A 54,193-nucleotide genomic window follows, 5' to 3' on the forward strand; every position below is an offset into this window, starting at 1 on the left:
CCAGTCCTCTGCTTGCCGCAGTTGCCTGCAGAGCTCGATCCCGTCCATACCGGGCAGGCCGACGTCGAGAATCACTGCGACCGGTCTGAGCCGCCTGATCTGTGCCAGCGCGGAAATCCCGTCCCGCTCAACGTGCACCCCGAAACCCGCGCGGCCCAGATAGAGGCGCTGGATATCGGCAATTGCCTGCTCATCCTCGGCAATCAGCACCAATCCGCGGCTGTCTTCCATGCGTCCATTCAACAGCAAGGAGGGAGCCCTTGGAGCCTCGTTGTCGGCCGCCGGGGACGGTTTTACATTCCTCGAACATTGGCCGAACAGTCAGTTCATGCGGCCGGACCAGAGTGTGGTGAAGAGCGCTGGCGGATCGACCGCCGGCCGGAACAAAGGACACGGATCATGAACAAGACCACCCCGAGCTCCAGTACCCCCGCTGAGGGCCGCAAGCGCACCAAGGCCCGCACCGCCGTCGTCGGTGTTTTGGCAGCAGGCCTCCTGCTGGGCGGTGGGATGCTTGCCGCAAACGCAGCCACCTCCCAGCCGACCGCGACGGCCGCGACGGCTTCCGTCGCGGCCAAAACGGCTCTCGGGCGGCATCCGCTGGCGGCCAGCTTGCGGTTCTTCGTGAACGGTGACAGCAGCAAGCCCAACTACGGCCAGCGCGCCGCGAAGATCGCCACGTTCATCCTGGACAAGCGCCCGAAGCTGGCCGCAAAACTTCCAGCCGCGCTGCAGGCGGACCTGAAAGCGCTGAAGGATGCGGCCGACGGCGACCGGGTCGCGAAAGCCACCCACATCCGGGACACCGCACTGAACGGCGGCTACGGCCCGAAGATCCAGGCAGAGGCAAAGCGGATGCAAGAGCAGAAAGCCGACCGCAAGGCGTAAAGGACAAGCCCTAGGCCGGAACCGGGTCCCGGTCCGGCTCCGCTGCTACGGGCGTGCCGTCGTCGAACGGCATTTCGTCCAGGTCGATCAACGGGTTGGTGTCCTGGGTTGCCACGAGCTCGTGAGCCTCGGCCTGGGTGTCCACGCTCGGCATGGAGCCCGGGAGCGGGCGTTGCGCGGATTCACGCAGGAAGTAGATGGCGATCGCGCCAACCACGGACGTGCCCATGAGGTAATACGCAGGCATCATGTCGTTGCCGGTGCCCTGGATCAAGGCGGCGACAATGAACGGCGTGGTGCCGCCGAAGATCGCTACGGAGAAGTTGTAGGCGATGCCCATTCCCCCGTAACGGCTCGACGTCGGGAACAGCGCCGGAAGCGCGGAGGCGAGGTTGGCTATGTAGAACGTGACCGGGAAGGCGATCAGGGCCAAACCGGCAAGCGTGGACCAAATGTCGCCGATGCCGATCAGCAGGAAGGCCGGGACGGCGAACACGACGGTGCTGACCGCGCCGATCCACAGTACGGGCCGGCGGCCGATCCGGTCGGAGAGCTTGCCCGTCAGCGGGATGCAGACTGACATGACGACCAACACGGGGATGGTCAGGAGCGTGCCGTGAACGGGGTCGTAGCCCTTGGAGTCGGTCAGGTACGTGGGCATGTAGGAAGTCAGCATATAGCCCACCGTGTTGGCGGCTGCGGCAAGGATCATGGCGAGGATGATCTGGCGCCAGTAAGCCTTGACGATGCCGATAGGGCCCTTGGCCACTGCGGCGTCGCCCGCTGCGGCGTCCGCGGCGAGGGCTTCCTGGGCATCTAAGGTGGCCTGGAACTGGGGTGATTCCTCGATCTTGCTACGGAAGTATACGGCGATGACGCCGAGCGGACCCGCGATGAGGAACGGCAAGCGCCAGCCCCAGTCCTCCATGGCCGATTGGCCGATGGTGAGCTGCAGGATGGACACGAGCGCCGCGCCAAGGGCGAAGCCGATGTACGAGCCCATGTCCAGGAAGCTCGCGAAGAAGCCGCGGCGCTTGTCGGGAGCGTATTCGCTCACGAACGTGGTGGCGCCGGCGTACTCGCCGCCCGTCGAGAAGCCCTGGATGAGTTTCAGGATGACGAGCAATGCGGCTGCCCAGATGCCGATTTGTGCGTATCCGGGCAGGAGTCCGACGGCGAAGGTGCTCGCCGCCATCAGCAAGAGTGTTGTGGCGAGCACCTTTTGGCGGCCCGCCTTGTCACCCAGCCAGCCGAAGACGACGCCGCCGAGCGGCCGTGCCACGAAGGTCGCGGCGAATGTTCCCAGCAGGAACAGGGTCTGCACGGACTTGTCGGCCTCGGGCAGGAAGACCGGCCCCATCGTTGTGATGAGGTAGCCGAACACGCCGACGTCGTACCATTCCATGGTGTTGCCGACGATCGTGCCGCCGAGTGCTTTTTTCAGCATGGGCTGGTCAACGACGTTGACGTCGGATACCTTGAGTCGACGGCGTGTTGGAAGTTTCAATTTTGAGGCACCGCGTGGTGCGGTCTTGCTCGTTGCAGCGGCGTTCCTAGCGCCTGCTGAAGAGTCGGTGATGCTTCGGTCTGTGGGCATTTGGGTTTCTCCTAGGGAGATCATTTGCTTGCGACATACAGCTGCTCCGCTCTGGGCAGGGTTTCGATTTTACGCGAGATTCGTCGAAACTGAGAGTCGGAGTCTGAATTCCGGGGCCATTCCGGCCCATTTTCGGCGCAAATGTCTGACATCCATGCGCCCCCTAAAGCCCCGGAATCACGCGGATTTTGGCGTGCTCCAGGACTGCGGAACCAAAATTTTTGGTCAGGGTCCTCGAAACGCACAGTTTGCTGATCATTTTTGGTGGGTTTACCGTAGTTTTCCGAGCACCACCGTGGCATCGAATTCTTCGGAATGGACCACCCGCGCGGACAGCCCCGCGTGCCCGAACAGGGCCGCCGTCGTCGGGGCCTGCCGTACGCTCGTTTCAATAAGCAGCCGACCCCCGGGAGCCAGCCATGACGGAGCCTCCTCTGCGATCCTGCGCTGCACGTCCAAACCGTCCGCGCCGCCGTCGAGCGCCACCCGCGGTTCATGCAATCGGGCCTCCGGCGGCATCATCCCGATCGAGTCAGTAGGGACGTAGGGGGCGTTGGCCACCAGGACGTCGACCCGGCCGCGAAGAGTCTCCGGCAGTGCCGAATAGAGATCGCCTTCATGCACCTGTCCGCTGTCCGGCCCGATGTTGCGGCGGGCGCAGCGGACCGCAGCGGGGTCGACGTCGGCCGCATGAAGCTCGATGCCGCCCACCGCGGCAGCCAAAGCGGCGCCCACGGCACCCGAACCGCAGCAAAGATCGACGACGACGGCGCCCGGCCTGGCGGCGCGGGCCGCCTCCTGGACGAGGTACTCCGTGCGGCGGCGGGGGACGAAGACTCCGGGATCCACCGCAATGTGTTGGCCGCAGAACTCGGCCCAGCCCAGGAGGTATTCAAGGGGTAATCCCGAGACGCGTTGTTCGACCAAGCGGTCAAGGTCCTCCGGAGCGCGCGCCGCGGCGATCAGGAGGCGGGCCTCGTCTTCGGCGAAGACGCAACCGGCAGAACGGAGCCGTGCTGTGACGGCGGAATGGGAAGGCTGGAACGTGGGTGCTGACATGGGAGAGCCTTTCGGGACACCGAGGGGTGCTCTCCGGGCTATGCTAGCCGAGAGCGTAGGTGGGGGCCATGCGTGAAACGGCTTCGACAAAAGCCGGGGTTCACAAACACGGCCAGGAGTGTCTAGGGTGGGTGCATGGGAACACTGATTTTTGAATAGACCAGCGGGTCCTGGTTCGTCGCAGCTGCCGTCAAGGCACTGCCGACCCTTGCCGATGCCGCTGAGTTTTGATCCGACAAAAATCCATGCCTGTTGAGGCTTCGCCTCCGCGCCGTTCCTGTTGCTTTCACTAGACCCAGAGTCTCGCAGCGGACATCGCGTCCCGATACCTCCTCAGGCAAATCAAGAGCTTTAAGGAGTCCACTGCATGACACCGAACACACCCGAAACCGACGCCGGGCAGGAACCAGTAGCGCAGGAAACCGACGCACCGGCTGCCGGTGTCCGATCGAAACTGACTGACGCGCAGAAGGAGATGCTAGCCAGCAAATCCCGTGGCGGGGCAGCTAACAGCTGGCAAAGCACCGGAAAAGGACACAAGCCCACTCAAGCGAGTGGCAAGCTGGCCAAGTCCGAGAAGAAAGTCCGCTGGTAGAACCTGCAGACAAGCGGACAGCTCCCACCTAGTATGGAAAATCCCTTCGTTTCAATGCAGAAAGGAAGAACAATGGCTGCGAAGCACGTTGCGCAACAAATCAACTCCGAGGTGGCCAGCCATCTGGTCGAGTCCATGGACAAGGCGCCCATGCCGGCCCCGGCAACTGTGGCCATGGCACTGGGTTCGACCCAAGGACAGGCTTGGCCAGACGGTAGCGGCAAGACCAAGCACCCCAAGGACCGCGGCGCCAACCACGGCCGCGCGGGCCAGCAGGCGGCGGTCACAGCGGTCCACCGCACCAGCCGACCCCAGATGCCACACTCCTCTTAGGAACACCTTCGACACGGAAAATGCCCTGCGAGACCGGAATTCCGGTGGCGCAGGGCATTTTCCGTTTCGCTGGATTGGTCGGGGAGCTAGGCGCGCTCGACGTCGTCGGGGGACTTGTCGGTGCGCCATCCTCGCCAGACGGGATGGCGCATCCGCTCGGTGCCGGTCCAATCGCCGAACGTCACCTCTCCCACGAGTTCGGGCGAAACCCAGTGCGCGGTGGCGGCGTCCTCGGCCGGGATGTCATGGAAAGGTGAGTCCGGGCGATCGAGCCCCTGCATGCGCTTCAGGATGTCTCGCAGTTGCCAGTCCTTGAACCCGGTGCCTACCCGTCCCGCGTAGCGGAGCTTGTCGCCGTCGGGAATTCCCACGAGCAACGCGCCAATGGTCCCCAGCCTCGCCCCGGCGCCGGGCCGCCAGCCACCCACCACCACTTCCTGTGTGCGTTCCAACTTGAGCTTGATCCAGGACCTGCTGCGCCGCCCCGGCTGGTACCGGCTATCCGCGCGCTTGGCCATGACCCCCTCCAGGCCAAGCTCCTCGGCGCTCGCCAGGATGTCGTCGAGGTCATGCTCAAGAACCTCCGATACATGGATAGGGGAGCCCTTGGCCGGGAGCTTGGCACGGAACGCCGCCAACCGGTCCCGGCGCTCGCTGAGTGGCAGGGAGGTGAGGTCGGCGCCGCCTTTTTCGGTACTGCCTTTTTCGGCGTTGCCGTGGGACCCGGCGTCGTACAGGAGATCGAACACCATGAGGTGCACGGGGACCGCGGCCCGGGCGCGTTCGACGTCGCCGGGTTTGAAGAGGTTCATCCGCTTTTGGAGCAACTCGAAGCTGGGCCGGCCGTTCTTGCTGAGTGCGACGATTTCCCCGTCTGCCACGAAGTCGTGATCCGGCCAATAGCGCGGATCCGCCAGTTCTGGATACGTAGGTGTCATGTCGATCCCCGAGCGGCTGGTCAACCTGATCTTGCCGCCCGAACCTGAAACGATGGCCCGGAAACCGTCCCATTTGAGCTCAAACAGCCAGTCGCCGGAGGAGACGTCGGCGGTTGTTCCGGATGTTGCGAGCATGGGTGCGTAGCTGGGGGTCCCGATTGATTGCGGCCGGGAGTCTGGCAACAGCACCGCCCGGTGGCCCGGTTTGTCCTTCATCAGGTGGATCAGCCACTGCGACGGCGACTCCCCGGTGTGGATGAGAGCGAAACGGCGGGTGCCGTGCAATCCGCCGCCGGGTTTGCCGGTGAGGGTGGCGATGACTTCCTTGCCGTCGCGCCATTTTTCGCACTCGAACTCGCCGCTGTCCCAGATGCTGACCGTCCCGGCACCGTACTCGCCCTTCGGAATGATGCCCGCGAATTGCGCATACTCCATGGGGTGGTCCTCCGTCCGCACCGCGAGATGGTTCTTGTCCGGAGTGTCCGGCACGCCCCGCGGCAAGGCCCAGGACGCCAGGACGCCGTTGTGTTCCAGCCGGAAATCCAGGTGGAAACGTCGGGCGTGATGCTCTTGGATGACGAAGATTCCGCCGGGCGGATTGGGTTCCGCGTCGGCCTGGAGGGGACGCGAACCGGGTTGGTGTCCGACGGCGGGAAACGGTTCGGGCGTCCGCTGCGGATCGCGCTTGTCCACGTAGCTGGCCAGCCGCGGGTTCACGGCGGTGGCCGCGACGGCGGTGCTTGCGACTGCGGCGGTGCTGACGCCGGCCGCACCGGGTGAGCCGCCGTCGTCGTCGTTCTTGGCTGCCGCCACCGCGGCGAACGGGTCCTTTCCCTCCTTGACGCGCTTCATGACGGCTGTGAAGTCGAGATGCTCGAGCTTGGGGGAGGCGAGTTCCCGCCACGTCCTCGGGGCGGCGACCATGGGGTGGGCCCGACCGCGGAGGGAGTACGGGACGATGGTGGTCTTGTTCCCGCTGTTCTGGCTCCAGTCCACCAGGACTTTGCCGTTGCGCAGGGTCTTTTTCATGTCGCTGACCACAAGGTCCGGATGGTCGGCCTCGAGCGAGCGCGCCAATTCGTGGGCGAACGCGGAGACCTGCTCCCATTTGCGGGTGCCATCCAGGCCCGCGTAAAGATGGATCCCCTTGCTGCCGCTCGTCACCGGAACCGGATCAAGTCCGATGTCCTGCAGGATGCTGCGAGCCAACTTGGCGACTTCGGCGCATTCGGGAAGGCCTGTGCCGGGACCCGGATCGAGGTCCAGGACAAGGCGGTCCGGCGGCAACATGGTCCCGTCGGCGTCCACTTGCCATTGCGGCACGTGGATTTCCAACGCGGCAATCTGGGCCAGCCAGGTGAGCGTGGCAAGGTTGTTGACGAGCGGATAAACGTTGCTGTGTTCCCTATGCTGGATGGTGACCCTGGGAACCCATGGCGGCGTGGAGTCGTCCAGATTCTTCTGGAAGAACATCGGCCCGGGATCCGAGGTGGTCCCTACTCCGTGCACCCAGCGCTTCCGGGTGGCGGGCCGGTTCGCGGCAGCGGGGATCAGGAACGGGGCCACGGCGGCGTAATATTCGAGCACTTCGGCCTTGGTGGTGCCAGTCTCCGGGTAGATGATTTTGCCCAGGTTGGTGAGCGTCAATTCATGGCCTTCAACGTTGACGCGCTCCTTTTGGCTGGTTGCCACCTCTTCACCTCCGCCTTCTTGTGATGTTCACTTAGTGCATGAGGGCCATATGGAAGGGTTCTATCGCGTTCGGGCTGGTCAACGTACCTGTCAAGCTCTACAGCGCCACCGAGGACCACGATGTCAGTCTCCACCAGGTCCACAACAAGGACGGAGGCCGCATCCGTTACCAACGGAAGTGCGAAATCTGCGCCTCTGTTGTGGATTACGAGGATATCGACAAGGCCTACGAAGAGGAAGGCCGCACCGTGGTGCTCTCCGCGGCCGATTTGAAGTCGCTGCCCGCGGAGAACAGCCGCGAAATCGAGGTAGTGGAGTTCGTTCCGGCCGAGCAACTGGATCCCATCATGTACGAGCGGCCCTACTACCTCGAGCCGGATTCCAAGTCGCCCAAGGCCTACATGCTGCTTCTGCGCACGCTGCAGGACACCGAGCGCGTCGCGATTGTGCAGTACGCCCTCCGGCAGAAGACCAGGCTGGGCGCGCTGCGGGTACGCGGCGACGTGCTGATGCTGCAATCCCTGCTCTGGGACGACGAGGTCCGCGAAGCCGACTTCCCGTCGCTGGAAACGGACGTGAAGATCTCGGACAAGGAGCTGGAGATGTCCGCCGCACTGGTGGACTCCATGGCGCGCGACTTCGAGCCCGAGCAATACACCGACAACTACCAAGTTCAATTACGCCAACTCATCGCTGCCAAACTCGAAAAGGGCGATTCCATCGACACCGAGGAGACGTTCGGTGTCGCAGCCAGCGAAGGGGAAGGCGGCGAGGTCATCGACCTCATGGAAGCCCTCAAACGGAGTCTCGATAAGAAGCGCGGCAAAGCGGCCAGCGGATCGTCTGCTGCGTCGTCCACCGAAGAGTCCGACGACGGCGCCACCACAAAGGCGGCGAGCAAGCCCAGGGCGAGGGTCAAGAAAGCCTGACGCGCCGCCGTCGTGCGCCCCGCGAAAAGGGGACATGTCCCCTTGGATGGCCTAGTGGTTTCGCAACGCCGAGATCAGCTCGGCTTTCTTCTTGCCTGAATACCCTGTGAGCCCCAGCTCTTTGGCCCGGGACCTCAGTTGGGGCACGGTCCAGTCCTCGTAGTCGCCCGACTTGCCTCCTCGGTGGCCGATTTCCTTGCGGCCCTCCTTGGCTGCGGCATTCGAGATTCTGGCCGCCTTTTCCTTCGAGGCGCCATCCTCCCGGAGGGTTTCGTAGAGTTCCGGATCCTTGAGGCTGGGATTCTTCTTGTTGGGCATGCGTTCCTCCTACGGTCAAGATCCTCGCTAGGACGGAAGCTCCATCCGGAACCCGCAGCGGCACTGCAACACCTTTGTCGCGAGGTACACGTCGAGAAGGTCGACAGCGGGGTCCTCAGTGGACATCGGAGCATACACGCTGTGGAATCCGGTTCCTGAAATCTTCATGGGTTCGCCGCAATGGATGTATTCCCCGCCGAATTGAAGCACGCCTGATACCGTGCCTCGCTGGTTCAGGATGGCCGCGACGTCCTGGAATGTCGCGGCATGGGCATAGAATCTATCGCATTCCACGCAGGTGTAAGTGACATCCACGAGCTCTGCCACCGGCGGTTTGAGGGGCTCGATGGAGTCGAGGATCACGTACTCGGCTGTGCGGCAATTGCCACACCAGATTCGTTCCGCTCTGGGGTGGGGCGCGCCATTGGGAACAATCGGGTCAGCGATAGTCGGCATCGACTTAACTCCTTGAACCGGGAAGTGCGGCTCCCGCGCGAGGCGGAAGCCGCACTTCGAGCGGATTTAGTCCTTCTTGAAAGCGTCCTTGACCTTTTCGCCGGCCGATTTCAGGTCGCTCTTGCTTTGATCCATCTTGCCTTCGGCTTCGAGCTTCTCGTTACCCGTCAGCTTTCCAGCCGCTTCCTTGGATTTGCCTGCAAGCTTTTCTCCGGCGTTCTGGATCTTGTCATCTGCACCCATGGACGTACTCCTTTGCTGGTAATGGATTTACTTCATTCCGCCGAGCGGTGTTGGGCCCGGCCGATGGGGCCAGGCGTCCTACGCGCTGTTGTCGGTCAAACGCCGTGTGACCTGCGGCCGGACATGAAGCTGAGGAGCCAGCCGATGGCCGCGACGATCAGGAGGACCACGCCGACCCAGAGGAGCCAGCTCACGGCCTGCGAGAATCCGCCGACGAGCAGAAGAACGATTGCCACAACGCCTGCAATGATCAGAAGAGTGTTCACAATGACACATTCCTTACTTCAGCGGGACCGCCGGCAAGCGCCCGGGTCCCTTGCGATGTATTCGGTTATTGGTTCGCTTGCGAACCGTTGTTCCCCGCCAGGCCCCCAGGCCCCTGCAAGGTCTTGCTGTAGCGATACCGCCCCGGATTTTCGGGGTTTTCATCCGGTACGAACCGGTACCGACTTCCTCCATGGTACTACTAAGCACCCTTATCAAATCAAGTACTAAGTACGCTTACAAAGATTTTTGGGTTTAGTCGTAGGCTAAACGGAAGGTCGTGCGCCGGTTTCCGGCGCCCGCTTCGGATGGTCGTCTAGGAGGAGAAAACGTGAAAGCATCGCAAACTCTGGCAGATAATCTTCAGCTGGTCCTGACGGATCTCATTGAACTCCAGCTCCAGGGAAAACAGGCCCATTGGAACATTGTCGGCCCCAATTTCCGGGACTTGCACCTGCAGCTTGACGAACTCGTCGCAGCCGCCCGGGAGTTCGCCGACGAAACCGCCGAACGGATGCGGGCGCTCCATGCCCTTCCCGATGGCCGGAGCACCACCATCGCCGCCTCAACCAGGCTGGAGCAATTCCCTGCGGGGCTGACCAAAACCAAGGACGCCGTGAAGCTGATCACCGACCGCCTGGAGCGGACGGTCCAGACCATGCGTGATGTCCATGACGAAGTAGACAAAGAAGACCCCACGACGGCGGATCTCCTCCACGCGTTTATTGCCCGTTTGGAGCAGCTCGCCTGGATGGTCAGCGCAGAGACCATGTCAGCCAGTGCGTCCGTGGCAGACCCACAGGAAGCCTAGAAACCCGGGAACGTAGGCGAACGGCGCCACGGGTATGCCACGGCTCCGCCGCAGCAAACCCGGCACCCCGGGCATTTCCCGACGAAAGTCCGGCCGCGGATTCAGTTACCACCGCCCGGACGGATCGCTTGTCTCGGGTGCGGAGCGCAAGCGCCTTGACGCGCTGGCGATTCCCCCGGCCTGGGCCGACGTCTGGATATGTCCGTTCGAGAACGGACATATCCAGGCAATGGGAGTGGACGACGCCGGCCGGAGCCAATACATCTACCACCCGGAGTGGCGGGCCCGCCAGGATACTGAAAAGTTCGCCCGGGCCGCGCGCCTCGGAACCCTCCTGCCACAGGTGCGCCGTATGGTCTCCCGGCATCTGCGGGAGTCATCTTCGGAGAAGACCAAAACTTTGGCCGCGGCCGTGCGGCTCATGGACCTCGGCGCCTTGCGCGTTGGATCCGATGGCTACACGCGACGCAACGGCTCATACGGCCTCACCACGCTGAGGTGCAAGCACGTGAAGGTCAACGGGGATGCGGTTTCCCTGCATTTCCCGGGGAAAAGCGGTCAAACCTGGGATTCCATCATCGAGGACCCTGTGCTGGCCCGATTCCTGGGACCCTTGGCAGGTAGGCCCGGCAAGGAACCCCTGCTGGTCTTCCAGGAGGGTGACGGCCGGGTCTCGCTGAATGCCGTGATGGTCAACGAGTACCTTCGTGACATCACAGGCGGCGACTACACAGCCAAGGACTTACGCACCTGGAAAGGCACTGCGGCGGCCGGTATGGCGCTCGCTGGCCCCGCTTCGAAAGTGTCGGCCCGCCAGCGAGTCCTCGAGGCCATCAAGCAAACCGCCGAACTACTTGGCAACACGCCAACAGTGGCGAGGGCAGCGTACGTCGATCCGCGCCTCGTGGAGGGATTCCTGGCCGGCGATCTCGAACAGCTCAGGGCCAGCGAGTCGGATGTTGCGGCCTATCTGGCGTCATTACCCTGAATAATTTGCCCTGAAAAACAAAAGAGCATGCTCCCCGCTGGCTGCGAGGTCTGGACATAGTAGGAATTTGTCCATCCCTCAGTGCCAAGGGAGAGCATGCTCAGTGGGGTTACTCGGCGTCGTGGTCCGTTTCGAGGATCTTCACGAGGCGGTCCAGGGCTTCGTCGGCCCCGGCACCTTCGGCACGCAGGACAACGACGTCGCCGAATGAAGCTCCGAGGCTCATCAGGGAGAGGATGCTCGCGGCATCCATGGCGTCGTCGGCGGGCTCGCCTTCGCGGGCGATGGTGACCTCGATGTCCAGCTCGCCGGCGGCTTCGGCGAAGATGGCTGCCGGGCGTGCGTGCAGGCCGACGCGGCTGGCGATGGTGGCGGTACGTTCGGACATTGTTGCTCCTTCGATTGTGGGCTTGGGGAAAGTCTAGAGACCCAACTCGTCCAGGATAGGCAGCTGGGCGCGAACGGCTTGGCGCGCGGCGGATGCACTCGGGGCGGACAGCGCCGTCGTCGCGAGCTGTTGGGCCTGCGCCACGGTGACGGTTGCCAGGACAGCGGAAACGGCAGCCAGGGCGCGGGCGCTCATGGAAAGCGTCGCGACGCCCAGTCCAACGAGTACGACGGCGAGGGCGGGGTCCGCGGCTGCCTCGCCGCATACTCCCACCGGCCGGAGGTTGCCGCCCGAGCTGGCGGCAGCGGCGCCGTCGGCGGTCAGCTTCACGAGCTGAAGCACGGCCGGCTGCCAGGGGTCGTTGAGAGTGGCGAGAGGGCCGAGTTGGCGGTCCGCGGCCATCGCGTATTGGGTGAGGTCGTTGGTCCCGAGCGAGGCGAAGCTGACTTCGCGCAGCACGGAGGCTGCGGTCAGGGCAGCCGACGGGACTTCAACCATGACACCCGGGGTCTTCAAACCAGCGGCGGAGCAGAGGGTTGCGAAATGCGCTGCTTCCTCGGCCGTGGAGATCATGGGAGCCATGACCCACACTTCGGCCTGGTTGGCAGCCTCTGCCGCGGCGATCGCCGCCAGCTGGCGTTCGAGGACGCCCGGGGAGGTCAGGTCGGTGCGGTAGCCGCGGACGCCCAGCGCAGGGTTGGGCTCGTCCGCGTTGGTGAGGAAAGGGAGGGGCTTGTCCGCGCCGGCGTCGAGGGTTCGGACCACCACCTTCTTGCCCGGAAATGCCGCGAAGACGGCGCCGTAGGCGGCGATCTGCTCCTCGACTGTGGGTTCGTCGTCGCGATCCAGGAAACAGAATTCGGTGCGCAGCAAACCGACGCCCTCGGCACCGGCGTCGGCGGCCTTGACGGCGTCGGCACCCGTACCTACGTTGGCGAGCAGCGGAACCCGGAACCCGTCGGCCATGACGTTGCTCCCGCTGAAGGCGGCGACGGTGGACGCCTGGGTGGCCCAAGCCTTGGCCGCAAGGCGAAGTTCCTCGCCGGGGTCAACCATGATGGTGCCGGCAGCACCGTCGAGGTAGACCTCGGTGCCGTCCCCGATCTCGTCGACACCAGGGGCGGCGACGATCGCGGGCAGGCCGAGGGCGCGGGCCAGGATGGCGGTGTGGGACTGCGGGCCGCCGCTCGAGGTGATCAGGGCGATCACCTTGGCGGGGTCCAGGGTGGCGGTGTCTGCCGGGGCGAGGTCCTCGGCGGCCAGGATGAACGGAACGTCCGACGCCGGGATTCCCGGCGCGGGCAGTCCGCGCAGTTCAGAGACGATGCGGGCGCGGACGTCCAGGACATCGGCCACGCGCTCTGCCATGTAGCCGCCGAGGGCCTTCAACGAATCGGCAACCGTGGCTGCTGCCTCCCAGATGGCCCGCTCGGCGGTGCGTGCGCCGCCCGGGGCCTCGGGGGAGAGGAGCCTGATGGCCGATTTCACCAGCATGGGATCGGCGGCCATCAGGGCTGTTGCTTCCAGGACCTCTTTGCCTTCGCCGGACGCCGTCGCGGCTCGGGCACGGAGTTCCGCCTGCACGGCCTTGGCGGCATCCTTGATGCGCTGGCCCTGCGATTCGGCGGTAACGTCCGCAGGAATATTGACGTTCTCACGGGGCTCTTGCACCGGCTTCGGCATCTGCCGCACCGGCCCCAGAACACGCCCCGGGGCAACGCCTACACCTGAAAAGGTCTGCATGGATTAGTCCTCTACTTCGCTTATTGGCGGGTTGTTCAGGCTGCGACCGGAACAGGAGCCTGCTCGGCCTCCACCGGCTTCCGGACTGCCCAACGCTTGAGTGCGAGCAGGACCAGGGCGGTGATGACCACGCCGACTGCGATCGAGATGATGAACATTGCCAGGTTTCCGATAGCGAAGAAGACGAAGATGCCACCATGGGGTGCCTGGGAGGTGACCCCGAAGGCCATGCACAGCGCCCCGGTCACGGCTCCACCCACCATGCTCGCGGGGATGACGCGGAACGGGTCAGCGGCAGCGAATGGGATGGCGCCTTCGGAGATGAAGGACGCGCCCAGCAACCAGGCTGCCTTGCCGTTCTCGCGCTCGGCGAGGCTGAAGCCCTTCTTGTTGAGCACGGTTGCCAATGCCATAGCGAGCGGCGGCACCATCCCGGCGGCCATGACGGCAGCCATGATCTGGAGCGGGGCAGGGTTGGCCAGGCTACCGGCACCCAGGCCGGCCACGGCGAAGGAGTAGGCAACCTTGTTGACGGGGCCGCCGAGGTCGAAGCACATCATGAGGCCGAGGATGATGCCGAGGACGACGGCGGACGCGCCGGTCATGCCGGTCAACCACGTGTTGAGCTGCAGGGTCAGCCATGCGATAGGACCGCCGAGAACCAGGAACATCAAGCCGGAAGCGACGATCGAAGCCAGCAGCGGGATGATCACGACCGGCATGAGCCCGCGCAACCAGCGCGGAACGCTGAACGTGCCAATCCAGTGCGCCGTGAGGCCGGCGAGCAAACCACCAACCAGGCCGCCCAGGAAGCCTGCGCCCATGAAGCCGGCAACAGCACCGGCCACGAAGCCCGGGGCAATGCCGGGCCGGTCCGCGATGCCGAACGCAATGTAACCTGCCAAGGCGGGGACCAGGAAGCCAAGGGACAATCCACCGATCTTGAAGGCAACGGTACCCAAGTACAAGGCGAGGTTACCGTTTGGAAGATCGAGCAAGGTGTTGTGGGCCAGGATGTCATTGGCCTTGGTTCCCAAAGCAATGTCGTAGCCCGCCAGCAAGAAGCCCAAGGCAATGAGCAGGCCGCCACCGGCGACAAACGGGATCATGTAGCTGACGCCGGTCAGGAGGACCTTCTTGACCTTGGTGCCGAGGTGCTCGCTGGCAGCTTCGGACGCCTTTTCGGCGCTCTCTTCGGCGCCGAAATGCGGGACGCGGTGAGCATGTGGGTCGGTAGCGGCGGCGAGGGCTTCTTGCACCATCTTGGCCGGTTCGTCAATGCCGCGCTTCACGGGCGCGTTGATGACGGGCTTGCCAGCGAATCGCTCCTTGCCGCGGACATCGACGTCTACCGCGAAGATCACGGCGTCAGCTGCGGCAATCACAGCCGGGTCCAACGCGGTAAATCCGCCCGAGCCCTGGGTTTCAACCTGCAGGTCGACGCCCGCTTCCTTGCCCGCAGCCACGAGGGAATCGGCCGCCATGTAGGTGTGGGCGATGCCGGTGGGGCACGCCGTGACGGCGACGATGCGCTTCGGGGCCGTGGCAGAAGAAGCACGGGCCGAAGCCGGGGCGGCCTCGGCTTCGGGTGCCACCGACCCTGCCGCATACGCAGCCGGCTTGTCTGCCAGTGCGCCGTCAACCAAGTCGACGATGTCCTGCTCGGTGGCAGCCGCACGCAGGGCCGCCGTGAAGTCCTTCTTGATGAGGGAACGGGCCAGCTTGGAGAGCAACTTCAGGTGCTCCTGGTCCGCTCCTTCCGGGGCAGCGATGAAGAAGATGATGTCCGCGGGGCCATCCTTGGCACCGAAGTCCACCTTGTTCGAGAGCCGGGCCATCGCCAAGGCGGGCTCGGTCACTGCGATCGAGCGGCAGTGCGGGATGGCGATGCCGCCGGGTACGCCCGTGGCAGTCTTCTGCTCGCGGGCGAAGGCGTCCGCGAAGAGCCCTTCAACCTCGGAGGCGCGACCGGCCGCGGCAACTTTGCCTGCCAGGAAGCGGATGACATCGGCGGGAGAATCGCCGAGGTTCTGGTCAAGGGAGACCAGTTGGGGGGTGATGAGCTGGGTCACTGTTAGTCCTTCTGAAGGGCCGTGATGGTTACGGCGTCGGGAGTTGTTTGGTGGACCGCCGGGACAGTGGAGCCCGGCAGCGAAGCAGCGGCGGCACCATGGGCCACAGCCTGACGGAGGCAGTCCTGCGAGGTTCCGCCGTTGGTGGCGGCCAGCAGATAGCCAGCAAGGGATGAATCGCCGGCACCGACTGTGCTGACGGCTTGGATCGGCGGATGCGTGGCGAGCCACGCGCCGTCGGCGGTTACCAGGACGGCGCCCTTGGAACCGAGTGTTGCGAGTACTGCACCCACACCGCTGCCGACGACGGCGGCGGCGGCCCTGACGGCAAGGCCGGGGTCCGCTTCCAGTTCGTCAGCCGTATGGACGTCTGTGAGGCCGGCTGCGGCAGCCAGTTCGGCCAGTTCTTCCGCGTTGGGCTTCAGGAGATCGGGCTTGCCGCTGATGTTGCCGAGTGAATCGCCACTGATGGCGGCAACCAGCGGGGCGCCGGAGGAGTCAATCGCTATTAGCGGCGGACCGCCGTTTGCAGGATCGTCGTTCCGTGAACGGAGCCTACGGGCGACCGTGGCGTAGAAATCCGCCGGTACTCCTGGTGGGAGCGATCCGGCGAGTACCACCCAGCTCGCGCCACGGGAGCGGTCCAGCAGCAGCCCGATCAGGGCTTCCTGCTCGTCCAGGCTCAACTCCGGGCCGGGTTCGTTGATCTTGGTGGTGACGCCGTCCGGTTCGGTGAGCGTCACGTTGCTGCGCAGCGGCGCGCTGATGGGAAGCGCTGCGTAGGGGACGCCGTCGTCGAGGAGTCCAGCGAGGACGGGATCGGAATCCCCGCCCGGCAGGACAGCAACGGTGTCCAGGCCCGAGGCGACGAGCGCCCGGGAGACATTGACGCCCTTGCCGCCGGAGTGCTGGTGGACGGCGATGGCGCGTTGAACCTCGCCGCGGGCCAAGGGTGCCGGGAGCTCCACCGTGCGGTCAAGGCTCGGGTTGGCGGTCAGGGTGACAATCATGCGATCACCACGTCGACGCCGGCCTCGGCCAAAGCGGCGGAGAGCTCTTCAGAGGGTTCGTGGTCAGTAATCACGGTGTCCACATCTTTTAGGGCAGCGAACTGGACCAGGGTTTCCGCGTCCAGCTTGGAGGAATCCGCGAGGACGACGACGCGCCGTGCGGACTTGACGAAGGCGGCCTTGACGGCGGCTTCTTCGGGGTCAGGGGTGCTGAGCCCGAACGTGGCGTGGATACCGTTTGCGCCGACGAAGGCGATGTCCGGGCGGAGCCGGGAAGCGGCCTCGACCGTGGACTGGCCGACGGCGGCCTGGGTGAGACCGCGGACACGGCCGCCCAGGATCTGGAGGGCGATCTGCGGGTTGCCGGAGAGCCGTCCGGCGATGGGGATGGCGTGGGTGATAACCACCAGTTCTTCACGCGGGGTGTTCCCGTTGGAAGACGCCATGCGCTGGGCGGTGCGCTGGTCGAGCAAGCGGGCGAGAGCCTCGGTGGTGGAGCCGGCATCGATCAGGATGCTGCCGGCTCCGTTCTCCGGGATGAGGGCAAGGGCGGCCTCGGCGATGCGGACCTTCTCCGGTTGGCGCTGGATGGCACGCTCAACCACACTTTCCTCGCGGGTGCTGAGGCGGTCCGAGGGGACTGCCCCACCGTGGACGCGGCGAAGGTTGCCGGCGGATTCGAGGGCGGCGAGGTCACGGCGGACCGTCTCCGTAGTGATGCTGAATCGATCTGCAAGGTCCGTTACGCTGACCCGTCCACGCTCGGCGACGAGCTCGGAGATCAGCTGTTGGCGCTCCTCGGCGAACACATACCCTCCATTGCGTACAAGCTTTTGGTACATCAGTGACTGTGATCACATGATGTGGAATTGCTTGACTCTATCTTTGTTCGTGTTGGTCTGTCAACAGAAAACAACATAAACAAAGAAATTGGCTTGGTTTGGGTTTGGTTGGGGGGTGGGGCCGGCGGACCTAGCGTCGGAACGAAAGGTGTCCTAAGGCCACTCCATCTCCGGCAGGCCGGGGTAGTCGATGGGGAGGTTGTCAGGATCCGGCGGGTCAGGTACCCGGGACTGGGAAATGGAATCCGTTCCCTGCCGATGCTTGTTCCTCTGCCGACCCAGCTCATCGGGCCCTTGCCGCGAGTCGTCTTCGGGTCGCCGCTGCTGCGTACTTTCGAGCTTCATGGTGCTTCCTTCGGATAATGCTGCAAGTCGTTGGCTAAGCAGGTATTTCCAACTCGAAGCCACAACTGCATCTCAAGATCTTGGTGTGGAGGCGGACTTCCGGGGGAGAACTGCGCGATCGGGGCATGCCCATGTGCGGTGCACTTCGCAGTGCTGTATTCACATCACGGAGGGGTTCGCCGCAATGGAAATAGTAGCTTCCGAACTCCAGGAGGCCATCCTGAATCCCCCGACGATTCAGGATGGCCCCCGCCTGCTGGACGGTGGCTGCGTGGCTATAGGAAAAACCGCAGGAAGTGCACGTGTAGAACACGGCAAGCTGTTGGGAAATCCTTGGAGCCCGGGCCTGGATGGATTCGATAATCAGGTGCTTGTTTGTTCCACAACCGGCGCACCAAAGGGGAGCGGTCCCGGGCTGATGTGGTTCGCGAGGGATCGCGGATTCGGAGCGGGCCGGCATCGACTAGCTCCGCGCCGGTAGCAGGCATTTGCTCATCAGGCAGCACCTTCACGTTGAGTGACAGGGCGCCCGGCTGCTTGAGCGAAAACGGGCCGAAGGCTCGGCCTTGTCCGGAGTTCTGCACGGACTGTAGAAGAATTGTGCACTCTGTATTCCCGGTGCGCAAGACCGGCGGAGCGTTTGTCCAAGTGGTGGACGTTGTATTGGGAGGCTCTTTTCGCTCCATTTCCGCCCTGCTGCTCATAGACTGAGCCATGGACGAAATGGGCCTGAACCCCTCGGTGGTGGGCCAACTCCAGGATTTGGTCATCGACAGTGAAGACGTCAGCGGCTTCCTCGAAGACCTTGCGGTTTTCACGGCCTCGTCGGTATCCGCTGCGCGCGGCCAAGACGTCCTGTGCGGGGTTACGTTGAGCAGAAGACGCCGATCGATGACGGTCGCCGGAAGCAGCCACGAAGCGCGCCTCATTGACGAAGTACAGCAAGCCTATGGAGATGGACCGTGCCTGGAAGCGATGAGAACCGGGAACTCCGTGCTCGTTTCGGACACTTCCGCGGACGCACGATGGCCTGAATACTGCACCACCATCGCGGAACGTGGACACCTTGCCGTGCTCTGCGTCCCCTTGGCCCTGGAAGAGGGTGCGACGGCGGCGATCAACCTTTTCGCCCCGCAACGCGATGCCTTCGACGAGGCCTCCATCCATAGCTGCGAGCAATTCGCGAGCCAAGCAGAAAAGGCTTTGCGGCTCGCGGTTCGGATCGGCGCCAGGCAACAACGTGCAGAGGACCTCGAGCAGGCAATGCGTTCCCGGACCGCCATCGATCTGGCAACTGGCGTGATCATGGGCCAGAACAGGTGCAGCCAAGAGGAGGCCTTCGGGATTCTGACCAAGGCCTCGAACGGCAGGAACCAGAAACTGAGGGATGTTGCGGAATCCCTTCTCCGGTCCTTGACGAACGAAACGCCGGTCTCGCACTTCGAGGCTTGAGCGACTCCGCTAGCTGCGCTCCGAGATATTTTTGACACTTTCCACGAGGCTGTCCCACATGCCCTTCGAATGCGCGGCTTCATCCGGGCTGGCGTTGTTGTCCTGGGCCAAAGTCAGCCTGGTCTTCCCGTCCTCAGGCTCCAATGTCCACGTCAGGGTGTGATAGTTTTCCGGGGCGTCGGCTTGGCCTGACAGTGGACTGAAATGCGTGTTTACCAGCCGCTTCCCGGGCTCGAACTCGAGGATGACACCTTTGTCCTCATAGTCTTTGCCTTTCCAGACCCCGCGCCAAGCGATGGGTCCGCCAACCGTCCAATCGGTGACAACCTCGGTCCCGAACATGAACTCCTTGATGGACTGGGGATCGGTGATAACCGACCACACCCGATCGGCGCTTGCATGGATCATGATGCTTGAACTCGCAATGAGGTTGCCCGCCATATCAGTCTCCTTTTTCATGGGTCGGCGTACGGCCGCCGGCGCAACAGAGTCTACGCCCGGGGCGCATAGGCTCTTCCCATGGAAACTGTCGTCTGGTCCAAGCCGGAGAATGAGCGTGCAGGGACGCCGCTCCTCGTGATGATGCACGGATACGGCACGGATGAGCAGCGAATGGTGAATCTCTTTCCCCAGCTCCCCAAAGAATTCACCTGCGCCGCGCTCCGTGGACCTATGCCGATCGGCGACCACTACGGCTGGTTCCTCCTGGACTACTTCCTCGCCAACGACTTTGCGGACGTCATCACCGCCACCAACAAGGTGTTCGCCTGGATTGACTCGGTCAAACGCAACCACAGCAGCGTGAGCCTCCTGGGCTATTCACAGGGCATGGCGATGGCCAGCACGCTTCTGCGGCTCCGCCCGGAAGGCTTCAAAGCGACTGTGGGCCTCTCTGGATTCGTGCTGGAAAACGACCTTCTGGCGCTCAGCGAGTCCTTCGACGCCCCGCCGCCGTTCTTCTGGGGGAGGGACAAAGCCGATCCGGTGATCTTCAAGGATGCCATTGAGCACGCCGAGGAATGGCTCAACAAGAATATGGCTCTCACTGCGAGGACCTACCCGGGCATGGGGCACCGGATCGAGGCCCGGGAAATGGCGGATGTGAGCGCGTTTCTGCGGTTTTACGTCCTCCGTTGAGGTGAGGCCCTCGTCACATTCGGGGGTGCCGGAAAACAACTCTTGATTGCCAAAATTGTAAGCGCTTACACTCTTCTTCGGCGGTGCAAGGATGTGCCGCTAAATCCAGAAGATGAAAGGGTTGAGGCCGTGTTGAATGGTTAAGGCTCACCGCGTGACAATCCAGGACGTTGCCGTCCTCTCGGGCTTGTCCATCTGCACCGTTTCACGCGCCCTGCGGAACCTGCCGAACGTGTCCGAAAAAGCACAAGCCAAAGTGGCCGACGCCGCCGCCAAGCTCGGCTACAAGGCATCCTCCGCGGCAGCCCGGCTGGCCGGCGGAAGTACGGGTTCCATCGCCATCATCGCCCCCACCGCCACTGCCTGGTTCTTCGCCCAGGCCGTCGAAGCGGCCGAGGAAGTGTTCGGAGACAGCGGTTTCGACACCGTCCTGATCAGCCTGCGCGGCAAGTCGAGCGTCAAGCGGAAGATCTTCGGTGACCTCCTTGGCTTGTCCCAACGCGTGGACGGCGTACTGCTCCTCAACGTCGATTTGAGCGAATCCGAGGTTGCCCTCCTGGCCGCGTCCGGCCTCGCAGTTGCGAGCGTGGGGATGACTTCCGTGCCGTGGGACAACGTAGGGATCGACGACGAACTCGCAGCTTGGCAGGCCACCTCCCACTTGTTGGGGCTGGGCCATTGGGATCTGGCGGTGCTTTCCGGGCGCGAAACCCACGAGAACTCGGTGTTGACGGCCAGCGACAGGCTCAAGGGATTCAGCCGGGCATTGAAAGACCATCACCTGACCGTTCATCCGGACTTGGTCATCAACTCGGATTCCACGATCGACGGCGGCCGTGTAGCCATGAACGAACTCATTGCCCACAGAAGCCTTCCCACCGCAGTCTTCGCGCACTGTGATGAGGCTGCGTTCGGGGCCCTGATGGCCTTGCGAGAGCATGGGCTGTCCGCACCAAAGAATGTCTCCGTGATTGGAATCGACGACCACCCTATGAGCTGGTTCATGGGCCTTAGCACGGTGGCGCAGCCAGTTGCCGACCAGGGTGCCTTCGCGGCCAACCTCCTGGTTGACCGGCTCCAGAATGCAGACGCCCCCAATGAACCCACCAACCATTTCCTTGACACGAAACTCATTGAACGCAAAACCACGCGCCGCCAGCGCTGAACGGACCCCCAACACCATGACTAACACCCCCGCAACCCAGAAGTCTGCCTGGACGGGCGCCGCCGCGCTCCTTTTCGACCTCGACGGCGTGCTGACGCCCACCGCCGTCGTGCATGAGCAGGCTTGGCAGGAGCTCTTCGACGGCTACCTGGCCGAAACCGGCCATCCGGACGGATACCAAGAGAGCGACTACTTCGACCACATCGACGGCAAGCCGCGCTTCGACGGTGTGCGGGATTTCCTCACCTCCCGTGGAATCACGCTGCCGGAGGGGCCGACCGACGACGATCCCGCCAACACCAGCGTGCAGGGCCTGGGCAACCGCAAGAACCGGATCTTCAACGAGATCGTGGATTCGCGCGGCGTCGAGCCCTACGCAGGCTCCGTCCGCTTCATCCATGCCGCATTGGAGCTGGGACTCAAGCTCGCCGTGGTGTCCTCCTCCCGCAACGCGCCCGCCGTCTTGAAGGCGGCCGGACTGGATGGCTACTTCCCGGTGGTGGTCGACGGCCAGGTGGCGGCCGCCGTCGGGCTCCCCGGCAAGCCGGATCCGGCCACGTTCCGCTACGCCGCCGAGCTGCTGGACGTCCCCGCCGAGGGCTGCGTCGTCGTCGAGGACGCAGTGTCCGGCGTGCAGGCCGGCAGCGCCGGGAACTTCCGCGCGGTGATCGGGGTGGACCGGGGCGCCGGCCACCAGACCCTGCTCGACGCCGGCGCAACGTTCGTGGTCGACGACCTCGACGATCTCCTCTAACCAAGCCGTTTCACGAGAAACAGAAGGAACCCAACAGTCCATGGCACTCATCAGCTCCGACCGGCTGCGCTTCCCCTGCGAACCGTGGAAGCTCGTGGAGAGCATCCACGTTCCCGGTGACGCCGGTACGCTCGAAACCCTCTTCAGCCTCGGCAACGGCCACCTGGGCATCCGCGGCGCCCACTGGGCGGGGGCGGACAGCGAACTTCCCGGCACGTTCATCAACGGTTTCCACGAAACGTGGGACATCAAGCACGCCGAGAACGCGTATGGCTTCGCCCGCACGGGACAAAGGATCGTCTATGTTCCGGACGCCAACAACTTCAACGTTGTCATCGACGGCGAACAGCTGAGCCTCGCCGAGTCCGCGGTGCTGAATTACCGTCGCAGCATCGACTTCGCCACAGGTGTGTACGAATGTGCGGTCACTTGGGAGTGCCGTTCTGGCGCCATCGTCACCACGGTGGAGCGCCGCGTCGTCGGCATCGATTCCAGGGGTTCCCTCGGCATCGAGCTGAGCCTCGTCGCAGACCGCCAGGTGTCTGCCGACGTCACGTCCCTGGTGATCAATCGGCAGGACCAGCCGGTGGAGGACCACTCGGCCCACGACCCACGCCGCTCCGGCCGCCACGCCGGCCGGGTGCTGCGCCCGCTCCACCTCCAGGGCTCCGATGGATCCCTGCGCATGGCTTGGGAAACCGCCGAATCCCACCAGCGCATCGGGATGGCCGTGGATCACTGGATTTCCGCCGAAGGCCAGCCCTTCGAAACCGTAGTGGGGGAGGACGAGTCCACGGTTCGCTACGTCATGGCCGTCAATGAGGGCGAGACCTTCCGCTTGGAGAAGAGCGTCAGCTACGTCGTGAACAGCGCCGATGCAAGCGCAGAGGACCCCGGCGAGATCCTCGCGTCCGACGCCGAATTGGGACTCCTGCCGTTCGACGCGCTCCTGGCCGAAGGTGCTGCCCACTATCGTGATTACTGGTCCACCGCGGATATCACCATTGGTGGCCAGCCCGAGCAGCAGCAGGCCGTGCGATGGAGCCTGTTCCAGCTTGCCCAAGCCACCGCGCGTGCCGGCGTCGCGGGCATCCCGGCCAAGGGCGTCAGTGGCTCCGGCTATGAGGGCCACTACTTCTGGGACCAGGAGGTGTACCTGCTGCCGTACCTGACCTACACCAACCCGGCTGCCGCCCGCCAGGTGCTGGAATCGCGCCATGCCATGCTTCCCGACGCCCGGATCCGGGCCAAGGAACTGAGCGTTGACGGTGCGCTGTTCCCGTGGCGCACCATCAACGGACTCGAGGCCAGCGCGTACTACGCCGCCGGCACCGCGCAGTTCCACATCGCCGCCGCCATCTCCTTCGCCGCAAACCGCTACCAGTGGGCCAGCGGCGACGCCGGCTTCCGTGCCGAGGTGGGAGCCGATCTGTTGATCGAGACGGCCCGCATGTGGGCTTCGCTGGGCTTCTTCGGCAAGGACGGCTTGTTTCACATCCACGGCGTCACGGGCCCGGATGAATACACGGCCGTGGTCAACGACAACCTCTACACCAACGTCATGGCTCGCTTCAACCTCCGAGCGGCTGCGGCACTGGAACACCCGGACGTCCCGGAAACCGAGCGGATGGTGTGGCAACAGGCCGCCGCGCGCATGTCCCTTCCCTACGATCCGGACATGGAGATCTACAGCCAGGACAACGACTTCATGACCCTGGAGCCCTGGGACTGGAACACGCCCAAGTCCAAGTACCCGCTGCTGCTTAACTTCCACCCCTTGGTGATCTACCGGCACCAGGTCCTCAAGCAAGCGGACACTGTGCTGGCGATGTTCCTGCAGTGGCAGGACTTCACGGCCGAGGAAAAGCAACGCGCGTTCGACTTCTACGATCCCATCACCACTGGCGACTCCACATTGTCCGCCTGTGTGCAGGGCATCATGGCGGCCGAGGTGGGGTACTCCGACGTCGCGCTCAAGCACTTCACCGAGGCCTTGTTCATCGACCTGGACAACACGCACAACAACACGGTCGACGGCGTGCACATCGCGTCCACCGGCGGCATCTGGAGTTCCTTGGTTTGCGGTTTCGCGGGCATGCGGGACCAAGGCCAGGTCCCACACTTCGATCCGCGGTTGCCGACCGAGTGGGACAGCCTGTCCTTCCGCCTCAAGATCCGCGGGCGGCTGTTGTCCGTCGAATTGCGCCCGCGGTCCATCAGCCTTGCGCTGGTTGCGGATGCAGGTTCAGTGCCCGACGCCGGTGCCGAACCTTTGGAGGTCAGCGTGCGCGGCGAGCGGGTCGCCGTCGGCGTCGAGACGGTCACTGTGCCGCTCGACGAAGTGCCGGTCCCCGCGCCGTCGGTCTTCCCGAGCCTCTTCCCGACGGCGGGACTCCCCGTGATCGGAAGCGCGCGGATCTAACTGGCCCATCGATTGCTCCCCACCGGCCCCCTCGCCTCACAAGTTCGGCCAGGGAACCCTGCCGGCGTGGGCCCAACTGCCGTTTTGAACCATCAAAACGGCAGTTGGGGAGCTGCGGTTTCGAAGTTATTCGGGAACGGTTCATTCTTGATTCATGGGACGCCGATACGGTCTCCGGAGACCTCTCTGGAAAAGGACCCTTCCCATGGATCGACGAACATTCGCCTCCGCTGCCTTGCTGACCGCGGCGGCACCGCTGCTCACCACTACTCCGGCCCTCGCGGACTCTTCCGGGAAGGGAAAGGATGCCAAGCTGACACGCACTATGTTGGACGCTTTGGAAGGTGAACTGGACGACCATGCCACCGCCGCCGTCGTGGAGCCCCACATTGAAGACATCGGATTCAACTGGCATCCGCCAACCAAGCCGGTCGAGAGCATTGATTTCATCATCGCCTATGGTTTCGGCAACCGACGGCCGGCAGGAGGCGGGGATCCCAGCCGCGTGCTCTACGAGCCTGGCCCGGTCAACGAAGCACTCGCCGACACGGTTGCGAAGGTGCGGGCGAGGCGCAACGTTCCCGTCTTTGCCCAGTGGGAAATCGCCAGGTTCCTCGAGTCCAAGTACCACATGAGCGGGGTGACCTCGATTGAACCGATCATTTCGGCGGACGGCACCATTGTGTATCTGAGCACGGACGGTGTTGCAGCCCAGGTCAAGGAGCTGCGCGCCTCTCAGCCTTCGGGGATCGCCGGCATTGTTGGATTCCGGGACCACATTAAGCGCTGTGTCCAGACCACCCAAGACCGCGGGATGGACGCTTTCGCTCCCCAAGGCATTGACATGCCCGGCACCTATGATCCGCAGTCGGGACAGCCGTGGACCCGACGTCGTGATCTCTATCTGGTGCACGACATGTACGCCCAGATCGCCGTGCTCCGCGGGAAACTGATCGCACAGGCCTATCCCAACGGCTGATTCCCGGATGGCGCAGGGGACGCTTTGCTTGGGCGAAGTTCAGCGCGCCCGGGCCGTTTCCGCTGCATCCCAGTCGATGTGGTGGCGATAGACCCAGTCGAAGTTGTCGGCCGTCTTCCGTGCGAGTGAGCGGAAGACGGCCTTCAGCACAAGGTCTTCGAAGACTCGCTTGAATTGGCCGCGGATCTTCGGGGCGGCGTTCCGGCGGCCCCATTCGACCACCGATTCCGCCCGGCTCCGGCGTTCCTTCTCGTAGCGGGACAGGGCGCCGGGGATGTCCGCGGGCGAGATGCCCCGAAGCGATCGCCCGAGCGCGACGGCGTCTTCGATCGCCATGGAGGCGCCTTGCCCGGACGACGGCGATGCGGCGTGGGCAGCGTCTCCCACCAGCACCAGGTTCCCTCGATGCCAACTGGGGATGCTCGGAAAATCGGAGGTCGTGTACGGCCGGATGATGCCGTCAGTGGCGGTGATGATCGTGGCCATGGGCGTGCGGTCCCCGGCCACGAGCTGCGTCAGCCAGGCCTTGCGGGCGCTGTGGTCCAGCGCGGCCGGATCCTCCGATGACCGCTGCAGCGGGTTGGCAAACCACCAGATCCTTCCCTCCGGATCCTGCATGTAGCAATAGAAGCAGCGCTTGCCGAAGACCATCTTCATGCGTCCCGGTTCGACGTCCGGCAGCCCGGCAGGGACCAACCCAGAGTCGACAATCCCGCCGGTGTTGAGCAGGGGGATATTGCGGGGAGCCGGGGATGAGGGGTCGATCAGCGGGCGCAAGGCCGAGTGGAGGCCGTCGGCGCCCACCACCAGGTCTCCACCCGCGGAGGTGCCGTCCGCGAAAACGGCCGTGACGCCGTCGGGCGCTTCCTTCACCGTCGCGAGCTGCTTGCCGTATTCGATACGGATCCCGCGGTGGCTGGCCGCCTCGCGGAACATGCCATACAACTCGGAACGCGTCATCGTGCGGGCGGTGGTGCCGTCTGGGAGGGATCCGCCGTAGTCAAAGTCGATGAGGTGTTTTCCGCTGCTGCCCAGATACATGGACATTTGCGGGGTGCTGAAGCCCAGATTGGCGGCTGCTTCTTTGAGCTCGAGGGTGTCCAAGGCATCGAAGCCATTGACGGCCACGGTGAGGAAGCCGCCGACGCCGTCCGAAGGCACGCTGTAGGCCTCGAAGACGGTGGCGTGATGGCCGGCTTTTTGCAATGAGTTGGCCGTGGCGAGTCCGGCGATCCCGGATCCGATGACAAGGCATTTCAACATGGCGGGGTCCTTTGCAATTTATTTCGTTCGGTTGAAAGAAATATATGACTCGCGCTGGAGGCCGTCAATCCTTTCGGTGAGGCGAAATAATTTGCTAGCCTCGTAAGATGGAGATCCAACCGGGCGTCAGTGCGCGGCGCCAAGACTTGCTTGAGGCGGTCTTTGCCTCGGGACGGGAGCTTTCGACGGCGGCCGTCATGTTCCACACCAAGCTGTCCGAGCTGCGCGGACTGTCTGCGACGGAGGGCAAAGCGATCGATATCCTGCTGCGCTTCGGGCCCATGACGGCGGGGGAATTCGGCGAACATTCCGGGCTCGCTCCGGCCTCGGTCACGGGATTGATGCAACGGCTTGAGAGCAAGGGCGTGGCCCGCAGGGTCCGGCACGAAGGGGACAAACGGAAGGTCCTGATCGAGCTCGTGGGGGACCAAGTTAGCGCCGCGATGCCCCATTTCATCGACTTCATGGGCGGGCTTGCGACCCTGTTGGAGGGCTACAGCGACGAAGAACTCCGGGTCATCGCGGACTATTCGTCGAAAGCCGCGCGGATCCAGCAGGACGCGGCGGGGCGGCTGGGTGCTGCATCCGGCGGGGACATGCACGACGACGGCGGCCGCGCGCCGTCGTCGAACCCCGCCTGAGCTGCTCGCTACTTAGGCGCTATGCCCCGCATACTGTTGTTTCGTTTCTCGTGGGTGAGTTCCGCGAGGCCAAGGGCTTCCAGGAGCGGCGGCATGTACATGCCGAAACGGCCGCGGTATCCCTTGCGCAGGCCGTACCAACCGCCCACCGGATTGCCGTCGTCGCGCCCCCAGGCCTCAACGGTGCCTTCGGCGGCCGGTTTGTTCTCGTCGGCGGCGCCGAGCGGCACCCAATCGCCCTGCTGGAGTAGCCACGCATGCAGATCCTCGATGGCGCTCAAATGGTATTTGAGGGTTGTGGAACCCACTTGGCAAACGATCGCGGGAGGGTCACCCGCTTCGTCCCGGTACATCGTGTAGTCGGAGGAGCCGGGCGGGGTGGTGAGCTTCCAGGGGTCTTCCTTGGATCCAGCGGCCATGTACGGTGTCCTTCCAGTCGTGCGGCGCGTCAGCCCACGCGGATGTCATTGTCAGCGAGGAACTCGCGGGAGCGGCCCATCTGGCGGTCGGTGGAGAAGGCGTACCAGTCTTCGCTGAGGTTCTCGCCGTGGACGATGTCGCGGAACCGGGCGAAGGCACCTTTGCCCTCGATCGCGTGCTCAAGACGCTCCCGGAGGGCCTTATCGTGCCGCCGTTCCGCGAAGGCCGCCATGTCGCGCCAGCCGTCCCGGGAATCGCTGCGGTCGATTCGAAGCCAACGCTCCGGTTCTTCCTCTACATCGATGGCGGCGTCCTCCCCGACGATCATCGGGTCGGTGGCGGCGTCGTCGTACACCTGCCCGGTAGACAGGTCGAGGTAACCGCCGGTTGACAGTCCGGGATCTCCTTCCAACACGACACTGAGCATGTCGAGGTCGACAGGCACGGCCCTGCCTGTCGGCGGCACACTGCGCAGATACGCCAGCAGGTCCTCGGCCAATAGCTTGTCACCAGCGCCGTCGCGCCACCTCAGCCGGTTGATGACCGACAGTGCCACCGACTCGGCCTCCCGGCGTCGCTGCTCCAGGGCCATTGGTATCCCGGCCCCCACCTGCTGCAGAACGTCATCGATATCGTGTCCCATCACCACTGCGAGGAAACGAGCAGCATTTGCCGCGGCGATGGCTCCCCGCAGTTCGGGCAGGTCGAGCCGGGGCGCCTGCACCTGTAAGGGCCAGGCATGCAGCAACATAGGGTGCGGCTGGCTCGGTTTCCCCGGCGCCCGACTTTCCCCATCGTCACTAGCCCACCGGCGCCCGTACTGGTCCGGGATACTGCCCCAACCCCAGTACGGCAAGGGGACCCCAAGGCGGACACCCAACACTTCCAGCGGGTCCACCTTCACCTCCCCGACCACGCACCGGTGTATCCAAGCGTCACCAAGGTCAAACGTAAACTGAAACTCAGCCCCCGGCTCCAGCGTCCGGACGACCTTGAGAGCAGCAATGTCCATCGGCGCGATGATCGGGCCGCGGATCGATCCGGCCATCTCAGCTCCCGTCTCTTCATCAGTAATAACCCGGCCATCGGCCAGGGTAAACAGTGACAGGTGCGAGCGGTCCCACCGGGCGAAGGCATCATTGATGGCATTGGCGAGATCCATGAAGGTATGCGACGGTCCGACCGCGAAGACGCGCCCGGGCCACGGCCACAGCTCCTCCCCACGACCACCGAGCAGTTCCACCGTCACCGATAACCAGGTTCGTGCCATGCCCCAAGGATGGCACGAACCGCGCCGTGGAGTCGGCCAATGGCTAAAGCTACTGCGCACCTGATCGATCCAGGAGCAAGCTCGCCCGCCTACACAGCACTCGATCGGCGAGCCAGAAACCCCTCGATGGCGTCCGCCGCTGCGGGTGCCCCGCCCGCTGATCGCACCCGGGCGCTCATCGCCTCGAGGTTGCCCCGGATCGCCTGGTCGCCGCTGACTTCAAGGACGGTTTGCCGGATCGACTCGGGTGAGAGCCCCTCCAACGGGAGCCGCCGCCCGAGTCCCAGGTCTTCCACCCGGCGTGCATTGGCTCCCTGTTCGGGTTGCAGCGGGAAAGCTACCAGCGGCACTCCGAAATAGAGGGCCTCCATGGTCGAGTTCATCCCGGTGTGGGAGAGGAAAGCGTCGGCGTGCGGTAGGACTTCGAGCTGCGGAAAGAAGGGCCGTACCTCAAAGTTCTCCGGGATGTCTCCCAGCTCGGACTCCTCGACGCGCTCTCCGATTGCCATGGCAACCTGCCAGTGGGTGCCCGCAAATCCTTCGAGGCACATCCTGAAGAAATCCGGCCGGTCATTCAACGGGGAGGTGCCAAGGGAGATGAACAACAGCGGCCTGTCCTTCACGCCGGGCTGCCAGGCCTCCTCGTTGCCCCGGGAGCCAAGGCAGGGGCCCACGAAGTGGAACCTGGCGTCGAATGTCTCGCCGGAGGGCTGGAATTCCCTCGGGATGAAGGAGATGTTCAGCGACGCGGGTGGGCCTCCCATGAATTGCAGATGGCCCACGCCCTGCTCGGCGGCGAAATCATGGATCCGTTGTCCGATCTGTTTCCAGGCCTCGATCATGCCTGGCGGCGGCGGGCCGGGCATGAGATCCCGCATCGAGAAATGTTCATTGGTGGCATAGCTCGGAAGCAACGCAATGTCCGGCAAGGCCAGCTTCGCGGCAGCCATCTTCCCCGAGAGCGTCATGGTGTCGTAGGCCAGCCCGTCCGGCGGGTCCTCGGTTAGCCGGGCCAGCAACGCCGGGAATTCCTCCCTTGCGCCTTTGAGAATCCGCTCAAGCAATCCGGCCATCATTCCGGACGCCATTCCGGCGAACATCCCCGCCATCGGTGACGGTGCCGGGCCGCCATTAGCCGCGGCGCCGCCTCCCGCGCCGCCCTCCGCCGACCGCTCGCGTGGCAGGAAGGTCGCTAGATCCTCTCCACTGGGAAAGAACACGGCACCGGCAGACTCAACGGCCTTTGCGTACTTCGCCGACGTCGCATACGTGACCCGGTGGCCCCGGCGAACCAGCTCTGCGACCACGGGCAACGTCGGGTTCACATGGCCCGCTGCGGGCAGACAGATAAAGGCTACGTGCATGGCGCCACTCCGAATCGGTCACGGAACAGTGGAGGCGTCATTTGGAAAGTTCGGTGCCATGAACGCTGCGTCGGCGCGATTTCAGCCCGGTCTCCAACTTGGTCCGCACCTCGCGCTTCACTCGGGCGGCAAGCTCAGTCTCATGCGTTTCAAGGAAGGTCCGGACCGCGCGCGGATCCCACGGCACCAAGGACCGCAACGCCCAGCTGACTGCCTTGACCACGCTGTCGTCGCGATCATTGATCAAGATGCCGACGACGGCGAGCGTCCGTTGCGTATCGCCGGTTCCCCATCGTGATCTCGTGTTGAGCACGGTAGTGGAGACAAGCGCTATGCGCCGCCACCAATGGTCCGGGTTCCGAGCCCAGCGGTCGACATCGGCGTCCGAGATGAGCCCTTCGCGCCACGCGGATCCCACCAAGACGGTGGCGAAGGCATCGGCCTGGCCCCAAGTAGCGATGCCTTCTCCCAAGTGTTCAAGCCGGGCTGGCGTGAGTTCAGCGAAAGCCGCCCGATGGGCATTGATGAACTCCCAGCCCTCCCAGTCAAAGCCAGCCTGTACAAGCCCTTCGGCGAGACTGAAGACGACGGCGGCGTCCATCGTGGCGATTTCCGCGGAAACCCTGCGTCGGACGGTGCGGAAGCTCGCGGCGTCGTGCTTCTCCAAAGCGCGCAGTTCGTCGAGGACGCGCGCCAACAATTGCCCCGGTTGAGTGTCCCCCGGAGGGACGAGCACCCCGTGCGAAGCCACTTTCGGGCCCCCGATTTCGCAGGCTGAACGCTACTATGCGGGGGCGTCGTCGGTATCCGGCCCTTCGGCAGGTTCCTGGCTATGAAGGCCGGTATCGTGGGACACCCAGCCCTCCGTTTCCCCTTCGGCAGGGGCGTCACTGTGGTGCCGGACGTCGTTGGACTCTGCTGCTTTTTCCATTCCGGATACTTCCTGTCCTTCGTTGGACTGTTCCCGTGAACGCACTCAAGTCTACGCCGGGGAGGGGGTGTGTGGCCTAGGCTAGGCCAAGGAACTACCGCACGAATCCAACGGCCGAATGCAGAGGTGAAGAATGGCGAAGCGACCCAACCCGGCAGTAAAGATTGCGCAGGAAACCGCCCACAATGCCATGTTCGACGCCAGCGGCAAAGCCAAGCCCGGTGTCCACAATGTGCTGCTTCGGGCCGTCGAGGTCCAACGTCCCCTTGTCTTGGCAAACCTGCGCCGCCTGCAGCGCAAACATCCCCAGGCCACGGCGGCGCAGCTGGCCGCCAAACTGGAGCGGGACTACCTCGCCGCAGTCACAGGCGGGGGTGCCGCCGTCGGGGCAACCGCCGTCGTGCCCGGCATCGGCACCGCAGCGTCGCTGGGCCTATCCGCGCTTGCCACCATCGGGTTCCTGGAGGGAACCGCACTTTACGCCGCTTCCCTGGCCGAACTCCACGGCATCCGCCTCACCGATCCGGACCGTGCGCGAACCATGGTCATGGCCATCATGCTCGGCGAGGAAGGCACCGCCCTGCTGGGTGCGCTGAGTGGACAATCGCTCGGCAAAGGCAAAGGAATCACGCAGGCCTGGGGCAAGACCCTCACCAAAAAGCTGCCCGGCGGAGGATTCGGGGTCATTCGCGATGCCATCCAGCGAGCCTTCCTCAAGCGGCTCGTCAAGCGCCAAGGCGCCGCGTTCCTCGGCCGTGCCCTGCCTTTCGGCGTGGGGGCCGTGGTGGGCGGAGTCGGAAACCGAGTTATGGGACGTGCCGTAGCGGCCTCGGCAAGAGAAGCATTCGGTCCTATGCCGGACACCATCCCGGGCGAGCTGCTCCCAGCCGCCCACCAGAACGCGCTGGAAGGCGGAAATAGTGGATCTCAACGCTGATTCGGGGGAGTCGTTCGGCTCCTGGACCATGGGGAACGACGCTTCAATGTTCCGGATTGTCAGCAGCGCAAACGTCGCGTGCGGCTTCCACGCCGGGGATCCGGTGACCATGCTGGACAGCTGCCGTGCCGCCTTCGAGCTCGACGTCCGGGTGGGCGCCCACGTGGGCTACCGGGACCTGCACGGCTTCGGGCGCCGATCGATGGACATGTCCTTCGATGAGCTCTTCGGCGACGTCCTCTACCAGCTCGGTGCCCTGGATGGCATGGCCCATGCAGTGGGCGCCTCCGTGGACTACGTCAAACCCCACGGTGCCCTGTATAACAGGATCGTCCACGACGTGGAGCAGGCCGAAGCCGTGGTGGCCGCCATTCACGCCTACGATCCCGGGCTACCTGTCCTTGGCCTGCCGGGCTCGGCGCTGCTGCGCCTCGCCGAAGAATCCGGACACCCGGTATTCCGGGAGGCTTTCGTGGACCGCGGCTACATGCCGGACGGCACGTTGGTTCCGCGCTCGCAGGAGGGTGCGGTGGTGCACGACGCCGCCGCGGTAGTCGAGCGGGCCGTGCGCTTTGCCGTGCGGGGCGAGGTACTGGCCGTGGACGGCACGGTGGTGCGGGTGAAGCCCGACTCCTTGTGCATCCATGGCGACACCCCGGGTGCTGTTGAGCTGGCTGCGGCGGTGCGCGCTGGCCTTGAGGAAGCTGGTGTGGAGATTGAATCCTTCGCCTGAGGTTCGTGGTTCGGGCGGCGCGGGTTTTCCCGGCGCGGGCGGACCGGCTCCGCGCGACGCGGGCATCCGGATCCTTTTGCCGTGCGGCGACAGCGCATTCTTGGTGGAACTGCCCGAACTTACTGCCGTCGTCGCGTACTACCGCGGGCTGATCGGGGCCGGCGCTTCGGCGGGTGTTTCAGTGCCCGACGGGATCATCGACGTCGTGCCCGCCGCCCGAACCGTCCTTGTCACCTTCGATCCCGAGACGATCAGTCCCTCCGAGGTCCGCCACTGGCTGGAGTCCGCGGAGCCGGCATTCGACGTTGCCAGTTCGGGCCGCGAAGTGATTATCGAGGTCTCCTACGGTGGCCCCGACCTTGCCGAAACGGCACAGTTCCTCGGCATGACCGAGACCGAATTGGTCAAGCTTCACACGAGCTCGGAGTGGACTGCCGCGTTTTCCGGCTTTGCGCCCGGCTTCGTGTATCTGGTCACGACCCATGAGCGGCTCCGCGTTCCGCGTCGGAACACCCCACGCACGGCCGTGCCGGCTGGTTCAGTTGGCCTCGCAGGCGAGTTCAGCGGCGTCTACCCGCGATCCTCACCAGGGGGTTGGCAATTGATCGGAACCACGACGGCGGCACTGTGGGACGCGTCAAAAGCCGAACCCGCGCTGATCCGGCCGGGTGACCTGGTCCGGTTCGTGGAGGCCTGATGGGGATTGTAGTGGTGAACCCCGGCGCACTCACCTTGGTGGAGGATCTTGGCAGGCAGGGCTGGGCTTCCTTGGGGCTCAGTCCTTCCGGCGCCCTGGACCGGCAATCACTCCGGCTTGCCAATTTGCTCGTGGGCAACCCCGCCGGGGTGGCCGGGCTGGAAATATTGCTGGGCGGGCTTCGCCTGCGATTCGTCACGGCGTCGACCGTCGCGGTGGCGGGCGCCGAGGGCATCGTGACACTCAATGGTGCCGAGATTCCGCTCAACCAAGCCGTACGGGTGGCTCCGGGCGCGGTGCTCGACTTCGGTGCTCCGCTGTTCGGACTCCGGTACTACCTGGCGGTGCAGGGCGGCGTCGATGCGCCCAAGCTCCTCGGTTCAAGCAGCACGGACATGCTCTCCGGTGAGGGTCCCGCGCCGTTGAAATCGGGTGAGCAGTTGGGAACCGGGCGTGTTTCCGCGGGCAACGGCCTGGTTCCCGGAAAAGGCTCGGTTCCGGGAACGGATTCTGTTCCCGGGCATGGGGCCGGGCATGGGGTCGGATCTGGGGCCGGTGCGGGCATTGGGATCCTCAACAACGCGCATGTCCTCCCAGCTATCCGCCGCGCTCCTGATCCTGGCCGCGCAATCACAGCCCGAGTGGACCGTGGCCCCCGTGCAGACTGGTTCGACGAGGATTCCTGGCGCCGCCTTATCAGCCAGGAATGGACCCTGTCGCCCGATTCCAACAGGATCGGTGCCCGGTTGGTGGGCCGCCCGCTCACCCAGACCCGGCTCGAGGAACTGCCCAGCGAAGGCATGGTGCTCGGCGCGCTGCAGGTGCCGCCGTCGGGCCTTCCGACGGTATTCCTGGCGGATCATCCCGTGACGGGTGGCTACCCCGTCATCGCGGTGGTGCGTCGCACGGACCTGGACTTGTTGGGCCAAGCCCGCCCCGGCCAACGGATCCGTTTCCTGGGCTGAACGTTCCCTCCACTGGACTGCGTCAGCCGAACACCAAGTGCGCAACGGTGAAGATCGCGAGCCCGGCCAACGATCCCACCACGGTGCCGTTGATGCGGATGTACTGCAGGTCCTTACCGACCTGGAGCTCGATCTTTTGCGAGGTTTCCTCGGCATCCCAACGCGCCACGGTGTCCGTGATGACCCCCGCGATGTCGGAGCGGTACGTTTTGACGAGGTAGCCGGCAGCGTCTCCGATCCAGGCATTGACCTTGCCCGCCAGCTCGTCATCGCTGACAAGCCGCGAACCGAAGTCCCGGACAGCGCTCTTGAAACGCTGTGTCAGTTCGCTGTCGGGATCGTCGACGGCGGTGAGCAGCGCGTCCTTGATTGTGCCCCACGTGCGGGAGGCAAGTTCGCGGACCTCGGGATCACCGAGGACCTGGGTCTTGATTGCCTCGGCCCGGGCAATCATTGCAGGATCGTGCTGAAGATCCTGGGCAAGATCACCGAGGTATGTATCGATCGATTGGCGCACTTGATGATCGGGATCCTGTTGCACAGCCCGGACGAACTTGGCGATTTCGTTGTAGACCCTGTCGCCCACGATGTCGTCCACGAAGGACGGAACCCAGAGGGGCGAACGGTCGGACACGAGCCGGTTGACCGTGGAGTGGTTCGCTTCCACCCAATCCGCCGCTCGGTCAACCAGCAGATCGACGAGCTTGTGGTGGTGGCCCTCGGCAAAGATCCGCTCGGCCATCCGGCCCACAGGCGGCCCCCACGGCGGAGTGAGCAGGTGCTTGCGGACCATGCCCTCGATCACTGCCTGGACGTCGTCGTCGTTCAGGACCGTGAACGCTCCGCGGATCAGTGCTGAACCTTCCTTTGCAATACGCTCCGGGCCACCGGGGGATGCGAGCCCCGTGCCGGCTTTCCGGGCGATGTCCACGCTCGCGAGCTTCTCCTGGACCACCTGCTCGGACAGGAAGTTGGTCTCCACGAATTCCCCAAGCGAAGCGCCGATCTGGTCCTTGCGCCGCGGAATGATGGCGGTGTGCGGGATCTTCAGGCCCATGGGGTATTTGAACAAGGCAGTGACGGCGAACCAGTCGGCCAGCGCTCCCACCATCCCGCCTTCGGCAGCGGCCCGCACGTATTCCAGCCATGGATACTGTTTCTGCAGGGCGAAAGCGGCGGTGAAAACCACCGCCATGACAATCAGGAGCGCCAGCGCCACCGACTTCATCCGACGCAGGGCAGCGGCCTTTTCGGCGTCACCGTTTCGTTGCCCGACGCCGGCCGCAACCGAGGAGCTGTTCCGGGCACCTGCGTGCCGGGTCGCTTCCGCCGTCGGGTCACTATCGCTGTCCGTCACCGGGATTTGTTCAGAGTTCACCTGCATGTGCCCAGCGTAGCCCCGTCGCTGTCATGGGCGTGGGCTACCGTGTCCCCATGACGAATGACGAGCCCGGTCGCCCAGACCAAAGCACGGAGCAGAACACGCGGCCCATGGTCTACGCCCACCGTGGAGCCAGTGCCGCCTTTGCGGAGCACACGCGTGCCGCATACCTGAAGGCAATCGCCGACGGCGCCGACGGCGTCGAGTGCGATGTCCACCTGACCCGGGACCAGCACGTTGTCCTGCTTCACGACGCGAACTTGGACCGTACCTCGGACGGCACCGGTCCGGTCGCCGAGAAGACGCTCGAGGAGCTGCGGCAGCTGGATTTCTCCTCCTGGAAGGGCGCGCGGATTCCGGACCAGTACGGCGCAAAGTCGGACCAGCTCCTGACCCTCCCGGAGTTGCTGGACATCCTGCGCGGTGCCGGCAGGGCAATCGGCCTAGCCATTGAGCTCAAGCACCCTAGCCCGTACCAGCTCAAGCTTGAAGACCGCGTGCTTGAGCTTCTGGGCAGCGAAGGGTGGAACGCGGAGACGTCCATGCTGGACAACATCCAGGTTTCCTTCATGAGTTTCAGCCCGGATTCCGTCAAGCACCTGCTCCAGTTCGTTCCCGCGGAGCACATTTGCCAACTCGTGGACGACGTCACCGTGGAAGAAATCCGCGATGAACTTGGCCTGGGTGCCATCACCGGGGGAGCCGTAGCCAACGTGATGAAGGCAGCCCAGCAAGAGGGCGAACGGATCCTGGACGACTGTGAGGTTGGACTAGCCGGGCCGGGCATCGACTACGTCCGCAAGCACGCCCGCACCGTCCAGCGCTGGTTGGAATCAGGCCGCCGCTTCCGGGTGTGGACCGTTGACTCGGAGAACGATGTTGCCTTGTGCCAAGGCCTTGGCATTCACGAGATCACCACGAACAAGCCGGCGCAGGTCCTGGCCCAGCTTTAGGGGAGCCCAACTGGGTCGCAGTTGTTGTCGTTATAGGGCGTGATAAGGACAACAACTGCGAGTCAGATGACCGTGTTGCTGAGGGTTCCGATGCCGCCCAGCGTGATGTCCACCCGGTCGCCAGGCCGGACAGCAACGAAGGTATTGGGAGCTCCCGTCATGATGATGTCTCCCGGCTCCAGGGTCAGCCACTCGGTGACGTAGACAAGGCAATCCGCGATCGAGGATGGCAGGTTGAAGGAACCGGACCGGGCCTTGACCTGGCCGTTGACTGCTACTTCGGTGCTGACGTTGTCCGGATCCTCGATCTCCGTTTCGATCCACGGTCCCAGCGGCGTGTAGTTGGTGCCGGACTTGCCCTGGAAAAGCTTTTCGTCGATCTGGTTTTGGTCCACATTGGTGACGTCGTTGACCACGGTGTAGCCCAGGACGTGGCTCAAGGCGTTCTCGGCGGTGAGGTTCTCCGCCCGCTTTCCGATGACGGCGGCCAACTCGCCTTCCACGTTCACAGTGCCTGCGTTGCGCACGGCCACGATGTCGTCACCAGGGCCGGCGATGCTGTGGACCGACTTGTGCCAGGCCTGGATAGGCAGCACGTGGTTGTTGTTGCCCAGGTTGTGCCCGATTCCGAGCACCACGGAAGGCCGGACCGGGGCGAGGAATGCGGCGTCGTCTGCGGAACTGGATTCTCCGGTGAAGGAAAGGACCTCGGCAAAGGGATCCTCGATGTGGTCCCAGCTTCCGCTGCGCAGGACTGCGTGCTTCGGGCCGGAAGGCGTCTGTAGTCGGGCGATGCGCATGGAACTCCTCGTTGAATTTCTTGGGGCAGTGGACGGGGGCGATGGACGGTGCCAGGCACAGTCTCAAGAAGAACATACATCATGCTGAACTAAGTACAGCATTCTGAACAATGAAGAATTGCGTGCGCCCTGCCCGGCTACCCCTCCGGTTACCGCGCCGGGCAGGGCTGTGGTTGCATGAATACATGCCTTTTTCGTGGTCCGCCCGGACAACCCAGACAATCTCCGCGGCGGCCATGAGTGCACTGTTGCTCGTGAGCGCCAGGAAGCACTTCCAGCAACCGACGTTCTTCGCTCCGGTTGTCCCGGACTATCTCTGCCGCGATGACGATGCGGTCGGGTACGCCGAACTCGAAGTCGGCCAGGACAAGGCCAAGCCAAGCGCGCCTCGGAACGGCGCCTTGGCGGTCATGTCCCGGGAGGAATGGATCGCGGTGAGCGGACTCCTTGAGGTGGTTGCCGCCGTCGGGCTCCTCGTTCCCGGCACGCGCAAGGCCGCGGCCCGCGGCACCACGCTGATGTTCACCGCATTCCTGGCCGGCCACGTGGACGCGCTCCGCCGTGCATACTCTCCCGCCGGAAACGCATCCTCGCGGCGGATTCACACCGTGCGCCTGCCCTTGCAGCTTCCCTTGATCCTGTGGGCATGGAGCTTGGCTGGAGCGAAACGGGGCGTATGAAACTCCTCGAATCCCCGGCGGTGAAGGTGGGCGTCTCCATCAGCATCGCAACGGGCCTCTACGGCATCTCGTTCGGGGCATTGGCCTCGGCCTCCGGGTTCAGTTTCTGGCAGACCATGGCGTTCAGCCTGCTCATGTTCAGTGGCGGCTCACAGTTCGCCTTCATCGGCGTCGTGGCTGGCGGCGGTTCCGGCATTGCGGCCATGACGGCGGCCGCGCTGCTGGGCTTGCGCAATGGCATCTACGGGATGCAGATGAACGCGCTGCTGCGCCCCGTCGGGTGGCTCAAGTACCCGCAAGCCCACATCACCATCGACGAATCCACGGCCACTGCCTCGGGACAAAGCGATTCCGACGAACAGCGCCGTGGCTTCTGGACCGCCGGACTCGGCATTTTCGTGCTGTGGAACATCTTCACGGCTGTCGGCGCCTTGGCCGGCGATGCCTTGGGCGACCCCAAACAGTGGGGGCTCGACGGCGCCGCCGTGGCGGCGTTCCTGGGCCTGCTGTGGCCGCGGCTCAAGGGCCGCGAGCCCTGGGCGATTGCGGCAGCAGCTGCCCTGGCGACCATCGTTGCCGTCCCTTTCGTGCCGCCCGGCGTGCCCATCCTCGTGGCCGCCGTCGTGGCTGGCGCCATCGGCTGGTTCAGCCACGGACGCAGCGACGAAGGCATGGAGCCCGACGTCGATCCCTACCCGCACGGTCATTCAAGCGCTGACGCTACTAGCCGCGAAAGGAACGCCGAATGAACCTCTGGCCCTGGATCCTCATCGCCTGCGGACTGGCGTACCTCACGAAACTTTCGGGCTATTTTGTGCCGGCGAAGCTACTGCGGAGTCCCCGGATGATGCGCGTGGCCGGCACCATGACCATCGGCCTGCTGGCGTCCCTGACCGTCGTCAACGCGGTGGCATCCGGACAGTCCCTCGCCTTCGATGCCCGGCTCGGTGCGCTGGCTGCGGGGGCGATCGCGCTGTGGCTCCGTGCCCCGTTCCTTGTGGTGGTGATCGTCGGATCAGCGGCGGCCGCCGGCCTGCGGCTGCTCGGCTGGCGCTGAACCGCGGCGCGCGGTTCGACCCGTCGCCGCGGCGCGCAACGCCGTCGTGCGCTGGTTACTGAAAAGTCATCCCGGGGATGGGGGTCTGCTGTGGCAGCGGGCGGGACGGGCGTTCGGTGCGGATGGCATCCTCCAGCAAGGCAACCGGCCGTTCCCAGGCGCGGGAACCCGGCTCCATGGTGTCCACAGCGCCGATCAGCATGGCAACGAGGCGCACCATGTCCTCAATGGAAATGTCCCGACGCAACGAACCCTGGCCCTGACCGCGGCTAAGCAGTTCAGCCATGGAATCGATCAAGCTGCCCGTGATGCCCACCAGGAGCCCGCGGCGGCCGGCGACGGCGCCCAGCAGGTTCGCATCTTCGCTGGCAACCTGCACCACGGCGTCGATCACGTTGATGAGCCCGACGGCGGCATCCATGCCAGCGAGGGCATCTTCCACGACCGGGTCCACATGAAGCCTGAGTTGCCGCGACAGGGCGGCCAGGACGAGTTGTTCCTTGTCGGCGAAGTTGCGGAACAAAGTAGCCGGGCCAACACCTGCGGTGGTGGCGATGGTCTGGAGGGGAACCTCCGGGCCCAGTTCGCGGAAGCACTGGCGCGCTGCCGTGATGATCTTGTCTACATTGCGCGCAGCATCAGCTCTAAGTGGCTTGCGTTCCAAGGGCCGGTCCATGATGCTCACAGTAGCAACGGAGGGGCTCCAATCACTTTTGTGACATTCTTGCCCGTGAAAGACTGGATTCATGTTGCTTGCCTTTTCAGTTGCCCCGTCCGGCCAGCCCGCTGCTGGCACCGTATCCGTTGATGGCTCGGTGCACGACGCCGTTGCCGAGGCCGTGAAGATCGTCCGCGAATCCGGGCTCCCCAACCAGACGGACTCGATGTTCACAACCATCGAGGGCGAGTGGGATGAGGTGTTCGACGTCGTCAAGCGCGCCACCGAGGCCGTGGGAAGGTACGGAAACCGGGTGTCCTTGGTGATCAAGGCGGATATCCGGCCCGGATACACGGGGGAACTCACGGGCAAAGTCGAGCGGCTGGAGAACGCGATCAACAAAGGCGAGTAGCCGGTCCTTCCCTCCGCCCCGTGCCCGGTGCCAGACTGGGGCCATGTTTGAACACAAGGCCCAGCCTGGCTGGGTGGCCGTCGAGGAATACTTGTCCACCGCCGTCGTCCGCCCGAACGCCGCGCTCACACACGCGGTACAGTCCGCCGTCGACGCCGGGATGCCGCCTATCGAAGTGGCGCCCAACGCCGGCAAGCTGCTCAAGATGCTGGTGCAGCTGTCCGGGGCGCGGCGCGTGCTGGAAATCGGCACCTTGGCCGGCTTCAGCGCGATCTGGATGGCCCAGGGATTGCCCGACGACGGCCGCCTGGTCACGTGCGAATACCTCCCGAAACACGCTGAAATCGCCCGGGCGAACGTGGACATGGCTGGCATCGGCCACAAAGTAGACATCCGGATCGGCCCGGCGCTGGAGACCCTTGCGGCGCTGGCCGAAGATCCCACGCGGGACGGTCCATTCGACTTCGTCTTCATCGATGCCGACAAGGAGAACGATTCCAACTACCTGGACTGGGCGATCAGGCTCGGGAGGCCGGGCACCGTGATCGTGATGGACAACGTCATCTGGGAGGGAGCAATCCTGGATCCTTCCATGGACGAGGTGAACGCTCCTGGCATCGTGGGGGCGCTTGAGATGATGGGCAAGGATCCGCGCCTCGACGCAACGGCAATCCAAACAGTTGGATCCAAGGGATGGGACGGCTTCGCGATAGCCCGGGTGGTGTGACGCTAGGCTGGGCGGATGGAATTTACCCTCCGCCCGGCAACGGTGGACGACGCTGAACCCCTGACACGCATGCACTTGGCTGCCTGGCGGGAAAGCTACGGGCACCTCTTGCCCGAGGAGTTCTTCGACTTCCGTGAGGCCACCATCAACACGCGGATCGAGAGGCAGCGGGAAGCTTTGGCTGGTTCGTACAAGCCGATGCTCGCCCATGATTCCGACGGCGCCTTGGTGGGCATCGCCTTCGCTCGCGAGGCCCCGGAGGAGGGCCGGCCTTGCGAGCTGCAACTGCAGGTGATCTATACCTTGCGTCGCGTGCACGGTTTGGGCGTGGGGCAAGCATTGGTCGACGCCGTGATCGGCAACTCTGCCGCCTTTCTTTGGGTGCTTGAAGACAACCCCCGGGCCCAGGCTTTCTACCGCAAGAACGGCTTCCGGGCCGATGGTACGCGCCAGCTCTTGCCGCCCGAATGGCACGAACTGCCGGAGATCCGGATGGTGCGTGCCGCCGTCGGGGGCTGACCGCCGGATGGTGCGTGCCGCCGTCGGGGGCTGACCGCTAGGCAGCGGCGTCAATTATGGTTGAAGCATGACCGGAAGAGGGCGGCTGTAGTGGCGAAGCGTGGCAAGGGCAGGGGCGCCGGGCAATCCGCCGGGGTCATCGAGGTGCCCGCGGGCACGAAGCCGAACGGTCCCGTGGAGGGCGTCTACTACATCGACACCGGCGACTGCGAACTCGTTGCCGACCCCGACAATTCCAACGGCTGGCTCCTGAAGATCAACGGCGTCATGAGCTCGCACATCGATGTTGCAGAGCCGTTGTTCCTGGACTTCGAGTACATGCGCTGGATTGCGGCGCTGGTTGAATCAAAATGGCCCCCCGAGTCCAGGCCGAAGCTTCGTGCCTTGCATCTCGGCGGCGGAGCGTGTTCCCTGGCCCGGTACTTCCACGCCGCGTACCCGGATGCACGCCAAGTGGTGGTGGAGCTCGACGGCAAGCTGGCCGAATACGTGCGCGGCTGGTTCGATCTCCCGAAGGCCCCGCTGCTTCGAATCCGTGTGGGCGAAGCCAGGGAAGTCACGGAAGGCCTCACTCCGGACACCCGCGACCTCATCATCCGGGACGTCTTTGCCGGCGCTTTCACTCCGAGGGCGCTCACAACCCGCGAATTCAACGATCACGCGCAGAGGGTGCTGGCCCCGGGCGGGCTTTACGTGGTGAATTCCGGAGATGCCCCGGACCTCAAGAACGCCCGCGAAGACGCCGCGACCATCGCAGACACCTTCGCGCACACCATGATCATTGCCGACCCCGCGATGCTCAAAGGGCGGCGATACGGAAACATGATCATGGCCGGAAGCCACGAGCCCTTCGGCGACGATCCCCAACTGGCCCGGAAGCTGCTCGGCGGGGCGGTTCCCGCGCATATCTGGCGCGATGCCAAGGTCCGGGCATTCGCCGTCGGCGCCCAGGTCCGGCACGACCCTCGGCCAGCCGTCTGACTCCCACTCGTATGAGAGCGAGCGTCGGCCCGGGAGGGCTTGTATGTGAGCGAGCGTGGGCCGGGGAGGGCCTGTATGTGAGCGAGCGTCGGAACCTTAGCGGCGTGCCAGCAGCAGCTCGCGGTGGGCGGCCGTCTCCTCTTGCAGCGCATGCACGACGGCGGCAACGGCGGGGCGGCGCATCGAGTCGGGCCGTAGGACCATCCAATAGGGGAGCAGCTCCGCGAAATCGGCGGGCAGCAGCCGCACCAGGTCCGGGTGCCGGTCCGCCATGAAGCACGGCAGGAAGCCGATACCGGCCCCGGCGCGGGTGGCCTCCACGTGGACGAACACGTTAGTGGAGCTCAATCCGTCGCGCATGGACGGGACCAGCCGGCGAGGGGCGTCGAGATCGTCCACTTGCAGCATGGAGTCCACGAAATAGACCAACTGATGCCGCGTCACCTCTTCCACGGTGCCCGGTACTCCGTGGAAAGCCAAGTACTCGCGCGAGGCATACATTCCCAGCATGTACTCGCCCAGCCGCACGGCCTCGGCCCGGTGCACCTGGGGTTCGCCCACCACCACCTCCAGATCCAGGCCGGAACGCTGCTGGAGCGCACGGCGGGTCACGGTGATGATCTCCACGGTGAGGCCCGGATGCGATCGCCGCAAGCGCGCCACGGCGGGCGCTGCAATGTATGCGCTGAAACCGTCAGTTGCGGTCATGCGCACGACACCGGCAATGGGGTCCGGCGTGTGGTCTTCCGGTCCCAGCGTGCCCACCGCCGCTTCGATCCGCTCTGCCACGCCCACGGCTTCGGCGCCGAGCTCCGTGACTTCCCAGCCACCTGCCGCCCGCGCGAGGACCCTGCCGCCGAGCGCCTTCTCAAGCGCGGCGATCCTGCGGGAAACGGTGGTGTGGTTCAGCCCCAAGGCTTGGGCCGCCGTCGTGAACTTTCCTGAGCGCGATACCGCGAGGAGGACCAGGAGGTCGTCGGGATTCGGATTCATATCTGCAATTCTGCACACACTTGGTGCCATTTTGGCCATTGATGCACCCGTAATGTGCGGCAATACTCATTGGAGCATTTCGTGTTGTGGATCACAGCACGTGTCAGTGTGGACACTAAGGAGATGGACATGAGCGTAGGACAACGCTCCGCAACAGGCGCCGCCACCGGAAAAGGCGCAGGCCTCAAGAAGATCGTTGCCGCCTCGATGGTGGGCACCGTGGTGGAATGGTACGAATTCTTCCTCTACGCCACCGCCGCAACGCTGGTTTTCGGCAAGTACTTCTTCCCGCCCACGGGCAACGACCTTGATGGCATCATCCAGGCGTTCCTGACGTACGCGGTGGGCTTCGTGGCCCGGCCCCTGGGCGGGATCGTCTTCGGCCAGATCGGCGACAAGCTCGGCCGCAAACCCACCCTGCAGCTCACCATCGTGATTGTCGGCGTGTCCACCTTCCTCATGGGCTGCCTCCCCGGCTTCGCGGACCTCGGTTACTGGGCGCCGGCCATGCTCGTGGCGCTCCGCTTCATCCAGGGCTTCGCGCTGGGCGGCGAATGGGGCGGCGCGGTGCTGCTGGTGGCAGAACACAGCCCCAAGGAGTCCCGCGGATTCTGGTCAAGCTGGCCGCAGGCCGCCGTTCCCGTCGGCAACCTCCTCGCCACGCTGGTCCTGTTCATCATGTCCACCACCCTCAGCAGCGCGGCCTTCCTCGGCTGGGGATGGCGTGTTGCCTTCTGGCTCTCTGCCGTGATCGTCTTCGTGGGCTACTACATCCGCACCCACGTGACCGAGGCCCCGATCTTCCTTGAGGCGAAGGCCCAGGTGGAGAAGGAACAAGCCATCAGCTACGGCGTCGGCGAAGTCATCCGCAAGTACCCAAGGGGCATCTTGCAGGCCATGGGACTGAGGCTCGCCGAGAACATCATGTACTACCTTGTGGTGAGTTTCTCTATCGTGTACCTCAAGAGCGTGGACAAGTACGACACCTCGTCCTTGCTGCTCGCCCTGCTGATCGCACACGTTGTCCACTTCGTCGTCATCCCGCAGATCGGCCGGCTGGCAGACACTTGGGGGCGCAAGCCGGTTTACCTGATCGGTGCCATAAGCGGTGCCACCTGGCCGTTCTTCGCCTTCCCCATGTTCGACACCAGGAATCCGGTGGTGATCGTTGCCGCCGTGACCATCGGCCTCTGCCTGCACGCCTTCATGTACGCAGGGCAGCCGGCAATCATGACCGAGCTCTTCCCCACCCGGATGCGCTACTCGGGCGTCTCCCTTGGCTCGCAGGTCACCTCGATCTTCGCCGGTTCGCTGGCCCCGCTCCTGGCGACCCAATGGCTCAAGGACACCGGATCCTGGATGCCCACGGCAATCTACCTGGTGATCTCCTGCGCGATTACCGCCGTCGTCGTCTTGACGCTCAAGGAGACCCGCGGGGTGGCGCTGGAAGACGTTGACAACGCCGACGCCGTTCGCCACGGCCTCCCCATGGGTTCCCGCGCATGAGCCTGGAGGGCCGCAAGGCCCTGGTCACCGGCGGGGCGGGCGGCATCGGGGCGGCATGTGCCACGGCCCTCGCCGCGCGGGGCGCGAAGGTTGTAGTGGCCGACGTCGATGCCGCCGGAGCTGCGGCGCTCGCCGACAAGCTGGGCGGTACCGCCTGGGCCGTCGACTTGCTCGACACCGAGGCGCTCGCCGGACTCAGCCTGGATTGCGACATCCTCGTCAACAATGCCGGCATCCAGAAGGTCGCTCCCATCGAGGAGTTCGAGCCGGCAGACTTCCGCCGCATCCTGGCCCTCATGCTCGAGGCCCCTTTCCTGCTCATCCGGGCCGCACTCCCGCACATGTACGCCAACGGATTCGGCCGGATCATCAACATTTCTTCGGTCCATGGGCTGCGGGCGTCGGCGTTCAAGAGCGCGTACGTCTCGGCCAAGCACGGGCTCGAGGGGCTCAGCAAAGTAACGGCCCTTGAAGGCGGCCAGCGCGGTGTCACCTCCAACTGCATCAATCCGGGGTACGTGCGCACGCCCCTCGTCGAGAAGCAGATCGCGGACCAGGCGCTGCTGCACGGCATCCCTGAATCGGAGGTCCTCGCGAAGGTCATGCTGACGGAGTCCGCGGTGAAGCGCCTCGTGGAGCCCGAGGAAGTCGCGTCGCTGGCAGCGTGGATAGCGTCCGACGACGCCGGCATGGTCACCGGGGCCAGCTACACGATGGACGGGGGCTGGTCCGCCCGCTAACTTACCCCCTCGATGTCGTAGGCTGGTGCGCACGAGGGGAGCGAATATGGGTCTCGATCCGGTCAGCTTGAAGATAGCTCTGGGCATTGTCGCGTCTACGCTCTGCCTGCTGTTTTTCGGATCGTTCCGCCGGACCCGCTCCGCGTACAGCGGCTGGTGGTGCCTCGCCCTCGTTTTCTTGCTCTCGGGCAACATGGCGTACCTGCTCACCGGGACATCCCAGCAAATCTGGGCGGGTCCCCTCGGCAACGCTTTGCTGGTGGCAGGGGCGTTCAGCGTGTGGGCGGGCTCGCGTTCCCTGCGCTTGCTTCCGACGCCGCGATGGCAGCTCCTCACCGGGCCCGCTGCCACCGCTGTGGCCGCCTCGCTGGAGAATCCAGCCACCAATGCGTGGTCCGGTGGCCTGGTGTATTTGGCCATGATGTCCTTGGGCATGGGTCTGGCAACAGTGGAACTCTGGCGGTTGAAGCCCAGCGTTTCACACGCCCACCGCTCCTTGGCGCTCGCCGCAGGGGTACTGGCGTCGTTCTTCCTCTGCCGGGGGATCGCCTACGTTCTGGAAGGCCCCGACGGCCCGGACTTTGGCACCTATCTCAGCTCCGCAACCACCAGCGTGGTCACTATCGTGCTTCTGGTCACCGTGTCCTTCAGCATGACTGCGCTGAGCAACGAGCAGCTCATCAACGGGCTCAACGAACGCGCCACCCGGGACGGCCTGACGGGGCTCCTCAACCGCACCGCCTTCATGGAGCTGGCAACCCAGGAAATCAGCAGGCTGCACTCTGCGGGGTCGATCTCCACCTTGATCCTCGCCGACCTTGACCATTTCAAGGCCCTCAACGACAGCCATGGCCACGCGGCGGGCGACACCGCCATCCAGGCCTTCGCCGCCGCGTGCCAGGCTTCAGTCCGCCACACAGACCTTGTCGGGAGGTATGGCGGAGAGGAATTCACCATCCTGCTTCCAGGGGCCGACCTGGAGAGCGCAGAAATCATTGCCAACGAAATCAGCCGCCGTTTGGCCTCGGCAGAACCACCGGACGGCGTCACCTTCCCCACGGTGAGTTATGGGATCGCCCCGAGCACCCTCGCCAACGCTGAGGTGGCCCCCATGATCGCGGCCGCCGACAAAGCCCTCTACCAGGCCAAGTCCCTTGGACGGAACCGCGCGGTCTGCGCAACTTCCTGACCGCCGTCGCGCGCTGACTCGCGCAGCGCTGAGCCGATCCTGCACCCCTGGGATAAGCCCTTAAAACAATCTGCTTAAACGCTTGATCAAAAGTGTGACCTCGGTTACGCTTGCAGTGATCAAACGCTTTAGCAGAAATGGACATCAACGCCGATGACTTACTCAGTCTTCTTCCAACCCACCGATGGATGGGTCGGAGACGTGATCCCGTTCCAGAAAGACGGGGAGTTTTGGCTTTTCTATCTGCACGAGGTGCGGAACGACCCGAAGCCGGGAACATCCTGGAACCTCGTGACCACCAAGGACCTCACGCGGTTCGAGGACCATGGAGTGTCGCTGCATCATGGCAGGGAGGTCGAGGCAGACTTCAATGCCTACACCGGCAGTGTGGTGTGCGACGAGTCCGGAATTCACCACCTGTTCTATACGGGACAGAATCCCCGGCACCTCGGCTCCGACGGGGCCCCGCTGCAACTCGTCATGCACGCCACGAGCACGGACGGAATGCTGACGTGGGTCAAGCATCCGGAACTGACCTTCGGCGCCCCGGCCGGCTACGAATCCGGCGACTGGCGCGATCCGTTCGTCTTCAAGGACGAGGCCAGCGGTTTGTGGCGGATGCTGCTGGCCGCACGGCACGCGGACGGTCCGGACCGCCGTCGCGGAGTGATCGCCCAATGCGTGTCCGCGGACTTGATGAGCTGGGAGCACACTGAGCCGTTCTGGGATCCGCGCCGCTACATCACGCACGAATGCCCCGACGTTTTCGCTTGGGGCGACTGGTGGTACCTGGTCTATTCGGAATTCTCCGAGTCGTTCACCACCCGCTACCGCATGGCGAAGAGTCCCGACGGGCCCTGGATCGTGCCGGCGCGGGACACCGTTGACGGCCGCGCCTTCTATGCCTCGAAGACGGCCGAGCGGGATGGCCGCCGGTTCTTCTTCGGCTGGATCGCCAGCAAAGCGGAAAACCACGACGACGGCGCCTGGCAGTGGGCGGGAACGATGTCCGTCCTCGAGGCCCGGCAGAACGACGACGGCACCCTCGCCTTTTCCCTCGCCGACGAACTTGTCGACAGCTTCTGGGACGACATCCCGGTAAGCCTCGGCAGCGATCTTCCTGCGGCGCTGCATTCTCCCGGCGGGTACACGGCGATTGTGTCCGACGAGGTCCTCCCGCAGCAGTTCTACGCCCGGGCGGTGCTGCAGATAGAACCCGATACCACCGAATGCGGCTTGCTGCTCCGCTCAAGCGCGGACGGGGATGAGTCCTACATCATCCGCCTGGAACCGAAGCGCGGACACATGGTGTTTGACCGATGGCCCCGCGAAATAACCGGCGACGCACAATGGCACGTCTCGGGGGATGTCCCCTTCGAGATCGAGCTGGAACGCCCCTGCGAGCTCGTCCCCGGAGAGCACATCCTCGAACTTGTCGTTGACGGGGACCTTTGCGTCGCCGTCGTCGACCGGCAGGTCGCCCTAAGCGCCCGGATCTACGGGCTACCGGACGGGCGGATCGGCGTTTTCGCCGGTGAAGGCACCACCACTCTCACTGAACTTGAGATACGTAAGCGCACAGACAACTAAATACCCAGCGCCAGGCTTCCGTTCAAATCAAAGGAGATTGTCCCCCCATGAAGAAACTCATGCGAACGGCCGCTGTAGCAGCGGCCGCAGCCCTCGCCCTCTCCGCCTGCGGCGGTGGAGGTGCCGGCAGCGCCTCCAACGTCAACCCAACTGGAGACATCAAACCACGGCAAATCTCGTGGCTTCTGTCCCGGCCGGCTGACGGGGCGGTCATCAACATCATGAAAAAGATCGCTGATGAATACGCCCAGAACCATCCCGGCTTTTCCCTCAACCTGATCACGACCCCCGACCGGCCCTCGTACATCCAGAAGTACGAAACCCTTGCCGCCGCGAACAAGCTTCCCGAGCTGTTCGATACGGACGCGACCCCCTTCGCCCAGCAACTCGCCAAGCAAGGCAAGATGGTCGATGCCGAGAAGCTGCTCAAGGACCTCGGTGTCTACGACACGTACCGGACGAACGCACTGAATTACCAACGCTTCGACGACGGATCCCTCTACATGATCCCGTTCCAGTTCGAGCTCGAGTACTTTTGGTACAACAAGGCTCTCTTCCAGCAGGCTGGAGTATCAGTGCCGAAGTCACTCGACGACATCCCCGCGATGTGCACCGCCCTGCGCAAGGCCGGGATCACGCCCCTCGCCCTTGACGGCCAGGACCAGTGGCCGCTTGAGCGCTATGTCTCCTACCAGCCCTTCCGCGACGCCGGACCCGACTTCGTGCAGAAGCTCAAGAAGGGTGACGCGAAGTTCAGCGACGCCACCGGCCAGAAGACAGTCAACTGGATAAGCCAGCTCGGAGGAGCCGGTTGCTTCCAGGACGGCTTCTCGTCCCAGGGTTACTCCGACGCCCAGAACCTGTTCACCTCCGGCAAGGCCGCCATGTACAACATCGGCACCTGGGAACTGTCCAGCCTCGCGACCGACAAGCTGAACCCAACGGTGCGTAACGACGTCGACTACTTCACGCTTCCGGCCACGCCGAGCTCCGCCACGGCCGCAAATGAGTACGTGGCAACCTCCGGGATCGGCATGGCGGTCAACTCGAAGACCTTCGACCCGCTCGTGAGCGACTTCCTGAAGTTCGCACTTGCCAAGTACCCCTCGGAATATGCGGCCACGGGCGCCCTCTCGCCGACCACGAATGTCCAGACGACGATTCCTGCCAACGCCACGCCGCTGTACAAGAAGGCAATCGACCAGGCGAAGGATCTCGGATCGAAGCTCGCGATGCCTTGGGACACGCAGCTTGATCCGACCACCAACAGCAGGCTGCAGCAAGAGCTCGTGCTCTTGGCCCAGGGCAACGTCAAGCCGGCCGAGTTCACCAGCACGATGGATAGCACCATCGCACAGAACGCTCCTAAGTTCTTCAAATAACACGCAGCGGTGGGGGGCTCAGGCCCCCCACCCGAAAGGCCCTCCCATGCTTCCCAATCGATCACGACTCTCAGTCCTGGTCTTCCTGCTCCCGCCGCTGCTTCTCTACGGCGTCGCCGTGCTGTTTCCGATCCTGCAGTCGCTGTTCCTCAGCTTCTTCTCCTGGAACGGCATCAGTGACATGGAGTTCGTGGGCTTCGCGAACTACGTGCACATGCTCACTGGTGACGGCGTTTTCTGGCGTTCCTTCTTCAACGCCCTCGGCTACCTCGCCATCTGCCTCGTCCTCCAGTTGGGCGGCGCGTTGTTCGTCGCCAGCCTCCTGACCTCGCTGCGAAGGGGCCGCGAACTCGTCAAAACCCTGTATCTCCTGCCTGCGGTGATCTCGACGGTAGCCATCGCCTTCCTCTTCGTACGCATCTATTCGATCGACCCGGTGGGGCTTCTCAACCAGGTCCTCGGCTGGATCGGTCTCGGCGCCCTCGAACGTCCCTGGCTTTCCGACGTCAATACTGTCCTCGCGGCGGTTTCAGCACCCGAAGGCTGGCGGTTCACGGGACTCTACATGCTCATCATCTATGCGGCGCTGCTCGCCGTCCCGCAGGAACTTGAAGAGGCGGCACGCCTGGACGGCGCCAATCGATGGCAGCTGTTCACCAAAATCAGGTTCCCGCACATCCGGCCCGTGTGGATCACCACCACCATCATGGCCACGACCTACGGCCTGCGCGGATTCGATATCCCTTACCTCATGACCAACGGCGGTCCCGGCCAGTCCTCGGAGCTCCTGACGACGTACATGTACAAAACCGCGTTCACCAGCACCGACTTCGGCTACGCCAGCACCATCTCGGTGTTCATCGTGGTGGAGTGCCTCGTCGCCGTCGGATTCATCTTGCTCATGCTCAAACGAAAGGCTGACGCATGACCGCGCAAACAGCCCCCGTTACCCGGCCGATCCCCGCCCCGCCAAGCACGCCGGCGCCCCAACGTCGGCGGCGTAAGCCAAACTTCTTCCGAAGCTTGTCGAGGGCGCTGATCGTCCTCATCGTCGTGGTGCAGGTCTATCCCCTCGCCTGGCTGTTCCTCACGAGCCTGCGCAACGAGCACGACTTCGCCACCGGTGATCCCTTCGCGCTGCCGAGCTCCATAAGCTTCGACAACTACGTTCGTGCGTTCCAGACAGGCAACCTCGGCCAGAACATCCTGAACAGTTTCATCGTCACGATGGGTGCCAACCTCCTGATCGTCCTGCTGGGGATGATGGCGGCCTATGCGTTGCAGGTCCTCGGATTCCGCTTCAGCAAATTCGTCCGTGGCCTCTTCCTGATCGGCATCATCGTGCCGGTGCAGATCGCGCTTGTGCCGCTGTTCATCGACTATTCGTCCGTGAACCTGCTGGACACCTACCAATCGATGATCATTCCCTTGGCGGGGTTCGCCCTTCCCATGTCGATCTACCTCTTCTCATCGTTCTTTGAATACATTCCCCGGGAGACTTATGAGGCAGCCTCGTTGGACGGCGCCGGCCCGTACCGGATCTTCGGGCTGATCACCCTTCCGCTCTCGACCAACACGGTAGTGACGGTGGTCCTGGTGAACAGCATCTTCATCTGGAATGACTTCATCTTCGCGAACACGTTCGTGCTTTCCGAAGGGCTCAAGACGATCCCGCTGGGGCTGCAGAACTACATCGGAGCAATGGGCAAGGTCGACTGGACCGCGACATTCGCCGCCGTTTGCATCACCATCACGCCTTTGCTGCTCGTGTTCCTCGTCCTCAACAAGGCGATGATCCAGGGCCTCGAAAGCGGGGCGACGAAGGGGTGAGAAAGCGGCCACTGGATAGACTGTGAGAGGAGGGCCAATGACGTCTGAAAAAAGCTTGAAAGAACCCGAGGTGAACCCCTCGCATCCACCGACGACTCCGAGGACGAGTCATCCGGTGACGATGCGGGAGGTAGCGGAAGGGGCTGGAGTCTCCGTTGCCACGGTTTCCCTCGTGATCAACAACAAGAAAGACGCCAGGATCGGCGCCGCGACCCGCAAACGCGTCTTGGAAACCATCCGTGAACTGGGATACCGCCCAAACGCCCTCGCGAAGAACCTCGTGAGCGGCAGTTCACGGTTCATTGGCCTCGTCGCTGACGCGATCGCCACGACTCCCTTCGCAGGGCAAATCATCCATGGCGCCCAGGACGAAGCTTGGAAGCACGGATTCGTTCTGTTGGTCGCCAATACCGAGGGCGACGAGCCCGTGGAAAAAGACGCCATCTCGATGATGCTCGAGCACAAGGTTCGCGGCATCCTTTACTCCACCTGGTTCCACCGCCCAACCGAGATCCCCGCTGCGTTGCAAGAGACCGACTTCGTGCTGGTGAACTGCTTCTCCCCGGACTCCGACGCCTTGGCGGTGGTCCCGGATGAAGTCCATGGCGGACGGGAAGCCACGGAAATCCTCGTGCGCAAGGGGCACCGACGGATCGCCTTCATCAACGCGACGATTCCTGCCCCTGCGAAGGACGGACGCCTCCAGGGCTACCGGGAAGCGCTCGAGTCTGCAGGAATCGCTTTCGATCCACACCTCGTGTTCGACGCGTATCCTGACCAGGAAGGCGGCTACGGAGCAGTCGAGGAACTGCTCAAGCGGGACGTCACGGCAGTCTTCTGCTACAACGACCGTATGGCCATGGGTCTCTACGACGGGCTGAAGCAGCGAGGGTTGTCCATTCCCGAAGACATGGCCGTCGTCGGGTTCGACAACCAGGAAGTCATTGCCGCACACATGCGGCCACCACTATCCACGGTTGCGCTGCCGCACTACGAGCTCGGCGCCGCGGGCGTGCGCCTGCTCCTCGGCGTCGACGAAGCGGCGGGCAGCCCGGTGGTAAAGCTTGAATGCCCTCCGGTGGAGCGCGAATCCGTTGGACCGAATACCCTTACTGCTCCTCGCTTACCGTAGGCCCGGCCTCGTCCACGGCGGAATGCTCGATGTAGGATTCCACGGCCGATTCCGGAACACGGTAGGACCGCCCGAACCGCACGGCGTGGATTGCGTGCGAGTTCACGAGGCGGTAGACAGTCATCCTGGACACCCGCAGTGCCTGGGCAACCTCGGCGATTGTCATGAACCGGTTGGCTGGAATGTCTGCTGCAGCCATGTTCACCACGGCCTCCTCAACTGGCGGTAGTCGTAGTAGACCACCGTGCCACCCGTTGGCACGACGGTTCGCAAGCCAATCGTTGAGCCTTTGATGACGGCCACCACGCCTTCCTGGGACCCGTTGAAGGGATCGTCTCCAGCCAAGTAGTCGCCCACCTTGAACGGGGACGCAGTCGTTTTGGCCTGCTTGGCTGCCCGGGAAAATATCCGGCGTAGTGTTCTGGCCGGCGCGAAGACCCGGCGCACCCGCATCTGAACGATGTACCTCGATGTGGGATCAAACATCAGAACCACTTCCTTGCAGTTGCTGGTGCCAAGGGTAGTCGCGGGCCACACGAGACACATGAGTGACTTGCACCCGTTATGCCACATGGGCCACTCACGTCACTTGGCGCACTACTCGGATCACGTCCCAAGGCAAGCAAGTGGTCGCCCGAGTAGTCAGGGCAAAAGACGGGTAGGGGCCACGCGCGCCAGCCCGGTTGAACAGTCCCTACGCTCAAAGCAAATGTTCCGTCAGGTCTGGGAGGGGGAACAATGAGGCGAGCTGCAAAAGCAGGAATCGTGGTTGCGGGCGTGGTGGCGGTCGGGCTGGCAGGTGCGATCACCCTCAACGCCACGCAGACATCATCAAACTCAATTGCCGGCGCCGCGCCGTCGACTACCATCAGCGCGGCGGCCTCTGCGCCTGGTGGAACCAAGATGCCGACCGCGACGCCGAGTGCCACGGCGTCAGCGACAGCCGCTCACGCCTCGGCCGGGGCAACATCACCCGGCGCTGCGCCTTCAAGCCAGGCCCCGGTCTCCGCCCCGGCGAGCAG

61 protein-coding genes (2 of these 61 cut by a window edge) are annotated in these 54,193 nt (G+C 64.1%); 34 read left to right on the plus strand and 27 right to left on the minus strand.

What is annotated here, in order from left to right:
• A protein-coding gene (locus QRN52_RS16835) for a response regulator transcription factor (protein ID WP_284754426.1) crosses the window boundary here: on the minus strand, window positions 1-231 show its start. It extends 489 nt beyond the left edge of the window; 231 of the gene's 720 nt are visible here — the first part of the coding sequence; it begins with the start codon at window positions 229-231; its stop codon lies beyond the left edge, outside the window.
• Between the two features lie 168 nt (window positions 232-399).
• Here QRN52_RS16835 and QRN52_RS16840 point away from each other — a divergent pair, with 168 nt between their 5' ends.
• On the plus strand, window positions 400-888 hold the full coding sequence (locus QRN52_RS16840; RefSeq protein WP_284754427.1) for a hypothetical protein: 489 nt from the start codon (window positions 400-402) through the stop codon (window positions 886-888).
• A 10-nt stretch (window positions 889-898) separates the two neighbouring features.
• Here the strand turns inward: QRN52_RS16840 and QRN52_RS16845 are convergent, their stop codons facing one another.
• Window positions 899-2,485, minus strand: a complete 1,587-nt coding sequence (locus tag QRN52_RS16845; RefSeq protein WP_284754428.1) for an MFS transporter — start codon at window positions 2,483-2,485, stop codon at window positions 899-901.
• 270 nt (window positions 2,486-2,755) lie between these two features.
• A complete protein-coding gene (locus QRN52_RS16850) occupies window positions 2,756-3,544 on the minus strand; it encodes a putative protein N(5)-glutamine methyltransferase (protein ID WP_284754429.1) in 789 nt (262 codons plus the stop codon).
• A gap of 367 nt (window positions 3,545-3,911) precedes the next feature.
• On the opposite strand from QRN52_RS16850, the gene QRN52_RS16855 reads away from it, so the two are divergent.
• Both QRN52_RS16855 and QRN52_RS16860 read left to right on the plus strand, forming a co-directional pair.
• Window positions 3,912-4,139, plus strand: a complete 228-nt coding sequence (locus QRN52_RS16855; RefSeq protein WP_284754430.1) for a hypothetical protein — start codon at window positions 3,912-3,914, stop codon at window positions 4,137-4,139.
• Between the two features lie 72 nt (window positions 4,140-4,211).
• Window positions 4,212-4,472: a hypothetical protein gene (locus QRN52_RS16860; protein WP_284754431.1), complete on the plus strand. Its 261-nt coding sequence runs from the start codon at window positions 4,212-4,214 to the stop codon at window positions 4,470-4,472.
• 86 nt (window positions 4,473-4,558) lie between these two features.
• Here QRN52_RS16860 and QRN52_RS16865 read toward each other — a convergent pair whose 3' ends face one another.
• Window positions 4,559-7,102, minus strand: a complete 2,544-nt coding sequence (locus tag QRN52_RS16865) for an ATP-dependent DNA ligase (protein WP_284754432.1) — start codon at window positions 7,100-7,102, stop codon at window positions 4,559-4,561.
• A 38-nt stretch (window positions 7,103-7,140) separates the two neighbouring features.
• On the opposite strand from QRN52_RS16865, the gene ku reads away from it, so the two are divergent.
• On the plus strand, window positions 7,141-8,031 hold the full coding sequence (gene ku / locus QRN52_RS16870) for a non-homologous end joining protein Ku (protein ID WP_284754433.1): 891 nt from the start codon (window positions 7,141-7,143) through the stop codon (window positions 8,029-8,031).
• A gap of 51 nt (window positions 8,032-8,082) precedes the next feature.
• Here the strand turns inward: ku and QRN52_RS16875 are convergent, their stop codons facing one another.
• The 4 genes from QRN52_RS16875 to QRN52_RS16890 all read right to left on the minus strand — a co-directional run bounded on the left by QRN52_RS16875 (window position 8,083) and on the right by QRN52_RS16890 (window position 9,314).
• On the minus strand, window positions 8,083-8,349 hold the full coding sequence (locus QRN52_RS16875) for a DUF7218 family protein (RefSeq protein ID WP_284754434.1): 267 nt from the start codon (window positions 8,347-8,349) through the stop codon (window positions 8,083-8,085).
• Between the two features lie 27 nt (window positions 8,350-8,376).
• Window positions 8,377-8,805, minus strand: coding sequence for a hypothetical protein (locus QRN52_RS16880; RefSeq protein ID WP_284754435.1), 429 nt, complete (start codon window positions 8,803-8,805; stop codon window positions 8,377-8,379).
• A gap of 66 nt (window positions 8,806-8,871) precedes the next feature.
• Window positions 8,872-9,048 (minus strand): CsbD family protein, encoded by a 177-nt coding sequence (locus QRN52_RS16885; protein ID WP_234754057.1) that lies wholly within the window; start codon window positions 9,046-9,048, stop codon window positions 8,872-8,874.
• Window positions 9,049-9,143: 95 nt separating this feature from the next.
• Window positions 9,144-9,314: a DUF2207 domain-containing protein gene (locus QRN52_RS16890; protein ID WP_139359614.1), complete on the minus strand. Its 171-nt coding sequence runs from the start codon at window positions 9,312-9,314 to the stop codon at window positions 9,144-9,146.
• 329 nt (window positions 9,315-9,643) lie between these two features.
• Between QRN52_RS16890 and QRN52_RS16895 the strand changes: the two genes are divergently transcribed.
• Window positions 9,644-10,123: a Dps family protein gene (locus QRN52_RS16895; protein WP_284754436.1), complete on the plus strand. Its 480-nt coding sequence runs from the start codon at window positions 9,644-9,646 to the stop codon at window positions 10,121-10,123.
• Between the two features lie 34 nt (window positions 10,124-10,157).
• Window positions 10,158-11,111 carry a DNA topoisomerase IB gene (locus tag QRN52_RS16900; RefSeq protein WP_284754437.1) on the plus strand — a complete coding sequence of 318 codons (954 nt, stop codon included), beginning with the start codon at window positions 10,158-10,160 and terminating at the stop codon, window positions 11,109-11,111.
• 109 nt (window positions 11,112-11,220) lie between these two features.
• Here the strand turns inward: QRN52_RS16900 and QRN52_RS16905 are convergent, their stop codons facing one another.
• The 6 genes from QRN52_RS16905 to QRN52_RS16930 form a co-directional block, all read right to left on the minus strand.
• A complete protein-coding gene (locus QRN52_RS16905) occupies window positions 11,221-11,499 on the minus strand; it encodes an HPr family phosphocarrier protein (protein ID WP_059388405.1) in 279 nt (92 codons plus the stop codon).
• A 33-nt stretch (window positions 11,500-11,532) separates the two neighbouring features.
• Window positions 11,533-13,242, minus strand: a complete 1,710-nt coding sequence (ptsP, locus tag QRN52_RS16910; RefSeq protein ID WP_284754440.1) for a phosphoenolpyruvate--protein phosphotransferase — start codon at window positions 13,240-13,242, stop codon at window positions 11,533-11,535.
• A gap of 35 nt (window positions 13,243-13,277) precedes the next feature.
• A complete protein-coding gene (locus tag QRN52_RS16915; RefSeq protein ID WP_284754441.1) occupies window positions 13,278-15,314 on the minus strand; it encodes a PTS fructose transporter subunit IIABC in 2,037 nt (678 codons plus the stop codon).
• Between the two features lie 2 nt (window positions 15,315-15,316).
• Window positions 15,317-16,324: a 1-phosphofructokinase family hexose kinase gene (locus tag QRN52_RS16920; RefSeq protein ID WP_284754443.1), complete on the minus strand. Its 1,008-nt coding sequence runs from the start codon at window positions 16,322-16,324 to the stop codon at window positions 15,317-15,319.
• Entirely contained in the window at window positions 16,321-17,133 is an 813-nt protein-coding gene (locus QRN52_RS16925) for a DeoR/GlpR family DNA-binding transcription regulator (RefSeq protein ID WP_284754506.1), read from the minus strand. Before QRN52_RS16925 ends, QRN52_RS16920 begins: the two co-directional genes overlap by 4 nt.
• A 186-nt stretch (window positions 17,134-17,319) precedes the next feature.
• The gene (locus QRN52_RS16930) at window positions 17,320-17,511 is read right to left on the minus strand and encodes a hypothetical protein (RefSeq protein WP_284754444.1); all 192 of its coding nucleotides are present in this window, start codon (window positions 17,509-17,511) and stop codon (window positions 17,320-17,322) included.
• 714 nt (window positions 17,512-18,225) lie between these two features.
• On the opposite strand from QRN52_RS16930, the gene QRN52_RS16935 reads away from it, so the two are divergent.
• Entirely contained in the window at window positions 18,226-18,963 is a 738-nt protein-coding gene (locus tag QRN52_RS16935) for a GAF and ANTAR domain-containing protein (protein WP_284754446.1), read from the plus strand.
• A gap of 9 nt (window positions 18,964-18,972) precedes the next feature.
• On the opposite strand, the gene QRN52_RS16940 is transcribed toward QRN52_RS16935, so the two are convergent.
• Window positions 18,973-19,404, minus strand: a complete 432-nt coding sequence (locus QRN52_RS16940) for an SRPBCC domain-containing protein (RefSeq protein WP_284754448.1) — start codon at window positions 19,402-19,404, stop codon at window positions 18,973-18,975.
• 78 nt (window positions 19,405-19,482) lie between these two features.
• Between QRN52_RS16940 and QRN52_RS16945 the strand changes: the two genes are divergently transcribed.
• The 5 genes from QRN52_RS16945 to QRN52_RS16965 all read left to right on the plus strand — a co-directional run bounded on the left by QRN52_RS16945 (window position 19,483) and on the right by QRN52_RS16965 (window position 25,420).
• Complete coding sequence (locus tag QRN52_RS16945; protein ID WP_284754449.1) at window positions 19,483-20,100, plus strand: alpha/beta hydrolase; 618 nt, start codon at window positions 19,483-19,485, stop codon at window positions 20,098-20,100.
• Between the two features lie 154 nt (window positions 20,101-20,254).
• On the plus strand, window positions 20,255-21,265 hold the full coding sequence (locus tag QRN52_RS16950; protein WP_284754450.1) for a LacI family DNA-binding transcriptional regulator: 1,011 nt from the start codon (window positions 20,255-20,257) through the stop codon (window positions 21,263-21,265).
• A gap of 16 nt (window positions 21,266-21,281) precedes the next feature.
• The gene (locus QRN52_RS16955) at window positions 21,282-22,019 is read left to right on the plus strand and encodes an HAD family hydrolase (protein ID WP_284754451.1); all 738 of its coding nucleotides are present in this window, start codon (window positions 21,282-21,284) and stop codon (window positions 22,017-22,019) included.
• Between the two features lie 40 nt (window positions 22,020-22,059).
• Window positions 22,060-24,441: a glycoside hydrolase family 65 protein gene (locus QRN52_RS16960; protein WP_284754452.1), complete on the plus strand. Its 2,382-nt coding sequence runs from the start codon at window positions 22,060-22,062 to the stop codon at window positions 24,439-24,441.
• Window positions 24,442-24,646: 205 nt separating this feature from the next.
• Complete coding sequence (locus QRN52_RS16965) at window positions 24,647-25,420, plus strand: hypothetical protein (protein WP_284754453.1); 774 nt, start codon at window positions 24,647-24,649, stop codon at window positions 25,418-25,420.
• Between the two features lie 39 nt (window positions 25,421-25,459).
• Here the strand turns inward: QRN52_RS16965 and QRN52_RS16970 are convergent, their stop codons facing one another.
• Window positions 25,460-26,683, minus strand: coding sequence for an FAD-dependent oxidoreductase (locus tag QRN52_RS16970; protein WP_284754454.1), 1,224 nt, complete (start codon window positions 26,681-26,683; stop codon window positions 25,460-25,462).
• Between the two features lie 107 nt (window positions 26,684-26,790).
• Between QRN52_RS16970 and QRN52_RS16975 the strand changes: the two genes are divergently transcribed.
• On the plus strand, window positions 26,791-27,324 hold the full coding sequence (locus QRN52_RS16975) for a MarR family transcriptional regulator (protein WP_284754455.1): 534 nt from the start codon (window positions 26,791-26,793) through the stop codon (window positions 27,322-27,324).
• 8 nt (window positions 27,325-27,332) lie between these two features.
• Here QRN52_RS16975 and QRN52_RS16980 read toward each other — a convergent pair whose 3' ends face one another.
• From QRN52_RS16980 to QRN52_RS17000, 5 genes are all read right to left on the minus strand, one after another.
• Window positions 27,333-27,743, minus strand: coding sequence for a DUF6855 family protein (locus QRN52_RS16980; protein WP_284754456.1), 411 nt, complete (start codon window positions 27,741-27,743; stop codon window positions 27,333-27,335).
• A gap of 29 nt (window positions 27,744-27,772) precedes the next feature.
• A complete protein-coding gene (locus QRN52_RS16985; RefSeq protein ID WP_284754457.1) occupies window positions 27,773-29,014 on the minus strand; it encodes a UPF0158 family protein in 1,242 nt (413 codons plus the stop codon).
• Between the two features lie 89 nt (window positions 29,015-29,103).
• Entirely contained in the window at window positions 29,104-30,378 is a 1,275-nt protein-coding gene (locus QRN52_RS16990; RefSeq protein WP_284754458.1) for a macrolide family glycosyltransferase, read from the minus strand.
• Between the two features lie 37 nt (window positions 30,379-30,415).
• Complete coding sequence (locus QRN52_RS16995; protein WP_284754460.1) at window positions 30,416-31,129, minus strand: DNA alkylation repair protein; 714 nt, start codon at window positions 31,127-31,129, stop codon at window positions 30,416-30,418.
• Window positions 31,130-31,162: 33 nt separating this feature from the next.
• Entirely contained in the window at window positions 31,163-31,309 is a 147-nt protein-coding gene (locus tag QRN52_RS17000) for a hypothetical protein (RefSeq protein WP_234754026.1), read from the minus strand.
• Window positions 31,310-31,442: 133 nt separating this feature from the next.
• Between QRN52_RS17000 and QRN52_RS17005 the strand changes: the two genes are divergently transcribed.
• From QRN52_RS17005 to QRN52_RS17020, 4 genes are read left to right on the plus strand one after another with little or no spacing between them, the layout of a single operon-like run.
• On the plus strand, window positions 31,443-32,246 hold the full coding sequence (locus QRN52_RS17005) for a hypothetical protein (protein WP_284754462.1): 804 nt from the start codon (window positions 31,443-31,445) through the stop codon (window positions 32,244-32,246).
• Window positions 32,230-32,979: a LamB/YcsF family protein gene (locus QRN52_RS17010; protein WP_284754464.1), complete on the plus strand. Its 750-nt coding sequence runs from the start codon at window positions 32,230-32,232 to the stop codon at window positions 32,977-32,979. Before QRN52_RS17005 ends, QRN52_RS17010 begins: the two co-directional genes overlap by 17 nt.
• Window positions 32,963-33,676 carry a 5-oxoprolinase subunit PxpB gene (gene pxpB / locus QRN52_RS17015; RefSeq protein ID WP_350225160.1) on the plus strand — a complete coding sequence of 238 codons (714 nt, stop codon included), beginning with the start codon at window positions 32,963-32,965 and terminating at the stop codon, window positions 33,674-33,676. Before QRN52_RS17010 ends, pxpB begins: the two co-directional genes overlap by 17 nt.
• Window positions 33,676-34,641 carry a 5-oxoprolinase subunit C family protein gene (locus QRN52_RS17020; RefSeq protein ID WP_284754466.1) on the plus strand — a complete coding sequence of 322 codons (966 nt, stop codon included), beginning with the start codon at window positions 33,676-33,678 and terminating at the stop codon, window positions 34,639-34,641. Before pxpB ends, QRN52_RS17020 begins: the two co-directional genes overlap by 1 nt.
• 22 nt (window positions 34,642-34,663) lie before the next feature.
• On the opposite strand, the gene QRN52_RS17025 is transcribed toward QRN52_RS17020, so the two are convergent.
• A complete protein-coding gene (locus QRN52_RS17025) occupies window positions 34,664-36,025 on the minus strand; it encodes a DUF445 domain-containing protein (RefSeq protein ID WP_284754467.1) in 1,362 nt (453 codons plus the stop codon).
• A 50-nt stretch (window positions 36,026-36,075) separates the two neighbouring features.
• Here QRN52_RS17025 and QRN52_RS17030 point away from each other — a divergent pair, with 50 nt between their 5' ends.
• Complete coding sequence (locus tag QRN52_RS17030; protein WP_284754468.1) at window positions 36,076-36,975, plus strand: glycerophosphodiester phosphodiesterase; 900 nt, start codon at window positions 36,076-36,078, stop codon at window positions 36,973-36,975.
• 62 nt (window positions 36,976-37,037) lie between these two features.
• Here QRN52_RS17030 and QRN52_RS17035 read toward each other — a convergent pair whose 3' ends face one another.
• On the minus strand, window positions 37,038-37,775 hold the full coding sequence (locus tag QRN52_RS17035; protein ID WP_284754469.1) for a fumarylacetoacetate hydrolase family protein: 738 nt from the start codon (window positions 37,773-37,775) through the stop codon (window positions 37,038-37,040).
• Between the two features lie 185 nt (window positions 37,776-37,960).
• Here QRN52_RS17035 and QRN52_RS17040 point away from each other — a divergent pair, with 185 nt between their 5' ends.
• The 3 genes from QRN52_RS17040 to QRN52_RS17050 are packed head-to-tail and all read left to right on the plus strand — an operon-like array spanning window position 37,961 to window position 39,512.
• Window positions 37,961-38,455: a DoxX family protein gene (locus QRN52_RS17040; RefSeq protein WP_284754470.1), complete on the plus strand. Its 495-nt coding sequence runs from the start codon at window positions 37,961-37,963 to the stop codon at window positions 38,453-38,455.
• Window positions 38,452-39,204 carry an AzlC family ABC transporter permease gene (locus QRN52_RS17045; protein WP_284754471.1) on the plus strand — a complete coding sequence of 251 codons (753 nt, stop codon included), beginning with the start codon at window positions 38,452-38,454 and terminating at the stop codon, window positions 39,202-39,204. The genes QRN52_RS17040 and QRN52_RS17045 overlap by 4 nt, the downstream gene beginning before the upstream one ends.
• Window positions 39,201-39,512 carry an AzlD domain-containing protein gene (locus QRN52_RS17050; RefSeq protein ID WP_284754472.1) on the plus strand — a complete coding sequence of 104 codons (312 nt, stop codon included), beginning with the start codon at window positions 39,201-39,203 and terminating at the stop codon, window positions 39,510-39,512. Before QRN52_RS17045 ends, QRN52_RS17050 begins: the two co-directional genes overlap by 4 nt.
• Before the next feature lie 55 nt (window positions 39,513-39,567).
• On the opposite strand, the gene QRN52_RS17055 is transcribed toward QRN52_RS17050, so the two are convergent.
• Complete coding sequence (locus tag QRN52_RS17055) at window positions 39,568-40,188, minus strand: TetR/AcrR family transcriptional regulator (protein ID WP_284754508.1); 621 nt, start codon at window positions 40,186-40,188, stop codon at window positions 39,568-39,570.
• 70 nt (window positions 40,189-40,258) lie between these two features.
• On the opposite strand from QRN52_RS17055, the gene QRN52_RS17060 reads away from it, so the two are divergent.
• From QRN52_RS17060 to QRN52_RS17075, 4 genes are all read left to right on the plus strand, one after another.
• Window positions 40,259-40,582 carry a thiamine-binding protein gene (locus QRN52_RS17060; protein WP_284754473.1) on the plus strand — a complete coding sequence of 108 codons (324 nt, stop codon included), beginning with the start codon at window positions 40,259-40,261 and terminating at the stop codon, window positions 40,580-40,582.
• A gap of 43 nt (window positions 40,583-40,625) precedes the next feature.
• Complete coding sequence (locus QRN52_RS17065) at window positions 40,626-41,309, plus strand: O-methyltransferase (protein WP_284754475.1); 684 nt, start codon at window positions 40,626-40,628, stop codon at window positions 41,307-41,309.
• Window positions 41,310-41,324: 15 nt separating this feature from the next.
• A complete protein-coding gene (locus QRN52_RS17070; protein ID WP_284754476.1) occupies window positions 41,325-41,828 on the plus strand; it encodes a GNAT family N-acetyltransferase in 504 nt (167 codons plus the stop codon).
• A gap of 90 nt (window positions 41,829-41,918) precedes the next feature.
• Window positions 41,919-42,809: a spermidine synthase gene (locus tag QRN52_RS17075; protein ID WP_284754478.1), complete on the plus strand. Its 891-nt coding sequence runs from the start codon at window positions 41,919-41,921 to the stop codon at window positions 42,807-42,809.
• 96 nt (window positions 42,810-42,905) lie between these two features.
• Here QRN52_RS17075 and QRN52_RS17080 read toward each other — a convergent pair whose 3' ends face one another.
• Entirely contained in the window at window positions 42,906-43,802 is an 897-nt protein-coding gene (locus QRN52_RS17080; protein ID WP_284754480.1) for a LysR family transcriptional regulator, read from the minus strand.
• Between the two features lie 129 nt (window positions 43,803-43,931).
• On the opposite strand from QRN52_RS17080, the gene QRN52_RS17085 reads away from it, so the two are divergent.
• The 8 genes from QRN52_RS17085 to QRN52_RS17120 all read left to right on the plus strand — a co-directional run bounded on the left by QRN52_RS17085 (window position 43,932) and on the right by QRN52_RS17120 (window position 53,171).
• Window positions 43,932-45,308, plus strand: coding sequence for an MFS transporter (locus tag QRN52_RS17085; protein ID WP_284754481.1), 1,377 nt, complete (start codon window positions 43,932-43,934; stop codon window positions 45,306-45,308).
• Window positions 45,305-46,048 (plus strand): 3-hydroxybutyrate dehydrogenase, encoded by a 744-nt coding sequence (locus tag QRN52_RS17090; protein WP_284754483.1) that lies wholly within the window; start codon window positions 45,305-45,307, stop codon window positions 46,046-46,048. The genes QRN52_RS17085 and QRN52_RS17090 overlap by 4 nt, the downstream gene beginning before the upstream one ends.
• 46 nt (window positions 46,049-46,094) lie before the next feature.
• Complete coding sequence (locus tag QRN52_RS17095) at window positions 46,095-47,237, plus strand: GGDEF domain-containing protein (protein ID WP_284754485.1); 1,143 nt, start codon at window positions 46,095-46,097, stop codon at window positions 47,235-47,237.
• Window positions 47,238-47,390: 153 nt separating this feature from the next.
• The gene (locus tag QRN52_RS17100; RefSeq protein WP_284754486.1) at window positions 47,391-48,827 is read left to right on the plus strand and encodes a glycoside hydrolase family protein; all 1,437 of its coding nucleotides are present in this window, start codon (window positions 47,391-47,393) and stop codon (window positions 48,825-48,827) included.
• A 47-nt stretch (window positions 48,828-48,874) separates the two neighbouring features.
• A complete protein-coding gene (locus tag QRN52_RS17105; RefSeq protein WP_284754487.1) occupies window positions 48,875-50,209 on the plus strand; it encodes an ABC transporter substrate-binding protein in 1,335 nt (444 codons plus the stop codon).
• A 46-nt stretch (window positions 50,210-50,255) separates the two neighbouring features.
• Window positions 50,256-51,137 (plus strand): carbohydrate ABC transporter permease, encoded by an 882-nt coding sequence (locus tag QRN52_RS17110; RefSeq protein ID WP_284754488.1) that lies wholly within the window; start codon window positions 50,256-50,258, stop codon window positions 51,135-51,137.
• Entirely contained in the window at window positions 51,134-52,039 is a 906-nt protein-coding gene (locus tag QRN52_RS17115) for a carbohydrate ABC transporter permease (protein ID WP_284754489.1), read from the plus strand. Before QRN52_RS17110 ends, QRN52_RS17115 begins: the two co-directional genes overlap by 4 nt.
• Window positions 52,040-52,076: 37 nt before the next feature.
• On the plus strand, window positions 52,077-53,171 hold the full coding sequence (locus tag QRN52_RS17120) for a LacI family DNA-binding transcriptional regulator (protein WP_390282674.1): 1,095 nt from the start codon (window positions 52,077-52,079) through the stop codon (window positions 53,169-53,171).
• Here the strand turns inward: QRN52_RS17120 and QRN52_RS17125 are convergent.
• Together QRN52_RS17125 and QRN52_RS17130 are read right to left on the minus strand one after the other, a co-directional pair.
• Complete coding sequence (locus tag QRN52_RS17125) at window positions 53,149-53,370, minus strand: helix-turn-helix domain-containing protein (RefSeq protein ID WP_284754490.1); 222 nt, start codon at window positions 53,368-53,370, stop codon at window positions 53,149-53,151. The genes QRN52_RS17120 and QRN52_RS17125 overlap by 23 nt on opposite strands.
• Window positions 53,371-53,372: 2 nt before the next feature.
• A complete protein-coding gene (locus QRN52_RS17130; RefSeq protein WP_284754491.1) occupies window positions 53,373-53,657 on the minus strand; it encodes a hypothetical protein in 285 nt (94 codons plus the stop codon).
• A 252-nt stretch (window positions 53,658-53,909) separates the two neighbouring features.
• Here QRN52_RS17130 and QRN52_RS17135 point away from each other — a divergent pair, with 252 nt between their 5' ends.
• Window positions 53,910-54,193, plus strand: partial view of a hypothetical protein gene (locus QRN52_RS17135; RefSeq protein ID WP_284754492.1) — the 5' end (the start) only. The gene runs 397 nt beyond the window's last position; the window shows 284 of its 681 coding nt (coding positions 1-284); its start codon is at window positions 53,910-53,912; the stop codon falls past the right edge of the window.

Origin of the sequence: Arthrobacter sp. efr-133-R2A-120 (assembly GCF_030209835.1) — a bacterium.
Lineage (GTDB): Bacteria > Actinomycetota > Actinomycetes > Actinomycetales > Micrococcaceae > Arthrobacter.

Bases quoted from the DNA above. Each gene is read 5' to 3' on its own strand.
- QRN52_RS16945 (WP_284754449.1), top strand. From the start codon at position 19,483: ATGGAAACTGTCGTCTGGTCCAAGCCGGAGAATGAGCGTGCAGGGACG.
- QRN52_RS16940 (WP_284754448.1), bottom strand. From the start codon at position 19,404: ATGGCGGGCAACCTCATTGCGAGTTCAAGCATCATGATCCATGCAAGC.
- QRN52_RS16970 (WP_284754454.1), bottom strand. From the start codon at position 26,683: ATGTTGAAATGCCTTGTCATCGGATCCGGGATCGCCGGACTCGCCACG.
- QRN52_RS17110 (WP_284754488.1), top strand. From the start codon at position 50,256: ATGCTTCCCAATCGATCACGACTCTCAGTCCTGGTCTTCCTGCTCCCG.
- QRN52_RS17100 (WP_284754486.1), top strand. From the start codon at position 47,391: ATGACTTACTCAGTCTTCTTCCAACCCACCGATGGATGGGTCGGAGAC.
- QRN52_RS17115 (WP_284754489.1), top strand. From the start codon at position 51,134: ATGACCGCGCAAACAGCCCCCGTTACCCGGCCGATCCCCGCCCCGCCA.
- QRN52_RS16980 (WP_284754456.1), bottom strand. From the start codon at position 27,743: ATGGCCGCTGGATCCAAGGAAGACCCCTGGAAGCTCACCACCCCGCCC.
- QRN52_RS17080 (WP_284754480.1), bottom strand. From the start codon at position 43,802: ATGAATCCGAATCCCGACGACCTCCTGGTCCTCCTCGCGGTATCGCGC.
- QRN52_RS17130 (WP_284754491.1), bottom strand. From the start codon at position 53,657: ATGTTTGATCCCACATCGAGGTACATCGTTCAGATGCGGGTGCGCCGG.
- QRN52_RS16920 (WP_284754443.1), bottom strand. From the start codon at position 16,324: ATGATTGTCACCCTGACCGCCAACCCGAGCCTTGACCGCACGGTGGAG.
- QRN52_RS17050 (WP_284754472.1), top strand. From the start codon at position 39,201: ATGAACCTCTGGCCCTGGATCCTCATCGCCTGCGGACTGGCGTACCTC.
- QRN52_RS17030 (WP_284754468.1), top strand. From the start codon at position 36,076: ATGACGAATGACGAGCCCGGTCGCCCAGACCAAAGCACGGAGCAGAAC.
- QRN52_RS16990 (WP_284754458.1), bottom strand. From the start codon at position 30,378: ATGCACGTAGCCTTTATCTGTCTGCCCGCAGCGGGCCATGTGAACCCG.
- QRN52_RS16845 (WP_284754428.1), bottom strand. From the start codon at position 2,485: ATGCCCACAGACCGAAGCATCACCGACTCTTCAGCAGGCGCTAGGAAC.
- QRN52_RS16860 (WP_284754431.1), top strand. From the start codon at position 4,212: ATGGCTGCGAAGCACGTTGCGCAACAAATCAACTCCGAGGTGGCCAGC.
- QRN52_RS16840 (WP_284754427.1), top strand. From the start codon at position 400: ATGAACAAGACCACCCCGAGCTCCAGTACCCCCGCTGAGGGCCGCAAG.
- QRN52_RS17090 (WP_284754483.1), top strand. From the start codon at position 45,305: ATGAGCCTGGAGGGCCGCAAGGCCCTGGTCACCGGCGGGGCGGGCGGC.
- QRN52_RS16955 (WP_284754451.1), top strand. From the start codon at position 21,282: ATGACTAACACCCCCGCAACCCAGAAGTCTGCCTGGACGGGCGCCGCC.
- QRN52_RS17045 (WP_284754471.1), top strand. From the start codon at position 38,452: ATGAAACTCCTCGAATCCCCGGCGGTGAAGGTGGGCGTCTCCATCAGC.
- QRN52_RS17025 (WP_284754467.1), bottom strand. From the start codon at position 36,025: ATGCAGGTGAACTCTGAACAAATCCCGGTGACGGACAGCGATAGTGAC.
- QRN52_RS17095 (WP_284754485.1), top strand. From the start codon at position 46,095: ATGGGTCTCGATCCGGTCAGCTTGAAGATAGCTCTGGGCATTGTCGCG.
- QRN52_RS16930 (WP_284754444.1), bottom strand. From the start codon at position 17,511: ATGAAGCTCGAAAGTACGCAGCAGCGGCGACCCGAAGACGACTCGCGG.
- QRN52_RS16985 (WP_284754457.1), bottom strand. From the start codon at position 29,014: ATGGCACGAACCTGGTTATCGGTGACGGTGGAACTGCTCGGTGGTCGT.
- QRN52_RS17005 (WP_284754462.1), top strand. From the start codon at position 31,443: ATGGCGAAGCGACCCAACCCGGCAGTAAAGATTGCGCAGGAAACCGCC.
- QRN52_RS16885 (WP_234754057.1), bottom strand. From the start codon at position 9,048: ATGGGTGCAGATGACAAGATCCAGAACGCCGGAGAAAAGCTTGCAGGC.
- QRN52_RS17105 (WP_284754487.1), top strand. From the start codon at position 48,875: ATGAAGAAACTCATGCGAACGGCCGCTGTAGCAGCGGCCGCAGCCCTC.
- QRN52_RS17060 (WP_284754473.1), top strand. From the start codon at position 40,259: ATGTTGCTTGCCTTTTCAGTTGCCCCGTCCGGCCAGCCCGCTGCTGGC.
- QRN52_RS16880 (WP_284754435.1), bottom strand. From the start codon at position 8,805: ATGCCGACTATCGCTGACCCGATTGTTCCCAATGGCGCGCCCCACCCC.
- QRN52_RS17085 (WP_284754481.1), top strand. From the start codon at position 43,932: ATGAGCGTAGGACAACGCTCCGCAACAGGCGCCGCCACCGGAAAAGGC.
- QRN52_RS16975 (WP_284754455.1), top strand. From the start codon at position 26,791: ATGGAGATCCAACCGGGCGTCAGTGCGCGGCGCCAAGACTTGCTTGAG.
- QRN52_RS16960 (WP_284754452.1), top strand. From the start codon at position 22,060: ATGGCACTCATCAGCTCCGACCGGCTGCGCTTCCCCTGCGAACCGTGG.
- QRN52_RS17055 (WP_284754508.1), bottom strand. From the start codon at position 40,188: ATGGACCGGCCCTTGGAACGCAAGCCACTTAGAGCTGATGCTGCGCGC.
- QRN52_RS17125 (WP_284754490.1), bottom strand. From the start codon at position 53,370: ATGGCTGCAGCAGACATTCCAGCCAACCGGTTCATGACAATCGCCGAG.
- QRN52_RS16855 (WP_284754430.1), top strand. From the start codon at position 3,912: ATGACACCGAACACACCCGAAACCGACGCCGGGCAGGAACCAGTAGCG.
- QRN52_RS16875 (WP_284754434.1), bottom strand. From the start codon at position 8,349: ATGCCCAACAAGAAGAATCCCAGCCTCAAGGATCCGGAACTCTACGAA.
- QRN52_RS16965 (WP_284754453.1), top strand. From the start codon at position 24,647: ATGGATCGACGAACATTCGCCTCCGCTGCCTTGCTGACCGCGGCGGCA.
- ptsP (WP_284754440.1), bottom strand. From the start codon at position 13,242: ATGCAGACCTTTTCAGGTGTAGGCGTTGCCCCGGGGCGTGTTCTGGGG.
- QRN52_RS16905 (WP_059388405.1), bottom strand. From the start codon at position 11,499: ATGTCCGAACGTACCGCCACCATCGCCAGCCGCGTCGGCCTGCACGCA.
- QRN52_RS17120 (WP_390282674.1), top strand. From the start codon at position 52,077: ATGACGTCTGAAAAAAGCTTGAAAGAACCCGAGGTGAACCCCTCGCAT.
- QRN52_RS17070 (WP_284754476.1), top strand. From the start codon at position 41,325: ATGGAATTTACCCTCCGCCCGGCAACGGTGGACGACGCTGAACCCCTG.
- QRN52_RS16900 (WP_284754437.1), top strand. From the start codon at position 10,158: ATGCCACGGCTCCGCCGCAGCAAACCCGGCACCCCGGGCATTTCCCGA.
- QRN52_RS17035 (WP_284754469.1), bottom strand. From the start codon at position 37,775: ATGCGCATCGCCCGACTACAGACGCCTTCCGGCCCGAAGCACGCAGTC.
- QRN52_RS16850 (WP_284754429.1), bottom strand. From the start codon at position 3,544: ATGTCAGCACCCACGTTCCAGCCTTCCCATTCCGCCGTCACAGCACGG.
- QRN52_RS16935 (WP_284754446.1), top strand. From the start codon at position 18,226: ATGGACGAAATGGGCCTGAACCCCTCGGTGGTGGGCCAACTCCAGGAT.
- QRN52_RS17065 (WP_284754475.1), top strand. From the start codon at position 40,626: ATGTTTGAACACAAGGCCCAGCCTGGCTGGGTGGCCGTCGAGGAATAC.
- QRN52_RS17020 (WP_284754466.1), top strand. From the start codon at position 33,676: ATGGGGATTGTAGTGGTGAACCCCGGCGCACTCACCTTGGTGGAGGAT.
- QRN52_RS17000 (WP_234754026.1), bottom strand. From the start codon at position 31,309: ATGGAAAAAGCAGCAGAGTCCAACGACGTCCGGCACCACAGTGACGCC.
- ku (WP_284754433.1), top strand. From the start codon at position 7,141: ATGAGGGCCATATGGAAGGGTTCTATCGCGTTCGGGCTGGTCAACGTA.
- QRN52_RS17040 (WP_284754470.1), top strand. From the start codon at position 37,961: ATGCCTTTTTCGTGGTCCGCCCGGACAACCCAGACAATCTCCGCGGCG.